Below are 54,997 nucleotides of genomic sequence, written 5' to 3'. Positions count from 1 at the left end.
CGACTGCGAGTGGGGCTGGCGCTTCACCCATGAGGACCTGCGGCTGAACCAGGGCGGCATCGTCTCGGGCACCGGGAGCACGGACACCGACCACGGCACCGCGGTGCTCGGCGAGATCGGCGGCGACGTCAACGCCATCGGGATCACCGGGATCGCGCCGGACGCGGTCACCAGTGCGTCCGCCTTCTCCATCCCCACGGCCACGGCGATCCGCAACGCCGCCGACCGCCTGGGTCCCGGCGACATCATCCTGCTGGAGATCCACCGCGCGGGGCCGCACGCGACCGGCGTCGGCCAGGTGGGGTACATCGCCGTCGAGTGGTGGCCGGACGACTATCTGGCCATCCGCTACGCCGTCAACAAGGGCATCACCGTCGTCGAGGCCGCGGGCAACGGCGCGGAGAACCTGGACCACGCCGACTACGACACCCCGCGGGCCGGCTTCCCCGCCTGGTGGCGCAACCCCTTCCGGCGCACCGCGCTCGACGCCGGCGCCGTGATCGTCGGGGCCGGGGCGCCGCCGCCCGGCACCCACGGCCGCCAGCACGGCCCGGACCGCTCCCGCCTCGACTTCTCCAACTACGGCGCGTGCGTGGACGCGCAGGGCTGGGGGCGCGAGGTGACCACCACCGGCTACGGCGACCTCCAGGCGGGCGCCAGTGCGGACTTCTGGTACACGGACCAGTTCAGCGGCACGTCCAGTGCCTCACCGATCGTCGTGGGCGCGCTGGCGAGCACCCAGGGCGTCCTGCGGGCCAACGGCCGCATCCCGCTGTCTCCCTCGCGCTCCCGGCAGTTGCTGCGCGCCACGGGCTCACCGCAGCAGGACGCGCCGGGCCGCCCGGCGACCCAGCGCATCGGCAGCAGGCCCGACCTGCGCCGGCTCGTCCTCGCGGCCCTCCAGACGAGCAGCTGGGTCGGTGTCCAGTTCCGGGGCACCCTCGCCGGGAACCGCACCGGCCGCTGGTTCACCTTCAACTGGCCCGCCCACTGGCACGTGGTGTGGACGGTCGTCCCGACGAGCCCGCGCACCGGGGCCCCGCAGATCGGCTGGAAGGTGCGCGTCGAGCGGGCCAACGACACGTACGCGACGTACTGGATCGACGTGACCAACCTCGTGGGCGACCCGGTCGACTTCGAGGCCCGGTTCGCGGTTCTCGGATGGTGAGAGGAAAACGACGATGCGAGTAGGCACACAGTTCACCGGAACACTCAACCCCGGGCAGACCGGGCGCTGGTTCACCTTCAACTGGCCGCAGGGCTGGCACGTCGTCTGGTACTTCATGCCGACGACACCCCAGTCCGGCAGCCCGCAGATCGAGTGGGAGACCGAGGTCGAGCGCGCCTCGGCCACGTCGGTCACGTACTGGCTGACGGTGAAGAACATCGGCAGCACCCAGATGAACTTCGAAGGCCGGTACGCGGTTCTCAACTAGGCGGGGGGAAACGGCCATGAAGGTGCACATCACGATCGCCGAGGACGCGGGCGCGGCCCCGGCCGCCGGGGCGGGGCCGCGGCTCTCCGTGGCGCGGGACGCCGCGGGCTCCGTCGACGCCGGGCCCGCCGCCGCTGCGGGATCGGCGCCTCCGGCAGCGTCCGTGGGAGCCGTGGGGTCCGTCGGGTCCTTGGGGTCCGGCATGGACGCCGGCACGGCCCCGGGCTGGCTGGTCGAACTCGTCCGGCTCGCCGACGCCGGAGAGGTGGCCCGCCCCGGTGAGGAACCGCGGGAGACCCTCCGGCCCTCGGAGGGGCAGGCGATGGACGCCGGGAGCGGTCCGGCAGCGGGCTGAGCAGTCATCGACGAGCGGGGCCGTCGCGGATCACGCGGCGGCCCCGTCCGGCATGCCCGGGATGCATATCTAGTTCCGCGGCCGTCTCAGGCGTTGGACCACGCACGCGTGGTCAGGCGTTGGACCACGCACGCGTGCAGAGCACCAGGCGGTAGCCGTCCGGGTCCTCGACGGTGACGCCCCACTCGTTCCAGTACGGGTTGGGCGACTTCACGCGCGTGCCGCCGTGCGCTTCGAGGCGGGCCACCAGGTCGTCGGGGACGGGCTCGTCGAGGTAGATGACGAGCAGGTCCTCTTCGGTGGGCCGGGGCAGGACCGGCTCGTCCGCCTCGTGGACGAGTTCGAGATGCCAGGAGGCGTCCGGCCATCCGGCCATCAGCAGGTCGTGCTCACCGGGAGCGGCCCCGCCCTCCGAGCGCCACACGACGTCCAGGCCGAGGCCCGTCACCCAGAAGCGCTCCGCCGCCGCGAGGTCGCGGGACGGGCGGGCTATGCGGATGTGGCTCTGACCGTTGACCGGCATGGAACTCCCCCTTCGCGCGCGGCACGCTCGTCCGCCTGCCGCTGCCGCCGAGCCTAGAGGGCGAACGATCTTCCGGCATCGGCCGCTGGGCCTCGGGCGCGGGACCGGGCCCTGCGACTTGAGACCTGCGACCCGCGCCCCGCAACCCACAACCCCCAACCTGCGACCGAAGAAGCAGGCCGCGGTGTCGGCGACGACGCCGCGGGGGACATAGCTCTCGCACACAGGTTCCCTTGCCCCCATGGGCGGTTGTTCACTTGTGGTTTGTGTGTGCGCCGCCGCGCACCACTAGTTGTTGCCCTGCACACTGGCCGGACCTGTCACTGGAGGCGCATTCATGTCACACCCTCAGCCGAGCCCGTCCCCCCGCCGCCGCAGCGTGCTGCGCGGCTCGCTGGCCGTGCCGGCTGCGCTGGCCGTGCCGTCCCTCGCCGGGGCCGCTCCCGCGCTCGCCCTGTCGGGACGTCCGCGGGCCGAGTGGGGGGTGCAGGCCGGTGACGTGAGCGCGCACGCCGGCCTGGTCTGGGTCCGGTCCGACCGCCCCGCGCGCATGATCGTGGAGACGTCGGCCACGGAGTCGTTCCGCAACCCCACCCGCTGGAAAGGCCCGGTGCTCGGCGCGGACACCGACTTCACGGGGACGACACGGCTGCGCGGACTGCCCGCCGGCGAGCAGATCCACTACCGCGTGGTCCTGGCCGACCCCGACGACCCCAGACGGACCGGAGAGCCGGTCACCGGCACGTTCCGTACGACGCCGAAGGGGCGCAAGGAGGGGGTGCGCTTCCTGTGGTCGGGCGACATCGCGGGCCAGGGGTGGGGCATCAACCCGGACCGCGGCGGCTACCGCGTCTTCGAGGAGATGCGCCGCAGGGACCCGGACTTCTTCCTGTGCAGCGGCGACAACATCTACGCCGACGGGCCCATCCTGCCCAGCGTCACGCTGCCCGACGGCACGGTGTGGCGGAACGTGACCACGGAGGAGAAGTCGAAGGTCGCCGAGTCGCTGGCGGAGTTCCGCGGCGCCTTCCGCTACAACCTGCTCGACGAGAACCTGCGGCGCTTCAACGCGCAGGTGCCCTCCATCGTCCAGTGGGACGACCACGAGGTGAAGAACAACTGGTACCCGGGACAGATCCTGACCGACGCCCGCTACACCGAGAAGAACGTGGACGTCCTCGCCGGGCGCTCCCTGCGGGCGTTCAGCGAGTACTTCCCGATCTCGACGCTGCCGCCGGGCGACGAGGACGGGCGGGTGTACCGCGTGCAGCGGCACGGCCCGCTCCTGGACGTGTTCGTCCTGGACATGCGCTCCTACCGCAACGCCAACTCGCCGGGCCGTCAGCCCGACGACACCACCGGCATCCTGGGCGCCAGGCAGCTGCAGTGGCTCAAGCGCGAGTTGTCGCGCTCGCGCGCCACCTGGAAGGTCATCGCCTCCGACATGCCGCTAGGCCTGGTCGTGCCCGACGGAGCGACCAACTTCGAGGCGGTGGCGCAGGGCGATCCGGGCGCGCCGCTGGGGCGCGAACTGCAGATCGCCGAGCTGCTGCGGCACATCAAGCACCGCAAGGTCACCGGGACGGTGTGGCTGACCACGGACGTGCACTACACGTCGGCGCAGCACTACGACCCCTCGCGCGCGGCCTTCAAGGACTTCGCGCCGTTCTGGGAGTTCGTCTCGGGCCCTCTCGCGGCGGGCGGCTTCCAGGCGCTCAAGCTCGACGGGACGTTCGGGGCCGAGCAGCGCTTCATCAAGGCGCCCAGCCGCTCCAACACCTCGCCGGCCGAGACCCCGCAGTACTTCGGCGAGATCGACATCGACGGCGACAGCGGCGAGCTGACCGTGCGGCTGCGGCAGGAGGGCGGCGGGGTGCTGTTCACCAAGGTGCTGCGGCCGGGCCGGGTGGGACAGCAGTGATGAGGCCCCCGAACGCACACCGAGGGGTCGTGTCCGCGCACCAAGAGCGAGCAAAGAGGACTTAAAAGGGCAGAAGGTCTCTTAACTCGTCAGTCACAGAACGTTCGTGATCACGCAACACCCTTCCTCCACAGTGGCTGTATGAGTGCAGACATGTCTGATGTGACGCGAACCAAACATGGCCGTCCCGTTCACCACTGGCGCCGGGATCTGGTGGAGCTCGCCGCCCTGTTCACGGCCGTGGCCGTGGCCGACGCGGTGGCGAACATGATCGGGCACGGACCCGACGGCCCCGCCCTGCTCGTGATCTCGGCCGTGGTGCTGTGCGCCACGGTCGGGTTCCACACCTGGTGGGCACGCCGCCACAACCACGCACCCCCGGCCCCGGACGATACCGGCGCCCGGCCGCACCCCACCGGGCGGCGGACCGGGCCCACGACGGCCATGGAGCGGGCCGGGGCCATCGCCACGGAGTCGTCCGCAGGGGCGACGACGCTGTGGCGGATGCGCACCACGGTGCGGGACGAGCCGGGCTCGCTCGCCGCCCTGTGCACGGCCCTCGCCCACGGGAAGGTCGACATCCTGAGCCTCCAGGCGCACCCGCTGGCCGAAGGCACCGTCGACGAGTTCCTGCTGCGCGCCCCCGCCGACCTGTCCGCGGCCGAGATCACCCGGGGCGTCGCGCAGGCGGGCGGCTCGGGCACCTGGATCGAGCGGGCCGACGCCCACGACCTGGTGGACGCCCCCACCCGCATCCTGGGCCTCGCCACCCGCACCGCCCTCGACGCCGCCGAACTCCCGCTGGCGCTGCGCCAGTTGCTGGGCCGCTGCACCATCCGGTCGCTGCCCGCGAAGACGCGGCCGGCCACCGGTCCGCGGGCGGATGAGCCCACGGACGGCGCCCCCGTCGAGGGCGCGCTCGAAGGCGACGGGACGGTGCTGCGGCTCCGGGCCCCGGACGGTGAAGTGATCACCGTGGAGCGGCCGTACCTGCCGTTCACGCCCACCGAGTTCGCCCGCGCGCGTGCCCTGGTCGAGCTCGACACCCGGCTCGGCCCGCGCATCCCTCGCAGCAAGGACGTACTGACCCTCGCCGAGGGCAGCTCCATCACCGTGCGCCGGGCCGACACCGCCGACGTCGAAGCGGCCAAGGCCATGCACGAGCGATGCTCGCAGCGCACCCTCGGCATGCGCTACCACGGTCCCGTACGGGACGCCGACCGCTACCTCAACCACCTGCTCAGCCCGCGCTTCGGCCGCACCCTCGCGGTGCAGACCGCCTCCGGGCGGCTCGTCGGCATCGGCCATCTGCTCTGGGACGGCGACGAGACCGAGATCGCCCTGCTCGTCGAGGACGACTGGCAGCGGCGCGGCATCGGCAGCGAGCTGCTCGGCCGGCTCGTGGGGCTGGCGGTCGAGGCGGGCTGCGAGAGCGTGTACGCGGTGACGCAGGCGTCCAACACGGGCATGGTCGCGGCGATGCGCGGCCTCGGCCTTCCTCTCGACTACCAGATCGAGGAAGGCACGCTGGTCATCACCGCACGCCTCGAAGCGACGCCGGTCAGTTCGCGACTGCCGTACGACGAGGAGGAGCGGCCGCAGGAGCAGGGACGGGCGCACAAGCACTGACCCGGGGCGTCGAGGCCTGGGCCTCGGCGCCCGACGGCCGGGAGCCGAGGGCGCCGTCGAGGTCCTGCCACAGGTCGTCGACGTCCTCGAGACCGGCCGAGAGTCGCAGCAGCTGGTCGCTCACGCCCGACGAGCGCCGGTCCGCCGCGTCCACCACCCGGTGGCTGATGGACGCCGGATGCTGGATGAGCGTGTCGACGCTGCCGAGACTGACCGCCGGGGTGATCAGCCGCACCCCGGCGGTCACCGCGTGCGGATCGCCGTGCACCTCGAAGGCCACCATCGCGCCGCCGAGCCGCGGATAGTGCACGCGGCGCACGCGCGGGTCGGCGGCAAGGCGCCGCGCCAGTTCCGCCGCGTTCGCGGAGGCGGCACGTACACGCACCGGCAGCGTGGAAAGGCCCCGCAGGAGCAGATATCCGGCGAGCGGATGCAGCACCCCGCCGGTGGCGAACCGGACCTGCCGCAGCTGCCGCGCGAACTCCTCGTCGCACGCCACCACTCCGCCCATGACGTCCCCGTGCCCGCCCAGGTACTTGGTGGCGCTGTGCAGCACGAGCCGCGCCCCGCTCTCGGCCGGCCGTTGCAGGACGGGCGTCGCGAAGGTGTTGTCGGCGAGGAGGGGCACCGTGCCACAGGCGTGGGCCACCGCGCGCAGATCGAGTTCGGCGAGGGTCGGATTGGCGGGCGACTCGACGAGCACCAGGCCGGTGTCGGGACGTATGGCGTCCGCGATCCCCGCGGGGTCGACCCAGGTCACCTCGGAGCCGAGCAGCCCCGCCGTCAGCAGGTGGTCGCTGCACCCGTACAGCGGGCGGACCGCCACGACATGACGCAGTTCCGCCGCTCCCCGTACGAGAAGGACCGCTGTCAGCGCCGCCATGCCGCTGGCGAACGCGACCGCGCTCTGCGTTCCTTCGAGCCGGGCCAGCGCGGTCTCGAAGCGGGCGACGGTCGGGTTGGCCAGGCGGGCGTAGACGGGCGGTCCTTCGTCCAGGGCTCCGTCGGCGGCGAAGGCGTCGATGCGCGCCGCTTCGCCGCGGGTGTCGTACGACGGGTAGGTGGTGGACAGGTCGATCGGCGCGGCATGCAGGCCGAGCCCGGCGAGGTCGTCGCGTCCGGCGTGCACGGCCTCGGTGGCCAGGGCGCGCGGTGCCGGTGTGGGGGCCTGGTGGCCGGATCCGGTGCGGGGTTCCGTGTTCGTGTCCATGTACGACAGCCTGAACAAAGGCCGGTGCCTGGTAGTTGAACCCCGTGTTACGTTCGGCGAGTGGCTGAATCTGTCGTACTGGACCCGGTGGATCTCCGCATATTGCGGCTGCTGCAGAACGATGCCCGGATCACCTACCGCGATCTCGCGGCCCAGGTCGGCGTCGCGCCCTCGACCTGCCTCGACCGCATCTCCCGGCTGCGCCGCTCCGGCGTGATCCTCGGGCACCAGCTGCGGCTCGATCCCGCGAAGCTCGGGCGCGGTCTCGAGGCACTGCTCTCCGTACAGGTCCGACCACATCGGCGGGAGCTGGTCGGACCGTTCGTGGAGCGGATCAGGGCGCTGCCGGAATCCCGGTCGGTCTTCCATCTCGCGGGGCCCGACGACTATCTGGTGCATGTGGCGGTCGCCGACACCGCCGACCTCCAGCGGCTCGTCCTGGACGAGTTCACCTCGCGGCGGGAAGTGGCGCGCGTGGAGACCCGGTTGATCTTCCAGCAGTGGGAGTGCGGGCCCCTGCTTCCGCCGGGGCCCGGGGCCGACGATCAAGAGCAAACCTCCGGCCAATCTTGATGACGCGGGCATGTCCCGCGTACGAGGATGTCCGCATGTCAGCCACGAAGATCCCGAACACGAACGAGAGCAGGAGCCCGCTGCCTCGCCAGGTCGCCGACACCTACGTCGACGAGCTCATCGCACTCGACCCCGTCAACGGCACGTTCCTCGGCGTCAAGGCCAGCCACAGCAAGCTCCCCGACACCTCACCGGCGGGCCAGGAGGCGGTCGCCGAGCTCGCCCGCACCACGCTCGCCCGGCTGGCCGAGGCGGAGCGCCTGCCCGGCGCCGACAGTGACGCCGAGCGCCGGTGCGCGCGGCTGCTGCGGGAGCGGCTCACCGCCGACCTGGCCATGCACGACGCGGACGAGGGACTGCGCGCGGTCGGCAACCTGCACACGGTGCCGCACATGGTGCGCGAGATCTTCACCGTGACGCCGATGGAGACGGACGAGGACTGGGCGGCGATCGCCGAGCGGCTGCGGGCCGTGCCGGCCGCGTACGAGGGATATCGCGCCTCGCTCGAACTGGGCCTGGAGCGCAAGCTCTTCGCGGCTCCCCGCCCCACCGCCACCTTCATCGGCCAGCTCGGCGAGTGGGCGGGCCCCGGCGGCAGCGAGGGCCGCGGCTGGTTCGCGGAGTTCGCCGCGCAGGGCCCCGACTCGCTGCGCGCCGAACTGGACGCGGCGGCGCGTGTCGCCACCGAGGCGGTGGTGGCGCTGCGCGACTGGATGCGGGACGTGTACGCGCCCGCGATCGAGGGTGCTCCGGACACAGTGGGGCGCGAGCGCTACGCCCGCTGGTCCCGCCACTTCAACGGCGCCGACCTGGACCTCGACGAGGCGTACGCGTACGGCTGGTCCGAGTTCCACCGGCTGCTCGGCGAGATGCGCACCGAGGCCGAGAAGATCCTGCCCGGCGCGGCCACTCCGTGGGTGGCGCTCGCCCACCTCGACGAGCACGGCACGCACATCGAGGGCGTGGAGGAGGTGCGGGTCTGGCTCCAGGAGCTGATGGACGAGGCGATCGAGGCCCTTGACGGCACGCACTTCGAACTCGCCGAGCGGGTACGGAAGGTGGAGTCCCACATCGCCCCGCCTGGCGGCGCGGCGGCCCCGTACTACACGGGTCCTTCGGAGGACTTCTCGCGCCCGGGGCGGACGTGGCTGCCGACGATGGGCGACACCCGCTTCCCCGTCTACGACCTGGTCTCGACCTGGTACCACGAGGGCGTGCCGGGGCATCACCTCCAGCTCGCCCAGTGGGCGCACGTCGCGGAGAACCTCTCCCGCTACCAGGCGACGATCGGCATCGTCAGCGCCAACGCGGAGGGCTGGGCGCTGTACGCGGAGCGGCTCATGGACGAGCTCGGCTTCCTCACCGACGCCGAGCGCAGGCTCGGCTATCTGGACGCCCAGATGATGCGGGCGCTGCGCGTCATCGTCGACATCGGCATGCACCTGGAGCTGGAGATCCCGGCGGACGCGCCCTTCCACCCGGGCGAGCGCTGGACCCCTGACCTGGCGCAGGAGTTCTACGACGCGCACTGCAGCCGTCCCACGGAGTACGTGACGAGCGAGATGACCCGTTACCTCTCCATCCCCGGCCAGGCCATCGGCTACAAGCTGGGCGAGCGGGCCTGGCTCCTCGGCCGCGAGAACGCGCGGCGCCGTCTCGGTGACGCGTTCGACGCGAAGGCGTGGCACATGGCCGCGTTGTCGCAGGGGTCGCTGGGACTCGACGACCTGGTGGACGAGTTGTCGGCGCTCTGATGCGCGTGCGGGGCCCGGACGCGGACGAGTGGACGCGTGCCGTGCCCCGCGACTCCCCTCTCAGCAGCCGCAGTCCGCGGCGTCGAGCGGGGCCGTCAGGGCGTCGGGCGTGCGGCGCTCGCTGCCCTCCCAGGTCTCGAACCCGAAGCCCTCGCGGACCCAGTACTCGAAGCCGCCCAGCATCTCCTTGACCTGGAAGCCCAGTTGGGCGAGGGCGAGGGCGGCGCGGGTCGCGCCGTTGCAGCCGGGGCCCCAGCAGTAGGTGACCACGGGCACGGACGGGTCGAGGAGCTGCCCGGCCTGTTCCGCGATGAGCGCGGTGGGGAGGTGGATCGCTCCGGGGACGTGGCCCTGGTCCCAGGACGCGGTCGAGCGGGAGTCGACCACGACGAAGCCGGGGTCGCCGTCGGCTGCGAGCGCCGACGCGACGTCGGACACATCGGCGTGGAAGGCGAGGCTCGCGCCGAAGTACGCGGCGGCGGCCGCCGGGGAGGCGGGGGCGACCCGCAGGACGGGGTTCGGGGTGTTCGTCGCTGTGCTCATGGCCAAAAATCTACGGGCGAAGCCACCGGCCCAGAAGAGCCGATCACCGGCCTACCCCTTGATCGGCCGGGGATTCCCCTGTTACCTCTCAGGCATGACCGGTTATTCCACGGACGCCACCGACTGGCGCATCCTCGACGTCCTCCAGCGTGAGGGCCGCGCCAGCTACGCCGAGCTGGCGCGTGCCGTCTCCATGTCCGCGAGCGCCGTCACCGAACGGGTCCGGCGCCTGGAGGAGGCGGGCGTGATCCAGGGGTACGCGGCCGTGGTCGACCCGGAGCGCCTCGGCCTGCCCATCCTGGCGTTCGTGCGGCTGCGCTATCCGAACGGCAATTACAAGCCGTTCCACGACCTGGTCGAGACGACCCCGGAGGTGCTCGAAGCGCACCACGTCACCGGCGACGACTGCTTCGTGATCAAGGTCGCGGCGCGCTCGATGAGCCACCTGGAGGAGGTCGCGGGCAAGATCGGCGCGCTGGGGTCGGTGACCACCAGCATCGTCTACTCCTCACCCCTGCCCAGACGCCCACTGGGCCGCTGACCGCGCCTCCTCACGCCCCACCCCGCTGCCGGACGACCGACCCGGCCCGCCCCTTCTCGACCTCCAGCTGCGCGTGGACGCGTCGTCGCAGGTCGGCGACGTGCGAAACGATGCCTACGCTGCGGTCCCGCTCGCGCAGCGAGTCCAGGACGTCGAGGACCTCGTCCAGGGTCTGGTCGTCGAGGCTGCCGAAGCCCTCGTCGATGAAGAGCGTGTCGAGTTGCACGCCGCCCGCCTCGTCGGTGACGACATCGGCGAGGCCGAGCGCCAGGGCGAGCGAGGCGAAGAAGGTCTCGCCGCCCGAGAGCGTGGACGTGTCGCGCTCGCGGCCCGTCCAGGCGTCGACCACGTGCAGGCCGAGGCCGGAACGGCCGCGGCCGGTGCGGTCGTCCGAGTGGACCAGGGTGTAGCGGCCCGACGACATGCGCCGCAGCCGTGCCGTCGCCGCGGCGGCGACCTGTTCGAGCCGGGCGGCCAGGACGTAGGACTCCAGGCGCATCTTGCGTTCGTTGTCCGCCGATGTGCCCGCGGCCAGGCCCGCGAGGCGTGCCACGCGGTCGTACTCGGCGCGCAGCGGCGCGAGCCGCCGGGCTCCGGCGGCGGACCTCTCGGAGAGCCGGTCGAGTTCGGCGCAGCGCCGCGTGGCCGCGTCGAGCGCGGAGGCGGCGGCCCTGGCCCGCCGGTCCGCGTCCTCGGCGGCTTCCTGGGCGGCTCGGACGTCGGCGGGCGGCTGTTCGGCGGCGGCCGCCGCGTCCGGCTCGGCGAGGAGGGAGCGCACCGCCGCCTCTTCGTTCTGCCACGCGTCGATACGGTGTTGCAGCTCGCGGTGGCGCGCGTCGTCGAGCAGGGCTTCGGCCGCGGCCCTCGGCGTGTCGAACCCGGCGCGGAAGGCGGCGTCGGCGAGTCGCGCGTCGGCGTCCTTGAGGCGCTGGGCGGTGTCGTCGGCGACGCGGGCGGCTTCGGCAGCCTCGTTCAGGAGCGCGGCCTGCCGCTCCAGCTGGGACGCGCGGGCCGCGACGCTGGCACTCGCTCCCCGTGCGCGGGTCAACTCGACTTCCAGGCCTGCCTGTTCGCGGTCGAGGCTGTCCCGCAGGGTGGCACGGGACGCGGCCCGCACGGCGGCCTCCTGCCGCACGGCGAGCCTGCGGTCGTGCTCGCGCTCGGCCTGGGCGAGGGCTTCCCGGGCGGCGTGCAGGCCCGAAGCGCGGCTCCGCGCTTCGGCGTGTTCACCCCGCACCTTTTCGACAAATGCGGCGAGTTGCTCGACGGACGGCTCCTGAGGCGCGGCCCCCTCCTGAGCTGCGGCCCCCTCCTGCGATGTGGCCGCCTGCTCGTCCGTACGCGAGTCACCGAGGGACGAGCCGAGCGCCGCCGCCCCGGCCGCCGCCAACGACTCGCGCACCTCGCCGAGATGCCGCTCCCGCTCCGCGCGCCGCTCCTCCGCCTCGCGGTACGCGGCGAGCGCCGACTCCTCCGTGGCGCGGTCGACGTGACCGGCGGTCTTCGGGGCGGGCGCGGGGTGTTCGGTGGCTCCGCAGACCGCGCAGGGTGCGCCGTCGCTCAGGCCCGCGGCCAGTTCCGCCGCGATGCCGGTGAGGCGCTGCTCCTTCAGGGTCAGCCAGTGTTCGTGGGCCGTGGTGGCGCCTTCGCGGGCGGTGAGGGTGTGCTCGTAGGCGGCGGCCACCTCCCCGGCGAGGCGGTCGCGGCGGCGGGCCGCGTCCAACCTGCCCTGGGCGGGATCCAGTTGACCCGCGAGATGCTCCGCGCGCGTGGCCGCTTCCTGGGCGGACTCGATGCGCTCCTGGAGGGCGGTCCTGGTCGCGTCCCAGCCGTCGAGCCAGCCCGCCGCCTCACGCAGCAGCTCGTCGTCGGCCCGCTCCTCGCGCTCCAGGGACCCGCGCTCCGTGCCGAGTTCGACCAGGCGCCGCTCGGCACGCCGGGCGGAGTCGAGGCCGCCGAGCTCTTCGGCGGCCTTGCGCGCGGCGGCGGCGAGTCCCGACGCGCCGGAGTCCGCGAAGGTGGCGGGCAGGTGACCGCGGGCGCGTGCCTCTTCGGTGCTCGCGCGGCGGTGCTCCTCGTCGGTGGCCTGGCGAAGGCCGAGCGCGGGGGCGACCCTCTCGGCCTTGCGCGCCCGCTCCATCCGGGTCTGCCGCTGCCGGTGTTCCTCCGCACGCTCCTCAAGGCGTCCGGCCCGCTCCCGCGCCTGCCCGAACCGCCTTTGCAGCCCGTCGAGTTCGCGTACGCCGTCCAGTCGGCGCCCCGCGGCGGCCTGCACGGACTCGGCGGACGCGAGGGCGCACCGGGTGATCGTGCGCCGTTCACGGGCGCCGACCCGGGCCACGGCGGCCCAGGCGAGGACGGACTCGGCGAGCCCGGGATCGCCGGGCGAGAGATCGGGAAACGGCGACTCCGCGTCCTCAAGGGCATCAAGAGCGCCCCCGGCGGCCTGCTGCATCCGGTGCGCGTCGGCGAGGAGCTCCCTGTCCCCTTCCCGCACCGCGCCCTCGGCATCGCGCCGCTGCTCGGCCAGCCGCTGCTCGACCGCGGCGAACCTGCGCGTGTCGAAGAGCCGCCCGAGGAGCTTGCCGCGGGCCTCGGCGTCGGCCCGCAGGAAGCGCGCGAAGTCGCCCTGGGGCAACAGCACGACCTGGCAGAACTGCTCCTTGCTCATGCCGAGCAGCTGCGTGACCTCCTCGCCGATCTCCTGGTGGGAGCGGCTGAGGTCCTTCCACGCACCGCCCTCGTCGGCGGCTTCGTACTCCCGGAGCCAGCTCTGGGCCTTCTCCGTGGTCGTGCCGACCCCGCGCTTCTTCGGGCGCTCCCACGGCGGCTGCCGGGTGACCTCCAACCGGCGCCCGGCGACGGTGAGTTCGAGGCACACCTCCGTGCGCACGGCGGGCTGCGCGTGGTCGCTGCGCAGCGTCACTCCCTGGCCGCTGCCCTGCCGGGGGCCGGGCACGGAGCCGTACAGGCCGAAGCAGACGGCGTCCAGGACGGAGGTCTTCCCCGCGCCGGTCGGCCCGTGCAGCAGGAAGAGCCCGGCGGCGGAGAGCTCGTCGAAGTCGATGTCCTGGGTGGTGCCGAAGGGGCCGAACGCGGTGATCCGGAGCCGGTGCAGCCTCATCGGGCCACCTCGCGCAGGGTGTCGTCGACGCGGACGGTGTCGAACGCCGCCCGCAGCACCGCCTGTTCGCGCCGATCGGGTCCGGCGCCCCGCACATGGGTCACGAAGTCCTCCGCGATCTGCTGGTCGCTGCGGCCCTCGAGGCGCTGGGCGTACGAGACGCCCGGGTCATCGGGGGCGCGCTCCGGGTCGAAGACGAGGCTGAGGGTGTGCGGGAAGCGCTCGCAGAGGCGGGCCATGGGGTCGTCGGGGCGCACCGCGTCGGTGAGTGTCGCCTCCACCCAGGCCTCTTCGTGGCGGTCGAGTTCCGGGTCGGCGAGCAGTGTCCCGATGTCTCCCCGGATGCGGGCGAGCGGCCGGGGCACCGGGCAGTCGATCCGCTCGGCCCCGATCTCCCCCGCCGCGCCGATGTCGACGAGCCACATGCTCTTGCGGTGCGTGGACTCGGAGAACGAGTACGGCAGCGGGGAGCCCGAGTAGCGGACGCGCTCGCTGATGGCCTGGCTGCCGTGCAGGTGGCCGAGGGCCACGTAGTCGACGCCGTCGAAGACCCCGGAGGGCACGGCGGACACCCCGCCGATGGTGATGTCCCGCTCGCTGTCGCTGGCCTCGCCGCCGGCGACGAAGGCGTGGGCGAGGACGACGGACCGGGTGCCCGGCGTCCGGGCGGCCAGGTCGGCGCGCACCCGGTCCATGGCGGCGCCGAGCACGGCCTCGTGGCCCGCGCGCTTGACCCCGAACTCGTCCTTTACCAGCGCCGGTTCGAGGTAGGGAAGACCGTAGAACGCCACGTCACTGTGGCCGTCGGCGAGGACCACCGGGTCCGCGCACGCGGCGGGCGCGGTGCGCAGGTGGATGCCCGCGCGGCCGATCAGTCCGGCGCCGACGCCCAGGCGGCGCGCGGAGTCGTGGTTGCCGGAGATCATCACCGTCGGGACGCCGAGGGCCGCGAGCCGGTGCAGTGCGTCGTCGAAGAGCTCGACGGCGGCGAGCGGCGGTACCGCCCTGTCGTACACGTCGCCGGACACGACGACGGCGTCCACCTCGTGCTCACGCGCCGTGGCGACGAGGTGGCCGATGAAATCGGCCTGGGCGCCGAGCATGTTCACGCGGTGGAACGACCGGCCCAGATGCCAGTCGGACGTGTGCAGAATTCTCAAGACGCCGCTCCGGCCCGCATGCTCGCTCAACCCCTCCTACGCCCCGGATCCAGCACCGCCCCAGCACGGGCCTCGCCGACGCACCCACCACGCTAGCGCCTGTGGGCCCCTGCTCGATCACGAACCTCAATCCGACACCGGGGACGACGGCGGCTGCTCCCGCGGCGAGGAGGGCTCACCGGAGGAAGGGGACGCGGACGAGGGAGAGGTGGAAGAGGAGGCAGAAGAGGAGAGGGAGGAGGAGGGAGACGGGGAGGGCGATGACGGGGATGCGGAGGAAGGGGCGGATGAGGAGGCCGACGGGGACGGCTCGTTCACCGGCGGCCTGGTCTTCGTGTCGCCTGCGCCCGTGTCGCCCTTGTCACGTTCGAACCAGTCCCCGCTCTCGGGGTCGTACATGACGAACACGTTCACGACCTGGACGGCGGGCGCCACGACCACGACGTTCGACGCCTGGTAGCCGGGCCACGCCTGGCCCGTCCGCTTCGGGGTGCTCTTCTGCGCGACGGGAGGCAGCAGCGGATTGCCGCAGGCACAGCGCACGCGCGGCACGCCCCGGTCGTCGACGAGGACGGCGGTGCCGGACTGCAGGACGGCCTGATACGCGGTGGGGCCGCCGTCGCGGTAGCCGTGGTTGGTGACGCGGGTGTCCATGCGCAGCTGTACGGGTGTGAGCGAGCGCAGGTAGGCGGGGACGGCGGAGGCCTCGATGTCGAGGACCGAGGCGAACGCCTTGCTCTTGACCGGGTCCCGCTTGAGGGCGCCGACCTGCTTCTCCACGTCGCAGCTGCCGACCTTGCGCGTCCCGCCGTAGAGGCCGGGAGCGGAGCCGTCGACGCCGCGCGTCACGTTGGCCGATGCCGAGGAGCTCGGCAGCGCGCTCGGGGACGAGGGCGTGGAGTCCTCCCGGGCGCTCGACCCGGTGAAGGGATCGGGGCCCGCCTTCCCCGCGGGCTGGAGGAGGACCTCGCCACCGGACTGCGCGGTGCCGTCCGAACTGTCGGGCCGGGTGAGGACGACGGTCAGCACGACCGCGGCCACGAGCACGAGGGCGATCGCCGCCACCCGCGGCGCCGACCGCCACCAGGGGCGGTCCGGCTCCGGGCGCCCGCCGGGGCCGGCGCCGTCCGGAGTGCCGCCGGGAGGGCCGCTCGGCGGACCGCCCGGAGGTTCCGACGGCCGGTCCCCGCCGGGCGGTGGCGTCGAGCCCGCCTGAGTCGCGTCCGGCCGCGAAGGGCCGGTCTGCGCAGGTCCCGGCTCCGAGGGGCCCGGCTGCGAAGGACCCGAAAGCGGGCCTGACGGGGGTCCTGTGGGGCGTCCTGACGACGGCGGTTCGGCGCTCACGAAGGCTTCTTCCCTGCATAGGGGATCGCGTAGGGGACCGCGACGAACGGTTTCTACCGTTACGCGACTATTGTCTGTCCGGCTCCCGGGGAGCCCGCAAGCCGACGCGGTCGGCCCTCCCGAGGGGCGCGACGCCCCGGCGCTGCTTAGCGTGACAGCGTGAGCGACCAGAAACCGCCAGGCCGGGCCCCCCACGGCTGGCCCCACGCCCTCGTCACCGTGCTCGCCGCGCTGGTGGCCATGGCCGTCGTCGCCGCGCTCGGCCTGTGGGCCGCGGGAGCCGCCGACCTGCCGGGCGGCGCGTTCCCGAGCGTCGTCGCGGCCGTCGTCGTGATGGCGGTCGGCGGCTCCGTCGGCCTCTCCGGGGACGCCGGGTCGCTCGCCGGGGCGGACGCGGGGCTCTCCGTGCTCCCCCTCTCGGTCACCCTCGCCGGGGCGCTGGTGATCGCCGCCGGATTCCTGCGGCCGCTGCGGCACCGGGCCGTCGCCGACACCAAGGAGCTGGCCGGCTGGGCCGCGCGGTTCGCGGTGCTGTGGGTCCTGCTCCTGATCGGCCTCGGACTGCTGGCCCGCCACCGGTTCACCATCGGGCTCGGGGACGGCGCCGCGGCGGACATCGGCGATCTGCTGGGGGCCACGCCCAAGGTCGGCTTCGAGACCGACGTGCCGCTGACCCTCCTGTTCGGCCTGCTGTGGCTGGCGGGTGTCCTCGCCGTGGCGCTGCTGGTCTCGCGCGCGGCTCCGCTCCCGGCCCGTCTGGTGCGCTTCCAGGAGTCGGTGCGGCCCGCCGCCCACGCCATGGTGGTGCTGCTGCTCGCGTACGTCGCCCTGGGGCTCGTCATCGGTCTGATCGTCGCGGCGACCAAGGGGCACGTGGCCGAGACGCTCGCGGTACTGCTGCTCGGGCTGCCCAACCTCGTCTGGCTCGCCTTCACCATCGGCCTCGGCGCGTCCTGGGAGGGCCGCGTGGACGGTCCTTTCGGACTGCCCGTGCCGCGCGCGCTGGACGACGTACTGCGCACTCCGGACGACTCGACGCTCAATCTGCGGACGCTCGCCGAGCACGACGGCCGGGTGTGGTGGCTGCTCGTCGTCGCGGCGGTCATGGTCCTGGGCGCCGCGTTCCTGATGGCGGCGCGCTCGCCCGCCCGGATGCGGCCCTGGCAGCATGCCGTGCACATGGCGGTGGCGCTGACCCTCACGGTGCTCGCCGTCTGTCTGCTCGCCCGCGTCTTCGCCCACTACGGCCTCTCGCTCCTGGGCATCGGGGATCTCGGCGGCGGCCTGTCCGGCCTGGTGAAGCTGCGCCCGCAGCTGTGGACCGCGCTGATCCTCGCCGTGGCCTGGGGCCTGGTCACCGGTTTCATCGGCGGCCTGCTCGCGCGGCGGGTCCACCGGCGCGGCGAGGTGGAGCGGGAGGGGCGCCCGCAGCCCTAGCCGGGCAGCCGCCCAAAGACAGGGCGCGCCCAGCGGGGCGGCTGCGGAGGCGCTCCCGGGTCGGCGGCTGCTGCCACGGCCTGGGCGTCCACCCGAGTGGGAGGGTGCCCCCGCACGCCACCCGTGGCGGCGGCACGCAACGCGGCCGTGAACTCCAGGCAGGAGCCGTACCGGTCGTCGGGGCTCTTGGCCAGCGCCTTCGCGAGGACGGCGTCGAGCGACGCGGGGATGTCGGGGCGCTGCTCGGTCAGCCGGGGCGGCTGGTCGTACTGATGGGCCCAGAGCAGGGCCATGTCGTCGTCGCGCTGGAAGGGCGGACCGCCCGCCATGGTCTCGTGGACGACGCAGGCGAGGCTGTAGACGTCGCACCGGCCGTCCACGGGACGCCCGGAGATCTGCTCGGGCGCCACGTAGTCGAGGGTCCCCACGAACTGGCCCACGGTCGTGAACCCGGTCAGCGACAGCGACTTCTTGGTCAACCCGAAGTCCGTGAGATAGACGTGCTCCGGGTGGTCGCCGTCCGTGCCCTTGGCCACGAGGATGTTGCCGGGCTTGACGTCGCGGTGGACCAAGCCGTGGTCATGGGCCGCGTCGAGCGCCGAAGCGACCTGCGTGGCGATGCGCAGGGCGGCCCCGAGGGGGAGCGGGCCCGACTCGTCGAGCAGGTGGCGCAGGTCGAGCCCGGGAACGTACCGCATGGCGATGTAGAGCACGCCGTCCGTCTCGCCCGCCTCGAAGACCGGCACGATGTGCGGATGCTCGATGGCCGCGGCCACGCGCGACTCGTGCGTGAAGCGCTGCCGGAAGGTGTCGTTGCGCGCGAGCTCGGGGGCGAGCAGCTTCAGGGCCACGGTCCTGTCGAGGCGCAGATCCTTGGCCCGGTAGACGACGGCCATACCGCCACGCCCGATCTCCCGCTCGACGCGATACCCCGCGATCCGCTGCCCGACCAGCTCGGACGGCCGCCCGGAGTGGACACTCGGGCCCGCCGACACGTCGTCGGGCGGTGCGGTCCCCATCAGCCGTCACCGGGCCGAAGGTGCGGGCCGGGTGCGCCGTACGGTTCGGGGTCGCGGGCCCGGACTTCGCCGTTCGAGGCGGGCACGGTCCCCGGACCAGAGACGGCTTCGACCACCTGCGTGGGCTCCGGGCCGACCGGGCTGACTTCGCCGGGCCCTTCCGTCATCTCTCCGTCGCCGTGGACGCTCGGGTCCTGGCCCGCCGCGTACGTGCTCAGCTGTGTCCCGTCGCAGTACACCCAGCGCTCGTGTTCGGCGTCGTAGAGCCAGATCGACTCGCCGTCCACCACCATGCCCGCGCGCAGGCCGCGCGTGCGGTCGCGGAAGGTCTCGGCGTCGGTGGCGCCGGTCGCCAGGTCCTGCGTCGCGCGGCGGTAGTGGCGCAGGGCGTCCTCCGTCCGTGCCAGGAGCTGGTCCGGGTCCGCCGTGCGGGCCAGGGGGGAGCCGGCGGGCGGCGGATCGCGGGGTACGGCGATCAGGAGGCGGGCGTCGACCCAGGCCGACCAGCCGTTGGCGCAGACGATCCGGCCCCAGTCCCCGAGCCGGTCGGCGAGGCGCACGGGCAGCAGTGCGTCGAGCGGCGCCGTCGGGCGGTTCGCGTCCGGTGTCTCCCAGGCGGGCAGCCCGTCCTGGGGGACGACATGTGTGGGCCGGAACTCCGCGGTGGTCATCCCGTCCGCCCCTACTTCCGCATGACGGCGGGTTCGTGCCGTCGCAGGAGCCTGGCGACCACGTATCCGAAGACGACCGAGAGAGCCACCAGCATGCCCATGTTGATCAGCCAGACACCCGCGGAGTGGCGGAAGAGCGGATCGGCCGTCAGCTCACCCGGCACGATCCTGCCGAGGCCGATCGTCCCCGCCATCGCGCCCAGCGCCCACCGCGAGGGCACGAGCCACGCCAGCTGCTCGACGCCAGGCACCCCGTGGAGCTTCAGGAGCGCGCCGCAGAACACCACCTGGACGATGGCCAGGAGCACGAGGAGCGGCATCGTCACCTCTTCCTTGCGCACCAGGGCCGAGACCAGGAGCCCGAGCATCATGGCCGTGAAGGCGAGGAGGGCCACCGCCAAGGTGATCTCGGCGAGGGGCGGGAGCAGCACGCCCTCGCCGCCCGGCGCGTTGAGATCGACGCCGAGCAGCGCCACCAGGCTCAGCACGACGGCCTGGAGCACGGTGATCGTGCCCAGTACGACGACCTTGGACATCAGGTACGCCGATCTGGAGAGCCCGACTGCCCGTTCGCGCCGGTAGATGACCCGCTCCTTGACCAGTTCCCGCACGGCGTTGGCCGCGCCGGTCAGGACTCCGCCCACGCAGAGGATGAGCAGCGCGTTCATCGCCGTCTCCTGCGTCAGCCTGCTGCCGGCGAGGGCGCGGGCCATGGCGCCCATCACGAACGGCAGCGCGATCATGATCGCGAGGAAGGTCCGGTCCGCGCCGAGCGCGGCCGCGTACCGCCGCACCAGCGTCCGAAGCTGCGACCCCCAGCTCTGCGCCTTCGGCGGTGGCGCGAAGGAGGCGACCGGAGCCGCGGCGCCCTGCGGCAGCGGCGGCTGCGCCGAGGAGTTGACGATGTACTGCTGGTGGAACGGCGAGCGGCGGTACTCCCCCGCCCAGTCCCGGTCGCGGTCCCCCTCGAAGGCCTCGAACGCCTCGGGCCACTCCTCGAAGCCGAAGAACGGCAGCGCGTCCCGTGGCGGCCCGTAGTAGGCGATCCGGCCGCCCGCCGCGAGCACGAGGAGCCGGTCGCACCCGTCGAGGCTGAGCACGCTGTGCGTGACGACGACGACCGTGCGGCCGTCGTCGGCGAGGCCGCGCAGCATGTGCATCACCGAGCGGTCCATACCGGGGTCGAGTCCGGACGTCGGCTCGTCCAGGAAGAGCAGGGAGGGCTTGGTGAGCAGTTCCAGGGCGACGCTCACGCGCTTGCGCTGGCCGCCGGAGAGGCTGTGGATGGGCTGGTCGACGCGCTGTTCGAGGCCGAGTTCACGGATCACCTCGTCGACCCTGGCCCGGCGTTCCGCCTTCTCGGTGTCCTGGGGGAAGCGCAGTTCGGCGGCGTAGCCAAGAGCCCTGCGCACGGTGAGCTGCGCGTGCAGGATGTCGTCCTGCGGCACGAGACCGATGCGCTGTCGGAGCTCCGCGTAGTCGCGGTAGAGGTCGCGGCCGTCGTAGAGGACGGTGCCGCCGTCGGCGGGGCGCAGGCCGGTGAGGGCGTTGAGGAGGGTGGACTTCCCCGCGCCGCTGGGGCCGACGACGGCCAGCAGGCACTTCTCGCCGACGGGGAAGGAGACCTTGTCGAGGAGCGTCTTGCGGCCCCGGTCCACGGCGACCGTCAGCTCCTGTACGTCGAGCGACACCTCGCCGGTGTCGACGTACTCCTGGAGCTGATCGCCCACGAGGCAGTACGCGCGGTGGCCGACGCCGACGATGTCCCCGGGCGCGACCGGCGCCCGGTCCACCGGCTGGCCGTTGAGGTAGGTGCCGTTGTGGCTGCCGAGGTCGGCGATCTCGTACGAGCCGTCCGCCAGGACCCGCAGCTCCGCGTGGCGGCGCGAGACCACCAGGTCGTCGATGACCAGGTCGTTGTCGGCGGCGCGGCCGATGCGGACGGTGCGGGCGGGCAGCGGGCGCACGGTCGTCGGCTGCCGGAAGGTGCCGGTGGCGGAGGGGGTGCGGACGGCGGAGGGGCGCTCGGGCGGGGCCGGAGCGGGGGGCGGGGGCGGCTCGTGGCCGACGAGCACGGCTCTCGGGCCGTCCGCGACGCTGCCGAAGCGCAGGACGCTGCCGGGTCCGACGCCGAACTCGTGGATGCGCCGCCCGTCGGCGTACGTGCCGTTCGTGCTGTGCTCGTCCTCGATCGTCCAGTGGTCGAGCTCGGCGTGCAGGACGGCGTGGTGCCAGGAGACGCGGGCGTCGTCGATGACGATGTCGCTCAGGGGATCGCGCCCGACGTGATAGTCCCGGCTCGGACTCATCACCGTCGATCCGGTGTCGGTCTCCAGGACGAGTTCGGGCGCAGTCGGCACTCCAGGCCGCTCTCCCATGCCTGAATTCTACCCATTTACCTCCATTTGCGCCTGGGGTCGGGGGCCCGCCCGGCCTCAGGCGTCGCCGTACGCCTCTCCCCCGAGCTCGAACACCGCGCTGCCCGCCGTCGCGTCCGCCAGCCAGGCCGTGAAGGCCTCGACGTCCGCGTCGGGAAGGCCGATCTCGATGGTCACCGCGTCCCCGTAGCGGACGTCGCGCACCGCGCGCCCCGCCGACCGCAGATCGTTCTGGATCTTGCCCGCGCGCTGGTGGTCGACCGTGACGGTGGCGAGCCTGAAGCGCCTGCGGGTCAGCGTGCCCACCGCGTCGAGCGCCTCGCCGACCGATCCCCCATAGGCCCTGATCAGCCCGCCGGCGCCGAGCTTGACGCCTCCGTAGTAGCGGGTCACGACGGCGACGACGTACCGCATGTCGCGGCGGAGCAGCATCTGGAGCATCGGCACACCGGCCGTGCTCCCGGGCTCCCCGTCGTCGCTCGCCTTCTGCACCCCGGCGTCGGCCCCGATGACGTACGCGAAGCAGTTGTGCGAGGCGGACGGGTGCTCCTTGCGGATGCGCGCGACGAAGTCCTGGGCCTCCCCCTCGGTGGCCGCGGGCGCGAGGGCGCACAGGAAGCGCGAGCGGTTGATCTCGGTCTCGTGCACGGCCTCGCGGGCCACTGTGCGGTACTCGTCGTGCATCACGCCAGGGTAGGACCCCGCGCACGCCACGGCCCCGGTACGGTGATCCGTTGTGACGTCACCTTCGAATCCCGTACGCCAAGTTCCCAGCCGTACCGACGTGTTGGAGTCGCTGCTCGCCGCCGCTCCCGTCACCGTCGTGGAGACCCGCGAGGACCCGGCCGATCCCTTCCTGTTTCCCGAGGAGGAGGACGTGGTGGCGCGGGCGGTGGACAAGCGGCGCCGCGAGTTCAGCACGGTCCGGCAGTGCGCCCGCGCCGCCCTGGCCGGGCTCGGCCTGCCGCCCGTGCCGATCCTGCCGGGAGCCAAGGGAGCCCCGCGCTGGCCCGACGGCATCGTCGGCAGCATGACGCACTGCGCGGGCTACCGCGGCGCCGCCGTGGCCCGCGCCTCGGAGGTCACGTCCATCGGCGTCGACGCGGAGCCGGCCGCTCCGCTGGCCGATCCCGGGGTCCTGAAGCTGGTTTCGGACGAGACGGAGCGCACGGCTCTGGCCGCGCTCGGCACCCGGCATCCCGACGTGCCCTGGGACCGGCTGCTCTTCAGCGCCAAGGAGTCCGTCTACAAGACGTGGTTCCCGCTCACCGGGCGCTGGCTCGACTTCGAGGAGGCGCGGATCGACCTGGACCCGCACGGCGGGTTCATCGCGACGCTCCTCGTGCCGGGACCGACGGTGGCGGGCCGCGAGCTGACGGAGTTCCGGGGCAGCTGGTCGATACGTGAGGGGATCGCCGTCACCGCCATCGTGCTGCCCCTCACTCCTCCCGCGCCCGGTAGGTAGGGGCGCCGCCCAGCCAGGTGCCGAGCACCCGCACGTGCCGGATGGCCATCGGGTCGACCGTGCGCGGGTCGGCGGAGAGCCTGACCAGGTCCGCGGGCGCTCCCGGCACGAGCGCGATGCGGTCGTCGGCGCCCGCCTGGTGGGCGACGCCGCTGGTGGCCGCGGCGAGGGCCTGCTCCACGGTGAGCCGCTGGTGCGGGGTCCAGCCGTCCTGCGGGATTCCGTCGAACGTGCGCCTGGTGACGGCGACTTGGATGCCGTCGAGGGGCTCGTGCGAACTCACGGGCCAGTCGCTGCCGAAGGAGAGCCGTACTCCGTCGCGCGCCAACTCCCCCATGGGGTACTGCCGGTCGGACCGTTCGGCGCCGATCCGCGGCATCGAGAGGTCGGTCTGCAGCGGGTCGGGCTGTGCCCACAGGGGCTCGAAGTTGGCGATGACGCCGAGCGCGGCGAAGCGCGGCAGGTCGGCCGGGTCGACGAGCTGGACGTGGGTGATCACGGGCCGCCGGTCCCAGGCCGGATTGGCGAGGACCGCGGCCTCCACCGCGTCGAGCGCCGCCCGTACGCCCGCGTCGCCGATGGCGTGGATGTGCGTCTGGAAGCCGTCGGCGTCGAAGGCGCACACCGCTTCGGCGAGCGCGCGCGGCTCCCACACGGGCATGCCGCAGCTGTGCGGCGCGTCGAGATAGGGGGCGAGCAGTGCGGCCGTACCGCCCTCGATCACGCCGTCGCTGAAGTACTTCACCGTGCGCGCGGACAGCAGCGGGCCGCCCTCGGCGCTCACCCGCCCGCGCGCGGCGTCGAACTGCTTCCGCTGTGCGCGCCAGCGGTCGGGGTCGGCGCGCTGGGCCAGGTCCACCCGGACGCTCAGCGCGTCACGGCGGGCCGCCGCCACGTAGGCGTCCACCATCTCCGGTTCGACCCAGGCGTCCTGCACCCAGGTAATGCCCGCTCGCGCGTACGTCTGCCCCGCGCGGCGCACGGCTTCGACCAGTTCGGCCTCCTCGCGCGCGGGCACCTGGTCGAGCACCAGGTCGCAGGCGTGCCACTCGCGCAGGGTGCCCATCGGTGAGCCGTCGGGACGCCGGACGATCCAGCCGAGGCGCGGATCCGGCGTCGCGTCCCGCACCCCGGCCCGGCGCAGCGCCTCCGTGTTGCACCACACCGTGTGGTAGTCGTACGCCCGCAGCACGACGGGCCGTTGGGACACCGCCGCGTCCAGCCAGCGCGCGTCGAACTCGCCGTCGGGCGCGAGCGCGGGGTCGTAGGAGGCGCCGACGATCCACTGTGCGTCCGGATGGGCCGCGGCCCACCGCCCGACCTCCGCGACGATCGCGTCGACCGAGGTGAGGTCCTTGATCTGCGGCCCGAAGCTCTCCAGACCCCCGAAGAGCGGGTGGGCGTGCCCGTCGCCGAAGGCGGCAAGGAGCAGTCCATCCCCCAACTCCACGACGTCATCGGCCACTTCGGCCATCGCACGCGCCTCGTCGCCGAGCGCGACGACGCGTCCGCCGCGCACAGCGAGTGCCGTGGTGTCCGTGTGGACACCGCTCCCGGTGCGCACCGCCCCCAGGAAGACCCTCGTCACCGTCTCGTCCGTCATGCCGCCCCGCCCCTCCGTCACACGCGCTCCGCGTCCACCGTCGTCAGCCGTTCGTACCCGCCCGCCACGAACAGCGCGGGAAGCGGGGCGATCAGCGCCGCGTCGACGCCACCCGAAGCCCCGGTCAGGAGACCGAGGTTGGCACACACCGAGACGATCAGTACGACGAGGCCCACGCAGGCCGTCAGCGGGCCGCGACCACCCGCCGGGCGGGCATGCCTCTGCGGTCGCGCCGGAAGAACCCGTACACCGCGAGGGCGGCGAGCGTGAGATGGGTGGGGTCACGCGGGTACTCCCGAGATCAGGTTCCGGAGAGGCTCAGGGCGCCGGCGGGCGTCAGCGAGCGTCGGCGGGCGTCAGAGGCCGCGCGCCGGGTCGGCCAGCGTCTCCCAGAACATCGCCTCGTAGCGCTGCAGCAGCTTCCCGTAGCGCAGGGCCGTCCCTGTCGCGTCGAGACCCCGGCCCATGCCCGCGCGCACCGCGGCGAGGGCCTGCCGCTCCAGGTCGGGCGCGGGCTCGGCGAAGAAGGCGAAGAACCCGCAGGCCTCCTCGCTGAAGCCGTAGTGGGCGGGAAGGGCGTGGGTGAGCGTCGCGCAATAGGCGCCCCAGGCCGCGAAGTTGGCGGTCAGGGCGAGGACCACGTCGGCGGGAGCGCCGTTGAGGGCGAGCCAGGCCACGTACGCCGGATAGGCCTGGCAGCCCGCGCGCGGCTCGTACGCGTCGGCGCCGGTCTTGTCCACGCCACATGCGGCGACCAGGGCGTCGAGCCGGTCGAAGGCGAGCGTCTCGCCTTCGGCGAGGGTGCGGAAGAAGGCCGCGCACTCGGCTTCCCCCGCGGCGGCCGAGCGTTCGGCCAGGTGCAGGAAGGAGCGGCGGTCGGCGGGGATCACGGAGCGCTGCTCCAGAGCGAGAGCGGTGATCGCGGAACGGTTCGCGGTGCCGTCCGCGAGGCGCGGGACGAGCGGGTTGGCCGCCGGGTCAGGGGCGAGCTGCGCCACCACGCCGTCGAGCAGTTCCTGTGCGGTCCGTGTCATCGTCCGACCTTCCTGCGCGCCTGCTAGTTTCTACACTGCTGTAGAAACAAGAAACCAACGTACGGAGCTCTCATGGCCCTGTGGGACCGCGTCAAGGAATCCGCATCGACGATGCAGACCCAGCTCATGGCGAAGAAGAACGACCTCAAGAGCGGCGCCTTCCGCGACTCCAGTATGGCGATGTGCGCCCTCGTGGCAGCCGCGGACGGCTCCATCGACCCCTCCGAGCGACAGCGCGTGGCTCAACTCATCGCCACCAACGAGGTGCTGCAGAACTTCCCCGCCGACGATCTGCGGCGCCGCTTCGACGACTACCTCGACAAGCTGACGTCCGACTTCGACTTCGGAAAGGTCAGCGTGTTGCAGGAGGTCGCCAAGGCGAAGAAGAAGCCCGCAGAGGCGCGGGCCGTGATCCAGATCGGCATCGTCATCGGCGGCGCGGACGGCGACTTCGACCCGACCGAGCGGGCCGTCGTGCGCGAGGCGTGCTTCGCGCTTGACCTGCCGCCGCACGAGTTCGACCTCTGATCCACCGCAGGCTGCAGGCCGCAGGGCTCGCGGCCGTTCGCCGCGGGCCCCTGCGTCCCGCCCGTCACGCCCCGCCCGTCATGCCCCGCCCGTCGACCCCATGAGCCCGCGCAGCAGCCGCTCGTCGTCGGGCGAGAGCGTGGTGACGAAGCTGGCGAGGACGGCGCCCCGGTCGCACTCGCCGTCGAGCACCTCGCGCATCCGCAGCGCGGCGAGCCCCGCCCCGCCGGCGGCCGAACTCCACTCGAACGACCGGCCCACGCGCTCTCGCGTGACGGCGCCCTTGGCGAGCAGCCGGGTCAGGATCGTCATCACCGTGGTGTAGGCGAGCCCTCCGCCGATACGTTCCTGCACCCAGGACGCGTTCACGGGCCGCGCCGCGCCGTGCAGCGTCCCGAGCACCTGCGCCTCCAACTCGCCCTGCCCGCGCCGCCGGAGGCGGGGCTGTCGCGCGTCGCGGTCCTGCCGCTCCATTCCGCGCCCCTCTCTTGACTGCGCTCTTGACGGCCCCTAGAGGAGCGCCACATCGTAACGGGACGCGGCAACGGGACGAAGTACCGGGACGTGGCACCCCGGCAATTTCTACAGTGCTGTAGATTTTAACCTCCGGCCCTGACCACGGCCGGTACGCACTTCACCTCAGGACTTCAGGAGGACATCGTGGGAGTTTCCCTGGCCAAGGGCGGCAATGTCTCGCTCAGCAAGGAGGCCCCCGGCCTCACCGCCATCCTGGTCGGCCTGGGCTGGGACGTCCGCACGACCACCGGCACGGACTACGACCTGGACGCGAGCGCACTGCTCTGCGACGACTCGGGCAAGGTCGTCTCCGACGAGCACTTCATCTTCTACAACCAGCTCAAGAGCCCCGACGGTTCGGTCGAGCACACCGGCGACAACCTCACCGGCGAGGGCGAGGGCGACGACGAGGCCGTGAAGGTGAACCTCGCGGCGGTCCCCGCCACCATCACGAAGATCGTCTTCCCGGTCTCCATCCACGACGCCGAGAACCGCGGCCAGAGCTTCGGCCAGGTCCGCAACGCCTTCATCCGCGTGGTCAACCAGGCGGACAACGCGGAGATCGCCCGCTACGACCTCTCCGAGGACGCGTCGACCGAGACCGCCATGGTCTTCGGCGAGCTCTACCGCCACGGCACGGAGTGGAAATTCCGCGCGGTCGGCCAGGGTTATGCCAGTGGGCTGCGCGGCATCGCGTCGGATTTCGGCGTGAACGTCTGACGTACGCGTAGCCATCCGACCATCGGCGGCAGAAGGAGCGGGACGTGTACGGCGATCCGGCAACAGTGCGCAAGATCCTGACGGAGCTCGGGGACACCTGGGCGGTCGTGGGCCTGTCCACGAACGAGGAACGAGCGGCGTACGGGGTGGCGGGCGTCCTGCAGCGCTACGGGAAGCGCGTCGTCCCGATCCACCCGAAGGCCGAGACGGTGCACGGCGAGAAGGGCTACCCGTCCCTCTCCGCCGTGCCCTTCAAGATCGACGTCGTGGACGTCTTCCTCAACAGCGCCCTCGCGGGCAACGCCGCCGACGAAGCCATCGCGATCGGCGCGCAGGCGGTCTGGTTCCAGCTGGGCGTCGTCGACGAGAAGGCGTACGAGCGGACGCGGACCGCGGGCCTGGAGATGGTGATGGACCGCTGCCCGGCGATCGAACTGCCCATGCTGCGCTAGCCGGCCGGGGGCGCTGCGGCAGCCGGTCTAACCCACCCGCCGCAGCGCCCTCTCCCGCCGCGCCGCCACGCTGGAGCCCGACTCCCCGCGTGCCATGCGGCGCAGTACGACCGGGGCCACGAGCAGGCCGAGCACGGCCCAGGCGCCCAGCATCCCGGCCGTCTCCCAGTGCCGCCAGGAGTCGGCGATCTCGATGCCCGCCGCGCTGTCCGGCAGCAGGGCCGAGCGCATGCCCAGGCCCAGCCAGTAGACGGGGAACGCCTGCGCGATCCATTGCAGCCAGTCCGGCATCGCGGTGACCGGGTAGAAGATGCCGGAGATCGCGATCATGCCGAGGACCGGCAGCTGGATCAGGCCCTGGCTGCGCGCGCTGGTGAACACCGAGCCGAGGACCGCGCCGATGGGCAGGGTGGCGACCATGCCCAGGAGCAGGACCCAGGTCAGCGTCGCCCAGGAGCCGGGGCCGCCGATCGCGAGGCCCCCGACGACGAGCATCCCGGGGATCAGCAGGATCGCCAGGTCGGCGAGCAGGCCGCCCGCCACGGAGACGACCTTGCCGATGAGGTAGCCCGGCATTCCGTTCGGCGTCGCCTTGGCGCGCAGCAGGGTGCCGTCCTCGCGTTCGGCGGTGAGCGCCTGGCTCATGCTGACCATGCCCATCGCGGCGTTCATGCCGAGGATGCTCGGCAGGGCGAGGGTGCCCAGCAGGATGCCGCTCGTGCCGAACGCCGTGTCCCGCATGAAGAACATGACGGTCAGCATCAGCACCGGCCACAGCAGGTGCGAGAGCACGTCGCCGCCGTTGGTGAACGACTGGCGCAGTTCGATCAGGCCACGGCTCCAGCCCGCGCGCAGCGCCATGCCCGTCGCGCTTCCTGGCGCGTTCCCCGTCGCATCTCCTGTCGCATCTCCTGTCGCGTTCACAGGGTCACCGCCGTCCGCGTCCGGTGCGCCTCGCAGTCGCCCTGCTGTCGTACGAGCGCCAGATAGGTGTCCTCCAACGAGGCCCGGCGGACCTCCAGTTCGGCCACCGCCTCGCCGTGTTCGCGGAGCAACTCACGGACGAACGCCGTCGATTCGGTCGTCGACCTCACGAAGTGCCGTCCGCCGCACGTCCAGCGCACCTCGTCCTGCCCCGCGATCCGCCGTGCCAGGTCGTCCGCGGAGCCGTCCGCGATGATCCGTCCCCCGGCCAGGATCATGATGCGGTCGGCGAGCTTGCCCGCTTCGTGCAGGTCGTGCGTGGTCAGCAGGATCGTGGTCTCGTGATCGTCGGCGAGGCGGTGGACGAGTTCGTGGAACTCCTGGCGGGCCTCGGGGTCGAAGCCCGCGGTGGGCTCGTCCAGGAAGAGGAGTTCCGGGCGGCCCACGATGCCGATCGCCACGTCGAGCCTGCGTCGCTGTCCGCCGGACAGCGTCTTGATCTTCTTGCCCCCGTGCGCGCTCAGGCCGACCGCCGCCATGAGTTCGCCGGTGTCCCACGGGCGCCGGATCGTGCCGGTGGAGTAGGGGGCGTAGTACGTCCCGAGGTGCGCGAGCAGTTCACGCACCCGCCACTTGCCGTGGTCGCGCCAGGACTGCAGGACGACCCCGATGCGGGCGCGCCACGCCTCGGTGCCGAGCGCGGGGTCCGTGCCGAGCACGTGGACCCGGCCCGCCGAGCGCATCCGGAAGCCTTCCATGATCTCGATGGTCGTGGTCTTGCCCGCCCCGTTCGGCCCGAGCAGGGCGACCACTTCGCCGTGCCGGGCCTGGAACGTCACGTCGCGCAGCACGTCGGCCGCGCCGTATCGCATGCGCAGCCCCTCGACATCGAGCACGACGTCCTCGCTCGTCGTCGTCACGTCAACTCCTCGCCTCATCCGTCCAGATGTCGGCGAAGCTACGTTGCGTTCAGCGGGCCATCAATGAATAACTGACCAGGAAGGCCTCTCTGGTAGGGGATTTCGAGGATCTGTTGCAATGAACTTGCCGATGAACGCAAGGAGGCCCCCGCGCATGCCGGGTGGCAGGCTGACCCACGAGGACCGGCAGTCCATCGGCGCGGGCCTCGCCGAAGGACTGAAGTACACCGAGATCGCCAGGAGCCTGGGCCGGCCTACGTCGACCATCAGCCGCGAGGTGATCCGCAACGGCGGGCCCCAGGCGTACCGCGTCGACCACGCCCACCTCGCCACCGGGCGACGCGCCAGGCGGCGCAGACGGATCCCGCGCAGCGAACCGGCCACGCCCACCGACGCGTACGGACGCGACCCCGGCGCCGTGGACGACTTCGCCGAGCAGCTCGCGGCGCTCATGGTCAGGACCGGGGTGCCCCGGATGGCCGCGCGGGTGCTCGCCCGCCTGATCACCGACGACTCCGGCAGCCTCACCGCCGCGGACCTCGTGCGGCGCCTGCGGGTCAGCCCCGCGTCGGTCTCCAAGGCCGTGGGGTATCTGGAGGGCCTCGAGGTGATCGGCCGCGTGCGCGAACCGGGACACCGCCGCGAGCGGTACGTCATCGACGACGGCGTCTGGCTCCGCGCGTGGACGACGAGCGCCCAGAAGCACTCGATGTGGGCGCAGACCGCACAGCGGGGAGTCGACGTCCTGGACGCGGCGACGCCCGCGGGATCCCGGCTCGCCCACATGAGCCAGTTCTTCGCGACCCTCAGCGACGACATGAGCGGCGGCACCCGAACCGTCGACGACGCACTGACCGTCCTGGCCGCACTACGGCACGCGGGCACCCCACTGACGGAGGACCACCTGGCCACGGCACTGGGCTGGCCCCTGAACCGGGTCACCGACGCCTTGGCCCACGCCGGACGGGCCCGACTCACCCCGGCACAGCGCAAGGCCCTGGCCTAGCACTGTGCCGGGGCACGACCGCACGACGCTCGTGCCTTCCCCGGCCCGGACGGGGCGGCCGTCACGTCGTGCGTGCGGGGGCCGCTACGGAATGTCCGCGCGGAACTTCTTCGTCAGGTCGGCGCCCCGGATCACGTCGCCCGAGTGGTACTTGAGTCCCCAGGCGTCGATCACCGAGCCGTCGCCGAACATGCAGGCGGAGACGACGTTCGAGGGGTTGGTCTCGCCCTTCTTGGCCCAGCCTCCGCCGTCCGTCGGCTTCGGGCCGTACAGGGCGGTGCCGTTGATGGACTTGCAGTAGCCGAGGGACGGGTTGCCGGGGTGGCCGCCCGGGTCGGCGGGCTTGTGGACGTAGGCGAGCGCGGCCAGCGTGGGCTTGTCGGCGGCGAGGGTGTCGGCGCCGATCATGAGCTTGGTGCCGTCCTTGGCGGTGAAGACGCACATCTCGCGTTGGCCGCCGAGCCGGACGATCTGCGTCCCGGTCTTGGTGTAGTACGGGACCTGCTGCTGCGCACTGCCGCCCTGCTTCTTGCACCAAGTGGCGTCGGCGGACGCCCGCTTGGCGGCGGGGCCCGCAGCGGGCGCGGCGGGGCTGTCGGCGGCGTTGGCCGCAACGGCACTGCCCGAGAGCAGCAACGCGACGCCCACGCAGAGGGCTTGGGAACGCTTCACGATTCCTCCAGAGAGGGACACAGGGGACGGCGGCCGTGATCGGCAATATCTTCGGGAGGCTTTCCCCGCAGGTCAACGCGTTCTGGTGGGCTCGCGGACGGCTGGGCGAAGTCGACGCGATCGGGGGCGCGGCACCCGTCTGACATGCCACGACGAGGGGCGTGATCCGGCCAGTAATGCGCCGGTAACAGGCCGGTGGAGGCGGGCGGTTAGAGTGACTGCCCTCATGGGCGCAACGAGAGGGACGATCGGAACGGGCGGCACGGTCGGAACAGACGGCACGGTCGGCACGGTCGGAACGGGCGGCACGGCACACGCGTACGACCCTCAGGGGAGCCCCGGCACCTCTCCCCCCGTGCTCCGCGTCCGGCTGCTCGGCGGCTTCGCGGCGGAGCGGACCGACGGGGTGCAGCCCGCCGAGCGGTGGCCGCGTCCCGGCGCCCGGACGCTGGTGAAGCTGCTCGCCCTTGCCCCCGGACACCAGCTGCACCGCGAGCACATCATGGCGGCATGCTGGCCGCACGCCGAACTCCCGTCCGCCCAGCGGAACTTGCGGGTGGCGGTACACGCGGCCCGGCACGCCCTCGAGCCCGAACTGACCCCCCGGTCGGCATCCTCGTACCTGGTGACCGACGGGGCCCTGCTGCGCCTGGCCCCGGGCTCGGTCCAGGTCGACACGGACCACGCGGAGTCCCTGGCCGAGAGCGCGCTGTCCGGCGGGGAAGCTCTCCAACTGGCCGCCGCTCTGGCCACGTTCACCGGAGAGCTGCTGCCCGAGGACCGCTACGCCCCCTGGGCCGAACCGCACCGCACCCGCCTCACCGAACTGCGCGGCCGGGTCGCGCTCGCCCTCGCGGAAGCGCAGCTCGCGGCGGGCGACGCACCGGAGGCCTGCGCGACCGCGCGCCTCCTCCTGGAGTCCGCCCCCGCCGACGAACGGGCCCACCGCGTGCTGATCAGGGCCTGGCTGCGGCAGGGCATGCGCCGCGCCGCGATCCAGCAGTACGAGCGGTGCGCGGCGGCCCTCGACGCCGCCGACCCGGGAGCGCGTCCGGGCCCCGAGACGGTGCGGCTCCACCGCGCGGCGCTCGACCGGCCGACGGAGCCCGAGGCGGACGCGGCCCGGGTGCGTGTGGATCTGGCCCGCACGCTGGAGCGCTCGGGCCGATACGCCGAGGCGATCCGGGTCCTGCGGGAGGCCCTCGCCGCGTACGAACTCCAACGCAGCGCTGCGGCCTGCACGTTGACGGCCACCCGCCTCGCGGAAATCCTTGCCCACACCGCGACACCGCGAGAGGCCCGTACCCTCCTCGACGCACACCCGCCGGGCCCGGAAGCCGCCGCGGACGTGCGGGCGGCGCACCGCATGGCGGAGTCGATGATCCTCTTCCACGAGGGGCGGTACGAGGCCGGGCTCGCGACGGCTCGCGCCGCTCAGGTGGACCTCGGGCCGGACGGGGGCGCCGCCACGCTCCTCGCGCGATGCCTCGCCCAACAGGCCATCTGTCACGGCCTGTTGGGACACCACGAGGACGCCATCGCGCCCGCCGAACAGGCGCTCGCTCCGGCCGAGGAGTCCGGAGATCCCGCCCTCCTCGCCACGGTCCTGTCCGTCCTGCGCGAGAACGCGCGCCGCGCGGGTCAGCATCGCAAGGCGCTGGACCACGGGCGGCGCGCCCTCACCCTGGCCGAGCAGGCCGGGCGGCCCACGGCCACCGCGTTCGAGCGCGCGAACCTCGCCGAGATCCATCTGCTGCTCGGCGAGGTGGACGAGGCGGAGCAACTGGCGGGCGCGGCCGTCGCGCTCGCCGAGCCGTTCGGCGGCACGGTCCTCGCCTTCGCGCTCACGGCACTGGCCCGGGTGCGGACGGCCGCCGCCCCGGACCGCGCCCACGCTCTCCTCGACCGGGCCGAGCGCTGCGCCGCCGACGGCGGGCACCAACAGGCCGTGGACGAGGTGCGGGCGGCGCGCGCGGAGCTTGCCGCCCGGACCGACCGACGGACCGACGGACCGACGGGTTGACGGGTTGACGGGTTGACGGGTTGACGGACCGACGGCCGCCCGGCGTCACCACCGGGCGGCCGCTTGGCGCGTCAGGCCGCGGCGCCCACCAGCGCGGGGCGCTCGGCGTCCCGCAGCCGCTCCATCAGGGAGATGCGGGCCCGCGCCACCCGCGAGCGGACCGTGCCCACCGGGCAGCCGGTGAGCAGCGCGGCCTCCGCGTAGGGCAGACCGAGCAGCTGGGTCAGGACGAAGGCCTCACGGCGCTCGTCCGGCAGCGTCGCGAGGAGGTCGGCGAGGACCACCCCGTCGTCGAAGCCCGGCAGACCCCTCGGCTGGGCCCGCTCCGCGGCGGACTGCCAGTCGTCCGTGTCGCAGAGACGGGGCCGGGCCGCGGCGTGCCGCAAGCTGTCGATCACCGCGCGCCGGGCGATGGACAGCAGCCACGTACGGGCGGACGAGCGCCCTTCGAAGCGGTGCAGGCTGCCGAGGGCCCGCAGGAACGTGTCCTGCGTCAGGTCGTCGGCGGCCTGCGGATCACCGCCGAGGTACGTCACGTACCGGCGGACGTCGCGATGCAGGGCGCGTACGAAGTGCTCCACCGCTTCGGGGTCTCCGGCGCGGGCGGCGAGGGCCCAGGCCGTTATCGACTCGTCGGGTGAGCTGGGCAGGGCAGGAATGATCACCTGGTGTCCTTCTCGGGAGTCCGGACCCGGGTACGCGGTTCGCGGTTCGCGCGATGCGCACTGAGCGCTCCGCCATGCGGTGCGTCCGTGCGTACGGCGGGTCCGGTGAGGGGGGTACGGCCGTGCGCGAGAGTGCGTACGGCCGATGCCCGAGCCGCGGGGCCGCGCGACGAAGCGCACGGGAACGGCGTCGGGGAACCAGCTGTCAGGCGACAGCGGTCCCAGCGGGCGGACCCCGAGAAGTGATGGCGTGCACGAGGAGCAACTGCCGCGGCCTGCCCGCCGCCCGGTGGCGTTGGCGCCGGATGCGGGGACGGTGGGCGGGCGCGGGCAGCGCGAGAGGCACCCGCAGCGGGGCGACGAGCCACCCGGCGAAGGCGCGCGCGATACGGAAGGCCGCGCGTTCGCCGTGCGCGAGCCAGAGGCCGCAGAGGAGCGCGGCGAGAAGGTGGGCGGCGAGCATGCCGGTGGGCGACATGCCGCTCATGTCGTGACCGCCGCCCATGTGATCCATGTGCTCCATGGAGGACCCCGCCGACGGGGTGGCGGGCGCGGCGGGCATGGGCATCGCCCCCGACGCGATTCCTGACGCCGGTCCTGACGCCGATCCCGACGCGGGCGTCGGCGCGGACATGGCCGAACCCTGCCGCCTGCCCATGGATTCGGCGCCCATCGGCGCCGCGCAGAGCATGTGCTGAATCCAGCGCCGCACGAGCGAGACTCCACCCGCGGGCTGCGCGGCGGCCTGCGCCAGGGAGAACCCGGAGTGCAGCGCGGCCTGCGCGGCCACCGTCACGGAGACGACCAGCGGCAGTCCCCGCTCGCGCCCGGCGAGCACCCACGCCGTGCAGCCGACGCCGAAGGCTCCCGCCCCCAGCGTCCACGGGGGCACCGAGGCGCCCGACATGAGCACGTGCCCCAGGGCAGCGAGCAGTACACAGGCGGCGGTGAACACCGCGGCCCGTCCCGCTCGAGAACACCACCCAGCAGTCATGGCGGGGCCATCCTTGCACTCGCGTCACCCGTTTCACGGACTGGTACGCGAAATAGACCCACCCTGCTCACTCACGGCCCGAAGGCCGCTCTCCCGTCACACATGCGGCTGTCCCGCACCCGACGCTTGACCTGAACCAAGCTTCAGGTACGAGGCTGACGCCATGAACAGGACATCGGGAGCAACCGCCACCACCGAGGCCGCAGTCGACTGGCTGACCCGGCACGCCGACCCCATCAACTCCTTCGACACGCGTGCCGAGTCGGACGATCTGCGCCCGCTGGCCGAGGCGGTGGCGGGTGCCGAGATCGTCGCGCTCGGCGTGGGGTCCCGTGCCACGCATGAGCTGTCCGCCGTCCAGCATCGGATCCTGCGGCTCCTGGTCGAGGAGCAGGGATTCCGGTCGCTTCTCCTCGAAGGGGACGATCCGGTCCGGCTCGGTCTCGACGCGTACGTCCTGACCGGGGCGGGCGATCCGGAAGCCCTGCTCTCCGAGGCCCGTTCCTTCTGGCGGACCGGGGAGATCCTCGGCGTACTGCGCTGGATGCGCGCCCACAACGAACGCGATCCGCACGACCCCGTCCACCTGGCCGCCCTCTCCTCACAGGCGCCGCCGCCCGGCGCCGGCCTGGCGGAGATCGAGCGGCGCCTGGCCGACGACGCGATCCGGTGGCATGAGAACACCCGCCACAAGACCGTCTACTGGGGCGGCCTCGTCCACACGGCCGTCGGCGACCCCCGGACGGTGTCGTCCCCGGAGCCCGAGACCCACCGCAACGCGGGCGGCCACCTGCGCGAGCACTTCGGCGACGGCTACGCGTCCATCGGGCTGACGTTCCACCACGGCGCCGACCACCCCGTCCCGCCCGCCGGGTTCTCCGAAGCGGCCCTCGGCGCGGCGGACCTGCCCGCGTACTTCCTCGACCTGCGCGCGCCACGCCCCGCGGACGTCGACGCCTGGTTCGGCGCCCCGGCGACGACCCGCGTCGTCGGCCCCTTCTACGACGCGCGCGAGGACGCCGACCACCACCTGTCCGGCGGCTCCCTCACGGAGTGGTTCGACGCCGTGGTGCATGTCCGCGAGGTGACACCGGCCAGGCCGCTCCACGGCCGACCCGGCCGACGGGTTCAGACATGAGCGGGCATCTCATGGGCGCCGATGACCGCTTGGGCCTCGGCGGCCAACTCCCGGCGGTCCGAGCCGAGCAGCGGCGCATGCGCGGTGACCCGCACGGCCAGCCCCCGGGCGCGGGCGACCCGGTGCAGCGAGGCCCCGAAGCTCTCGTCGCCGAGGAAGGCGGCCGTGGTGCTGCGGGTGCCGTGCTGGTAGTAGCGGATGGTCACAGGCCGCACGGGCGCGCCCGCGTCGGCCGCCGCCTGGAAGGTGGCCCGGCGGAACCGGCCGCCGGGCACGGAGCACCAGGTCGTCGCCTGCGGGAAGACGAGAACGGAGCGGCCCGACCTCAGGGCCGACGCCACATCGGCGACGGTGGTGGGCAGTTGGCGCAGCCCGTCGCGGTCGATGAACTGGGACCCGGCCCGCCGGGCGAGTGTGCCGACGACCGGCCACTGGCCCACCTCCCTCTTGGCGAGAACCGTCACGGGCTCGACGGCGAGCAGGCTGACGACGTCGAGCCAGGAGATGTGATTGGCGACGATGAGGGTGCCGGGACGGGTCCGGCGGGACTCGGGAGGAGTCCCGTTCACCGTTCGCACCGTCAGCGTCTTTGGCTCCTCCTCAAGGCGGACACCGAGCGCGCCCAGGATCCCCCGGGCCCGCGCCCGCAGCGCGTGGGGCTCGGCGAGCCGTTCGCCCTGCGCCACGCCGAGGCCGATCTCGTACGACAACGCGGCGTACCGCCGGGCCAGTTCGGCGGGCGGCACCCGCGACGCCGAGCCCGTGACGCAGGCCGGGGTGCACGGCGCGGCCCGGTCTCCGGCGGGGCTCATCGCGTCTCGCCGAGGAAGTAGCGGCGGTAGCGGTCGCCGAGCCGGTCCATGTCGAGGAGGACGAAGAAGTCCGCGACGTCGAACTCGGGGTCGTGCGCGGGCGCCCCGCACATCCACGCGCCGAGGCGGAGGTAGCCCCTCAGGAGCGGCGGCAGATCGGCATAGGTCGGCCGGTCCACCGTCGGCATGGTGGGCACCCACGGGCGCCTGGGCTGGACCCGCAGCTCGGGCGGCGAGGCGTGCTTGGACGTGCCGAGCAGCCAGGCGCTGGAGGCCGCCTTGCCGCCGTCGGAGAGCGGGACCGAGGCGCAGCCCGCCAGATAGCGGTGTCCGGAGAGCAGGACGTAGCGGGCGAGCGCCGACCACATCAGGTTGATCACCGCGCCGGAGCGGTGGTCCGGGTGCACGCAGGAGCGGCCCGCCTCGATCGTGGAGGACCGCAGCCCGGCCAGCGCGCGCAGGTCGAACTCGCTGTCGGAGTAGGACCGCTCGGTCCGCCCGGGAGGCAGCAGACGGTAGGTGCCGACGACCTCGCCGGTGGCGGTGTCGGTGACGATCAGGTGGTCCACGAGGTCGTCGTAGGGGTCGATGTCGTGGCCGGGCAGGGAGGTGTGGAGCGTGGCACCCAACTCCTCGCCGAAGACGCGGTGGCGCAGGCGCTGCGCGGCCCGGATCTGCTCCTCGGAGTCGGCGATGGAGGTGACGTACGAGCTGGATACGACGGATGCGGTGGATGCCGAGGGGGATGTCGAGGGCATGACAGTTCCGGTCTCCGTTCGGGGAGGTGGGGACGTCGACGACGAAGGAGAGGGAGAGGGGAGAGGGGAGAGGGAGGGAGCAGAGTGGCTCAGGCGTCGCGGCGCCCGAGGATCACGGTGGCCAGGGTCAGGGAGGCAGCCGTCCAGGCCGCCAGGAGCAGCAGCACGAACAGCACGGTGATGGTCCCGGCTGAACTGCGCACGATGGCCGCGAGGCCGACGGTCAGGACACTCATGAGCATCAGATGAACGGCGACGGCAAACACCTGACCCACCACCTGGGTGAGATCGATCGTCGACTCCTCCAGGGCCGCCGCACCCGCCACGAATCCGAGCCTGCGCAGCATGAGCATCGCGCCCAACTCCCTCTCGGTGCCGACGGCTGCCGGGTAGCGTGCCCGCATGATCCGAGTGCTGCTTGCCGACGACGAGGCGATGATCCGGGCCGGGGTGCGGGCGATCCTGGGCACGGCCGAGGACATCGAGGTGGTCGCCGAGGCGGCCGACGGGCGCGAGGCGGTCGAACTCACCCTCAGGCACCGCCCGGACGTCTGCCTCCTCGACATCCGGATGCCCCGGCTCGACGGCCTCCAGGCGGCGGCCGAACTGCACAAGGTCGCGCCCAAAACGGCGGTGGCGATGCTCACCACGTTCTCCGAGGACGAGTACATCGCCGGCGCGCTCGGCTCGGGCGCCGACGGTTTCCTCCTGAAGTCCGGCAACCCGCGCGAGCTGATAGCCGGGGTCCAGGCCGTCGCCGACGGCGGCGCGTACCTCTCCCCTTCGATCGCCCGGCGGGTCATCTCCCACCTCGGCGCAGGTCAGCTCGGCAGGCAGACCACCGCGCGGGCCCGCATCGAGGAGCTGACGGCGCGCGAGCGCGAGGTGCTGGCGCTGGTCGGGGCGGGTCTGTCGAACGCGGAGATCGCCGGACGGCTGCACGTCGTCGAGGGCACGGTGAAGGCGTACGTCAGCCAGGTGCTGGCCCGTCTCGGCTTCAAGAACCGCGTGCAGGCCGCGATCCTGGCGTACGAGGCGGGGCTCGTCGGCGAGGAGTGAGCGCTCCGGGGTGCCCTGGGACGCGCGGCGGCGTGCGGGGACGCTCGGGGAGATCCCCTACTTTCGTCGGGGGCGCCGGCCGGGGGTGATCGGCGATCCTTGGCGGATGCGCGTCAGACACGGCTGGCTTCCCCGGCTCTTCGACATCGGGCTGTGGCTCGTGGTGTGCGCACCGCCGGTCTCCGCCGCCATCGGATCCGACGGACCTGACGCGGTCGTGGCGGCCGTGGGCGTTCCGCTGCTCGGGGGCGCCGTCGCGGTCAGCAGGCGGTGGCCGCTCGTGGCGCTCGCCGTGCCCGTCGCGCTGAGCCTCCTGACGGACCCGAAGATGCTGACGCCCGCGTACTGGGCCGCGTTGGCCCTCCTCGGGTACCTCGCCGGCAGCCGCGGCGCCGCGGTGCGCCCCGCGCTGTGGTTCTTCGGGGCGGTCGCCGTGGCCGGGCTCGTGCTGTGCACGGCCGTGTCGAGCGATCTGTGGGGCTGGCCGACGATGCTCCTGACGCTGCTCGTCGGCGTGGTGCTGCCCTGGCTGCTCGGCCGCTACCGCCGCCAGTACGCCGACCTCATGGCCACGGGATGGCGGCTCGCCGAGCGGATGGAACACGAGCAGCAGGCCGTCGCGGACCGCACCCGCATCCGCGAACGGGCCAGGATCGCGGGCGACATGCACGACTCGCTCGGTCACGACCTGACGCTCATCGCGGTCCAGGCAGGCGTCCTTGAGGTCGATCCCACCCTCGACGCCCGCCAGCAGGCTGCCGTCGGCGAACTGCGCGAGGCGGCGGGCGCGGCCACCGAACGGCTGCGGGAGATCATCGGCGTGCTGCGGGCCGACGACGAAGCACCGCCGCGTGCGCCGGCGGAGGAGAGCGCGGAGGCCGTGGTCGAGCGCGCGCGGGCCTCCGGGGTCGAGGTCACGCTCGAACGGGCGGGCCGTACGGAGAACCTGCCGCCGATGGTCGCTCTCGCCGTCCACCGCGTACTCCAGGAGTCCCTGACGAACGCCGCCAAGCACGCCCCCGGCACGGCGGTCCGGGTCCGCCTCGCACGCGAGGGCGACACGCTGCGCCTGACGGTCGCGAACGATCCCGCACGGGCCGGGCGTCTGCCCGGCGTAGCTTCGGGCGGCAGCGGCCTCGTCGGCCTCGACGAGCGGGTGCGCCTGGCGGGCGGCACGCTGCGCGCGGACCCCACGGAGGACGGCGGCTTCGCGGTGAACGCCGAACTGCCCGCGTCGGGAGCCGCGCCGCGCGCCGTCGGCACGCCACGGCCGACCACCTCCGCCCGTGCACGGGAACTGGCCGGGCGGCAGATCAGGCGGCGGCTCGTGCAGGCGGTCCTCGCACCCCTCGCGGTCCTCGCCGGGATCCTGCTGCTCATGATCCCCCTCAGCCTGATCAGCTCGGTCTGGTCGGTCCTCGACCGGGACGTGTACGACGGCCTGAGGACCGGGGAGCCGCGCGGCGAGGTGGAATCCCGGCTGCCGCGGTTCACCAGGGACGGGCCTCCGGACGGCACACCGGCGACGCCGCGCGGCCAGGAGTGCACGTACTACAGCACGCGCTTCATGTCGTCCGACGGCTACCGCCTCTGCTTCGCCGACGGGCGGCTCGTGTCCAAGTCGGTCGTGGGTCACGGCGAGTGACGGGGCGTCCTGGGTGACCGTGCAGACTCAGGTGTGACCGAGCAGACGGCCCAGGCAGGACCCGCGAACGAAAGGCAGTCATGGCGACGACGCACCACGCACCGGCAGGTCATCTCCCCCTGGAGGGCATCACCGTGGTCAGCCTGGAGCAGGCCGTCGCCGCTCCCTTCGCCACCCGTCAGCTGGCCGACCTCGGCGCCCGCGTGATCAAGGTCGAGCGCCCCGGCGGCGGTGACTTCGCCCGCCGCTACGACACCACGGTGCACGGCCAGGCCAGCTACTTCGTCTGGCTCAACCGCTCCAAGGAGTCCCTCACCCTGGACCTCAAGTCCGAGGAGGGCGCGGAGATCCTCCATGAACTCCTCGCGGGCGCCGACGTGTTCGTGCAGAACCTCGCCCCCGGCGCCGCCGACCGTCTGGGTCTCGGCGCCGACGAACTCCAGGCCCGTTACCCCTCGTTGATCCCCTGCACGATCAGCGGCTACGGCACCAGCGGCACCTGGGCGGACCGCAAGGCGTACGACCTGCTCGTGCAGTGTCAGACCGGGCTGCTCTCGCTGACCGGCACGCCGGACGAGGCGGTGCGCGCGGGCATCTCGGTCGCGGACATCGCGGGCGGCATGTACGCCTACAGCGGCATCCTCTCCTCGCTCTTCACCCGGGCGACCACGGGCCGCGCACCGGCCGTCGAGGTCTCCCTCTTCGACGCCCTCGGCGAGTGGATGAGCCAGCCCGCCTACTACACGCGTTACGGCGGCACCCAGCCGCCGCGCGTCGGCGCCCGGCACGCGACGGTCGCGCCCTACGGCCCGTTTACCGCGTCCGACGGCAAGGACGTCCTGCTGTCCGTGCAGAACGAGCGCGAGTGGGCGGCCCTGTGCGAGCAGGTCGTCGGGCGGCCCGAGCTGACCGCCGACCCGCGGTTCGCCACCGGCTCCGACCGTGTCGCGCACCGCGACGAACTCGACGCGATCATCTCCGTACGCTTCGCCGAACTCGGCAGCGAGGAGGCGATGGAACTGCTCGACCGCGCCAACATCGCCAACGCGGGCGTCAATTCGGTCACCGAGTTCCTCGACCACCCCGCACTCACCGAGCGCGACCGCTGGCGGGACGTCGCGATTCCGGGCAGCTCGTCACCCGTGAAGGCGCTGGTGCCGCCCGCGAACCTGAGCGGCGTGCCCCCGCGCATGGATCCCGTACCGGCCGCGGGCGAGCACACCGAGCGGATCCTCGCGGAGCTGGGGCGCGGCCCGGACGACATCACCCGGCTGTGTGCGTCGGGGGTCTGCGGGTGAGCGGCGGGTGAGCACCGCCCGGGTCAGGCGACGCCAAGCCCTTCGAGCACCACCGCGTTGGGCAGCCCCGCGAACGCCTTGCCCGGCACGATGAGCTTGCCCCTGCGGCGGCCGCTGCCGATCAGGACGTACGGCAGGTCGACCACGGCGGCGTCCACGAGCAGCGGCCAGGAAGCGGGCAGGCCGATGGGGGTGATGCCGCCGTACTCCATGCCGGTCTCGCCGGTCGCCGTGTCCATCGGCGCGAACGAGGCTTTGCGCGCGCCGAGTTGGCGGCGCACGACGCCGTTCACGTCGACGCGGGTCGTGGAGAGGACCAGGCACGCGGCGAGCGAGGTCTCGCCGCCGCGCTTGCCCGCGACGACGACGCAGTTCGCGGACTGCTCCAGGAGGTCCTGGCCGTAGTGCTCCACGAAGGTGGCGGTGTCGGCCCACTGCGGGTCGGTGTCGACGTGCACGAGCTGCTCGGCGGGGACGGCCCCGCTCCAGCCGCGCACGGCGTCGGCGACGGGCGCGACCAGGAGGTCGAGGGCCTCGGGCGCGGTTCGGACGTCGTCGAAATCTCCTATGGGTGCACGCATGGCCGCACGCTAACAGGCCACTTCCCCACGGCCTTCGGGTGTCTCACGGCGCGGGCGCCCCGGGCCGCCGCCACGGCTCAGTACGACGAGGCGTGCGCCGGCGGCACGGACACCGACATGGTCATCTCGACCGGCTCGGCGCCCTTGTTGTGATAGCCGTGCGCCACGTTCGCCTCGAAGGACGCGGCCGACCCGGCGGGCACGAGATGCTCCACGCCGTCCACGAGGAGCGTCAGTTCGCCCGCCGAGATGTGCAGCAGCTCCATGGTCCCCGGCGGGTGCGCGTCGGAGTCGCTGCCTTCGCCGGGCATCAGCTTCCACGCCCACAGCTCGAAGGGCCCGCGCGCCTCGGTCCCGACGAGGAGCGTCGTACTGCTGCCCGCCTCCGTGGACCACATCCGCACCGCCTGCTCCGGCGGCACGAGCCGGACGTGCGAGCCCTGTTCGTAGTCGAGGAGCGTGGTGATGCTGACGCCCAGGGCGTCGGCGAGCTTCACCGTGATGCCGACGCTGGGGTTGGTCCTGGCCTGCTCGATCTGGATGATCATGCCGCGGCTGACGCCCGCGCGGGCCGCGAGCGCGTCGAGCGTGAAGCCCCGTTCCGAGCGCCAGCGCTTGAGGTTGCGCGCGAGAGACTGAGTCAGCTGGTCGAGGTCCGACACATTCCGTCCAATATATTGGATGACAGAGTTGAGGATATTGAACTACGGTGTGGTGCACCTAAAGGTTCACCACACTGTACTGCGAGGATCTCCGATGACAGCACTGTTCGCCCTGGCCACCAGCCTGATGTACGGGCTGGCCGACTTCGGCGGCGGCCTGCTGACCCGGCGCATCCCCGCGCTCACCGTGGTCGTCGCCTCGCAGACCATCGCCGTGATCGTCCTCGGCGTGATCGTGGTCGCCACGGGAGGCTGGACGGAGTGGGGGCCGCAGCTGTGGTTCGCCGTGGCCGCCGGTCTTCTCGGCCCGGTGGCGATGCTCGCCTTCTACAAGGCCCTGGCCATCGGCCCGATGAGCGTCGTCTCGCCGCTGGCCTCCGTGGGCGTCGTCGTACCGGTGGGGGTGGGGCTCTTCCTGGGCGAGCGGCCCGGGGTCCCGCAGTTCGCCGGGCTCACCGTAGCCATCGTGGGCATCGTGCTCGCGGGCGGCCCCGAGTTGCGCGGCGCCCCCGTACAGCGCCAGGCGGTGCTGCTCACTCTCCTCGCGGCCTTCGGCTTCGGCGCGGTCCTCGCCCTCATCTCAGAGGCGTCGAGCAACCTCACCGGCCTGTTCCTGGCCCTGTTCGTGCAGCGCGTGACGAACGTGGCCGCGGGCGGAGCCGCACTGTTCGTCTCCGTGCAGCGGGGCGGCGTCGCACTTCCCGAGGGCGCGGGCATGGGGTTGCTCTGGGCGGCGCTCCCGGCGCTCGCCTTCGTCGGCCTCGCGGACGTCGCGGCCAACGGAACGTACTCGCTGGCAGCCCAGAACGGCCCGGTCACGCTGGCCGCGGTGCTCTCCTCGACGTACCCGGTGATCACGGCGCTCGCGGCACGGGCAGTGCTGAAGGAACGGCTGCGGGGCGTGCAGGCGGCGGGGGCGGGCCTGGCACTGGTGGGAACTGTCCTCCTGGCCAGCTGAGCAAGGCCCGTAGGGACGCAGGGAACTGCGCGACAGGCCCCCAGCCGAAGAGAGCCTCAGCTACCCCTCCAACTCCCCCAGCGCGAGCAACTGTTCCGGCGTGACCCCATCAGGGATAGGAACCGGCGCGGGCGTCCGCAGCGGCGGCTGCCACCCCTTCTCCGCGTCCCAGGTCCGCACGACCCGGGCAGGCGCCCCCGCCACCACCGCATGGTCGGGAACATCACCGCGCACGACCGCACCCGCGGCCACCACGACATTGCGGCCGAGCCTCGCCCCCGGCAGGATCACCGCGTTCGTGCCGATCCAGCAGCCGGGGCCGATCTCGACCGGCTCCATACGGGGCCACTGCTTGCCGATGGGCGTGTGGGGATCGTCGTACGAGTGGTTCGTGGACGTCACGTACACCGTGGGCCCGAAGTAGCAGTCGTCGCCGATCGTCACCGTCGTGTCGGCGATGACGTGGCTGCCGCGGCCGAGCACGACGCCGTTGCCGATGCGCAGGATCGGATCGGGGCCGAGGTCCAGGTCGGGCATCATCCCCGCGGTGAGGGTGACCTGCTCGCCGATGATGCAGTGGTCCCCGATGCGGATCCACGGCTCACCGAAGACGGTCCCCTGCGGGAAGGACAGCTTCGTGCCGTGGCCGATGGCGCCGAACCGCAGCCGCCCCGGCCGCTGCGCGGTGACGGCGCCCGTCCGCTGCACCCATGCCCAGCCCGCGTGGACGGCGCGCTGGGTCGCGCGGCGCCGCCAGGCGGCGACCGCGGATGAGAACGTGTTCCTGTTCTTCGGCACGGGCTCACGTTACTCAGCCCCGCGCGGACCGGTGAGCCCGGACCCCTGTGATCTTCACCCCACAGGGCGGCGGACCGGCCCCCGTCCCGTACGGTTCCGCCAGGCGCCAGGCGCGAGACACGTACGAATGGAGACATCCGATGAGCCACGAGGCACTCATCACCGGGATCGGCGGCAAGGACCCGAAGATCGATCAGGACGCCTTCACCGCGCCCACCTCAGTGATCATCGGCGAGGTGACGCTCGGCGCCGGCGCGAGCGCCTGGTACGGGGCGGTGCTCCGTGCGGACGGCGGGCCGATCGTCGTGGGCGCCGACAGCAACATCCAGGACAACTGCAGCCTCCACGTCGACCTGGGCTTCCCGATGACCATCGGCGAGCGGGTCTCGGTGGGCCACAACGCCGTCCTGCACGGCTGCACCGTCGAGGACGACTGCCTGATCGGCATGGGCGCCACGGTCCTCAACGGCGCGGTGATCGGCGCCGGTTCGCTGGTCGCGGCGCAGGCCCTCGTGCCGCAGGGAATGATCGTGCCGCCCGGCTCACTCGTCGCGGGCGTCCCCGCCAAGGTGCGCAGGCCGCTCACCGACGAGGAGCGCGCGGGCGTCACCCTCAACGGCACGATGTACGTCGAGCTGGCCAAGGCCCACCGGGACGCCCACGCGAAGTGACGTCAGTCGGCGGCCGGCACGGTCACCGGTTCGGCCGCCGGCTCCGTCGCGTTCTCGGCTTCGCGCGCCGCCGCCGACTTCTTGGCGCGGCGCTTGACCAGCAGCATGGAGCCGACGCCGATCAGGACGGCGATGGCCAGGCCGAAGTACGAGAACCGCTTGAGCCAGTCCTCGGCGACGACGCCGATGTAGTAGATGACGGCCGTGGTGCCGCCTGCCCAGATGATGCCGCCGAGGACGTTGGCGACGAGGAACTTCCAGTACGGCATGCGAAGGACGCCCGCGAGCGGTCCCGCGAAGATGCGCAGCAGGGCGACGAAGCGGCCGAAGAAGACCGCCCACATGCCCCACTTCTGGAAGGACTGCTCGGCGCTGCCGACGTTCGCGGCGCTGAAGTGCTTGGGGAACTTCCGTTCCAGCCAGGCGAGCAGGGGTCGGCCGCCCTTGCGTCCGATCGCGTATCCGATGGAGTCGCCGATGATGGCGCCCGCGGTGGCGCAGATCCCCAGGACGACGGGGTTGAGCTCGCCGTGCTGCGAGGAGAGCAGCGCCGCGGAGACGAGGACGATCTCGCCCGGCAGCGGGATGCCCAGGCTCTCCAGACCGATGACCACGCCGACCAGCGCGTAGATGCTGACGGCCGGTACGGTCTCCAGCCATTCCTGGACGTGCAACGCCGGTTCCTCCTGTGCTGGTGTGCCTGTACCCGGCGTGCGCGATCCCCCCGGAGCGCGCACGCCGGGCAGCCTACCCGCTCACCCGGCGTCGGCCGGGGCGGAGCCCTCGCGGTCCCACAGATCACACCGGTGCTCACGTGCCACGGAGGTGCTCAGCTCGTTGCCGCCCGCGGACGCGGTGCGCAGCGAGAGCACCTGGCCCGGCCGGGTCCGCTGGTCGGGCGCGGTGGGCTGGCCGTCGGCGCGCGGCGCACCGCCGTGCACGAAGGAGCCCCAGTACTGGACCATCTGCCGCGACAGCTCCCGCTGTTCGGCGTTGAGCGGCGTCGCGAGCCCGAAGTGCTTGAAGAGGTACTGCACTTCGTTGACGTGGGTCGCACCGAAGTCGAACGTCCTGCCCGCCTCGCGGATCGAGGCGAAGGGCGGTGAGGTGCGGTCCGCGAACTCATAGGCGTAGACGGGACCGCGGCCCGCGAGCGCCTTGTCCATGCGCAGGGCCGTGCAGGCGAACATCCGGTCGCCCTGGGCGGCCGCGTACGCGTGCGTCGGCGAGGCGTGGCCGGACACGGGATAGCGCTTGAGGACCTTGGCGCCCAGCTCGGCGCCGTACGCCTGGGTCAGCGCGCCCGGGTACTGCTGCGCGGTGAGCGGCTTGCCCTGCCCGTCGAACTGCCCGTAGGCGAAGAGCCGCCCTTCGTCGCTGTTCGCGCCGTTCAGTACGGGCACGCGCGAGGCACTGCCGTCCCGGTACGCCTCTTCCGGCTGGACCGGCAGGAAGTCACCGCCCGCCACCGGAGCCCAGTCGAAGCCGGACTGCGCCGCGAGGATCTGCGCGGCGGGCTTCTTGCGCAGGCAGGCGAGGGCGGTCGCCGGGTCGGGACAGCCCGCCTTCTTCGCGAAGGCGGCGCCCTGCGTGAGCGCCTCCTTGCGTTCGCGGGCCGCGCAGTCGCCGTAGGCGCCGCTCTCCACGATGCCCGCGCGGTAGAGGCCCTTGGCGGTGGGTGAGGCGAGCTGGGTGCAGACGGAGCGGCCGCCCGCGGACTCCCCGGCGATGGTGACGCGCCGCCGGTCGCCGCCGAACGAGCCGATGTTGGCGCGCACCCAGCGCAGGGCGGCCTGCTGGTCGAGCATGCCGTAGTTGCCGGAGACGCGGTCGGACGCCTCACCGTCGAGCCCTGCTCCGGCGAGGAACCCCATCGCGCCCAGGCGGTAGTTGACGGTCACGACCACGGTGCCGGTGCGCCGGGCGAAGGTGTCCGGCACGATGTCCTCCCCCGCGCCCGCGGTGAGCCCGCCGCCGTGCAGCCAGACGAGGACGGGCCGCTGCTCGCGCTGCCCCTTCGGCGCGTAGACGTTGAGGTCGAGGCAGTCCTCGGTATGGCTGGGGTTCTCGTATCCGGGGTCCCAACTGGCGTTCTGTACGCAGCGGTTGCCGAAGGAGGTGGCACCGCGCACGCCCGGCCAGGACTTGGCGGGCCGCGGCTCCTTCCACCGCAGGTCGCCGACGGGCTGTCGCGCGTACGGAATACCGAGGAACTGCCGCCCCTCGGGGGTGGATTCACCGCGCAGCCAGCCCGCGTCCGTGCGGACGAGCGTGCCTGTGCCGGGGGCGGCCTGCGCGGCTTGTGCGGCCGGTGCGGCCTGTGCGGGGTGCGGGGTGAGCAGGGCCGCGGCGGCGCCCATGACGACGAAGGCGGACACACTCCGCCCGATTCTTCCCGTACGGCTCGTGCGGCTCATGCGGCTCAAGGCGACTCCCCTGGATGACGGCGAACCACTGGCGGCGGGAAAACTATGACTGCTGGTGACTCGTGTCAATGAGTTGAACAGAAGGCCGCCAGAAACGGTGGGACGAGGTCAGGAAAAACGGCGCCACACCGGTCGGGACCCCCGTGGCCCGGCCGATGCGACGCCGCTGTGTTCAATGAACGTACGGAAGCGAACGCCCGCGCGCGACTCAGTTATTGGGCCGCAGCGTCCACACGACGGTCATCTCGCCGGTCACGGCGCCGTCCTCGCGCTGGATCGCGATCGCGACCGGGAACTCGGGCCGCTGCCCCGCGTCCAGCTCGGCCACGACATCGGCGACCGGGCGGCCGAGGGTCGCGGTGGCGGTCACCGGACCCATGGCGAGCTTCTTGTACGCGATGTCGGCGCGGACGGCGAGGGGCACGGCCCGCGAGAGCTGCTCGCCGAACGCGGCGAGCACGATCGCACCGCTCGCCGACTCCCCAAGGGTGAACATGGCTCCGGCGTGCGGCCCGCCGACGTGGTTGTGGAAATCGCCCTGGTCGGGCAGGGCGACCACGGCCTTCTCGGGCGTGGTCTCGCGGAACTCGAGGTTCAGCGTCCGGGCCATCGGCACGGTGGCGGCGAGCATCTCGCCTATCGACATCTGGTCAGCGCTCATGACCGGGATGTTACCCACGGGTAGCCTCCTTTGGCCAGGAGCCTGCTCCGCGTAGATCGCGATCACCTATCGTTGCCGCACATGTGGCCAGGAGAGCAGCAGCCCGGGGGCGGGCCCGTCCAGCAGCCGAATCCGTACCAGCAGCCGGGGTACCGACAACCGGCGCCCTGGAACACGCCCACCGTTCCCGGTGGCCCACCCCAGGCCCCGCAGGGCAACGGCGGAGGGGGCGGGAGCAGCAGGACCAAGGTCGTCGCCATCGTCGCCGCGGCCGCGGTCGTGGTGGCCGCCGGAGTCACCGGTTTCCTGGTCCTGGGCGGCGACAAGGACGACAGCGCGAAGCCGGACCCCGCGAAGTCGTCGTCCGCGGCGCCGAGTCCGACCGCGTCCGAAGACGGCGACGCACGCGGTGTCGGCCGTGGGCCGAAGCCGACGATCGCGGGCTGGAAGACGGCCGTGAACGCCGAGCGCGGTATCGCCTTCGACGCGCCCCCGGAGTGGGAGCTCAGGTCGCGCGACTGGGTCACGGCCCGCGGGGAGGCCGATGATCCCGACAGCCTCCTGATCGGGATGGGCGGCACCGGCGTACTCAAGAAGCAGTGGTGCCGGAGCGACGACGACCGGGACGGTGCCAAGGACGACACGGCGCTCGCGGAGGCCGGCAGCAGGGGCAACCGCGACGCGAAGAGCGCCGAGCAGATCGCCAGGGAGGATTCGGCGATGTGGGTGTACAGCGCGTTCTCCCAGCCCGACCGGAAGAACATCAGGACCAGCGCGGTGAAGTCGTACACCACTGCATCCGGCATCAAGGGCAGCCTCGCCACGTCCTACGCCTCCGGCGTCAAGAGCAAGGACAAGTGCCGGACGGACGGCAAGGCGACCACCTTCGGATTCAAGGACTCCAAGGGGAAGTTGGTCTCCTGGTCCTTCTTCGGCGCCAAGGGCGTGAACGGAGAGGTCCCGGACGCGACGGTCAAGAAGATGCTCGGCACGGTGCGCGAGTACGGCAACGGAACCGAGTCCTGAACCACCGCGGCATGACGACCTCTGCCACCTGGGGCTGCCGCGCTGCCCCCGCCCCATGACCCCGTATGGTTTCCCGCCATGTGGCCAGGACAGCAGCCGCCCGGGGGCGAGCAGAACCCGCAGGACCAGAATCCCAATCCGTACCAGCAGCCGGGGTACCAGCAGCCGAACCCGTATCAGCAGCCGGGCTACCAGCAGCCCAACCCCTATCAGCAGCCGGGGCCGGGACAGCAGGGCCAGCCGCAGGGGCAGTGGGGCGCGCCGACCGCGCCGATGGGGACCCCGCAGCCGCCGGCCGGTGGTGGCGGCAACGGCGGCCGGACCAAGCTGATCGCCATCGTCGCGGCGACGGCGGTCGTGGTGGCCGCCGGTGTCACCGGCTTCCTGGTGCTCGGCGGCGACAAGGACGACGAGGCGGACGCCAAGCCGTCCAAGTCCCCCGCCGGGTCCGCGGCCAAGAAGCCGGGCTCGGACCCGGCGACGGGCGGCGGTGCGAACGACCGTGGCACGGACAACGGCCCGAAGCCGGTGGTCAAGGGCTGGAAGGTCGTGGTGAACCCGAAGTGGGGCACGGCTTTCGACGTTCCCGCGGACTGGGAGGTGCAGTCGCCGGACTCGGCGATCGCCTTCGACGACGCCAGCAAGGACGGCGGGACCAAGCCGCTCATCACCATGTCGGCGCCCGCGTACTACAAGTCGAAGTGGTGCACGTCCGACGAGGACAAGGACGGCAGGGACCACAACACCGCTCTCGGCGCCGTCGGCACCAAGGGCGCGAACGGCGCCAAGAACACCGACGAGGTCGCCGTGAACCAGGTGCCCTGGTGGGTCTTCGGCGGTTACACGCAGCCGGACAAGAAGAGCCTCAGCTTCGACAAGAAGGCCGAGCCGTTCACCACCAAGACGGGCATCAAGGGCAGCATCGCGCGGGCCCATTCGACGAACACACCGCAGAAGGGCAAGTGCGCGTCGGACGGCAAGGCCATCACCTTCGGCTTCAAGAACTCCGAGGGTGAGTACGTCGCCTGGAGCCTCTACGGGGCGAAGGGCGTCAAGGACGAGATCCCCGAGGCGACGGTCATGAAGATCCTCAATACGGTGCGCCTGCACGGAGACCCGACCGAGTCCTGAGCCGTTTCGTACGCCGACGGGGCTTGTGACCCGATGTGGTGGCCGTCCCCGCTGGGCCAGCGATGACATCAGGCCACAGGCCCCTCTATGGTTACTGCCCATGTGGCCAGGACAGCAGCCGCCCGGGGGCGAGCAGAACCCGCAGGACCAGAATCCCAATCCGTACCAGCAGCCGGGGTACCAGCAGCCGAACCCGTATCAGCAGCCGGGCTACCAGCAGCAGCCGCACTCGGGGGCCTACTCGCAGCCCGAGCAGCCGCAGTGGGCGGCGCCCACGCCGCCGCCCATGCCGCCGCAGCCGGGTGGCGGCGGTCAGGGCGGGGGCGGAAACAAGACGAAGGTCACCGCGATCGTGGCGGCGCTCGCCGTCGTGGTGGCCGCGGGAGTCACGGGCTTCCTCGTCCTCGGCGGGGACAAGGACGACGAGGCGGGCGACAAGCCCGGGAAGAAGTCTCCCGCCAAGTCCGCGGCCCCCAAGCCGAGCCCGTCCGACGACGGCGGCTCCGAGCGCGGCACGGGCAAGGGCCCCAAGCCGACGGTCGAGGGCTGGCAGGTCGTCGTGAACCCCAAGTGGGGCACGGCCTTCGACGTGCCGGCCGACTGGGAGGTGCAGACTCCCGACACCTTCATCGCCTTCGAGGACAACGAGAAGGGCGACGGCAGCGCGCTCATCGGCATGTCGGCGCCCGCGATCTACCAGTCCAAGTGGTGCTCCTCCGACAGCGACAAGGACGGCCAGAAGAGCGACACCTCGCTCGGCGCCATCGGCACCAAGGGCCAGAACGGCGCCAAGAACACCAAGGACGTCGCCCGCAACGACTCCGCCTGGTGGGTCTTCGGCGGCTACACGGACCAGAAGAAGTCCGACAAGAAGAAGATCAAGATCAGCAAGGCGAAGTCGTTCACCACGAACTCGGGCGTCAAGGGCAGCGTCGTGACGTCCACGACCTCCGGCGCCGTCACGAACGACAAGTGCGACTCGGAGGGCAAGGCCACCACGTTCGCCTTCAAGAACGCCGACGGTGAGTACGTCGCGTGGTCGATGTACGGCGCCAAGGGCGTGAAGGAAGAGATTCCCGACGCGACGGTGCAGAAGATCCTGGGCACGGTACGGCTGAACGGCGACCCCGAGGGTTCCTGAGCGGAATCCGGATCCTGGGCCGACGGCGGGCGCCCTGCCCCGGACGGAAACGGTTTGGCAAGTCGGCGTCGCGGCGGCGATAGTCCCCTGGTGACCACTCCCGCCGCCGTGCGCCGCCCCGCCTGGGCCGGGCGCAACTACAGCCTGCTGACCGCCGCCGCGATCGTGACCAACCTGGGCAGCCACGGCGCCCTGATCGCGGCGGCGTTCGCGGTGCTCGACTCCGGCGGGGACGGCGGGGACGTGGGGCTGGTGGCGGCGGCGCGCACGCTGCCGCTCGTGCTGTTCCTGCTCATCGGCGGCGCCGTCGCCGACCGGCTGCCGCGCCACCACGTGATGGTCGCGGCCAACGCGCTCAACTGCCTCTCGCAGGCCGTCTTCGCCGTGCTCGTCATCTCCGGCACGCCCCCGCTGTGGTCGATGATGCTGCTCACCGCGCTCGGCGGCACCGGACAGGCGTTCTTCGGCCCGGCCGCCGAAGGCATGCTGATGTCGACCGTCAGCGGCGAACAGGCGAGCCGCGCCTTCGCGCTGTACCGCATGGCGATGCAGGGCGCGGGCCTCGGCGGCGCCGCGCTCGGCGGCCTGATGGTCGCCGCGATCGGGCCCGGCTGGGTGCTCGCGGTGGACGCGGCGGCGTTCGCGGTGGCCGGAGCGCTGCGCTCGTTCCTGGACGTGAGCCACATCCCGAAGCGCGCGCCCGGCGGCGGGCTGCTCTCCGATCTGCGGGAGGGCTGGCAGGAGTTCATCGGCCGCCCGTGGCTGTGGGCGATCGTCGCGCAGTTCTCCGTGGTGGTGGCGGTGGTCGGCGCCGCCGAAGCCGTCTTCGGGCCACTGGTCGCCCGCGACGAGCTGGGTGGCGCCGGGCCCTGGGGCCTCGCGCTCGGCGCGTTCGGTGCGGGCACGGTCGGCGGCGCTTTCCTGATGATGCGGTGGAAGCCGCGGCGCCTGCTGCTCGCGGGCACCCTCTGCGTCTTCCCGCTGGCCGCGCCGTCGGCGGCGCTCGCGGTGCCGCTGCCGGTGTGGGGTCTTGCCGCGGTGATGTTCGTCAGCGGCGTCGCGATCGAGGTCTTCGGCGTCTCATGGATGACGGCGATGCATCAGGAGATCCCCGAGGAGAAGCTGTCGCGCGTGGCCGCGTACGACTGGTTCGGCTCGATCGCGATGGTTCCGCTCGCCACGGCGCTCGCGGGCCCCGCGGAGCTCGCCTTCGGGCGTTCGGCCTCGCTGTGGGGGTGCGCGGTGCTGGTGGTCGTGGTGACGGCGCTCGTGCTGTTCGTCCCGGACGTGCGCAATCTGACCCGGCGCACGTCGTCGAAGGAGGTCGCCAAGACGGCCGCCACCGCCGTCGCCCCTTCGGCCGTTCCCCCGGCCGCATCGCCCGCCGCTCTCCCGCTCACCGCGCCGGTCGAGCCCCCGGTCGCGCCGTCAGCCGATGCTGAAGGCCCCGCCGGGCGGCTCGGGTGACGCCACCGCGTCCTCGTCCCGCACCGGCTTCGCGTCACCGGTGAACAGGCGCAGCGCGGCCCCGTGCTCGACCCGCGCCGGGAACACGTCGGCCGCCGCGCGCCGGGCCAGCGCCTCGACGGCGATCGCCTCGTGCGAGGCGACGAGCACCGCGTTGCCGAAGCGACGGCCGCGCAGCACGGTCGGCTCGGCGATCAGCGCGACCGTCCCGAACACCTCGGCGAAGGTGGCGAGCTGCGAGCGGAGGAAGGCGAACGGCGCCCCGTCGGCGAGGTTCGCCGCGTAGAGACCGCCCGCGCGCAGGACCCGGTCCGCGGCGCGCGCGTAGGCCACCGACGTCAGGTGGGCGGGCACCCGCGAGCCGCCGAACACATCGGCGACCAGGACATCGGTGCTGTCGGGCGCCGCCGCTTCCAGCCACTGCCGGGCGTCCGCGCCGTGCACGGTGACCCCGGAGTCCGCGGGCAACGGCAACCGCTCGGCGACCAGTTCGAGCAGCCCGTGGTCCGCCTCCACCACGTCCTGGCGCGAGCCGGGCCGGGTCGCGGCGACATAGCGGGGCAGGGTGAGCGCGCCGCCGCCGAGGTGGATCACGTCCAGCGGGCGCTCGGGGTCGGCGGCGGTGTCGATGACGTGGGCGAGCCGCTGCGCGTACTCGAACTCCAGATGCGTGGGCGCGTCCAGGTCGACGTACGACTGAGGAGCCCCGTCGACCGTGAGCAGCCAGGCGCGCGGCCGGTCCACGTCCGGCATGAGCTTCGCGGTGCCGTGGTCCACGTCCTTGATGACGGCTATGGCCTCGTCCGCGTTCTCGTCCGCGTTCTCGTCCTCAGTCACCGCTCCATTGTGCCCGCGCCGACGGTGCGCCCGCCCTCGCGGATCGCGAAGCCGAGGCCCGTCTCCAGGGGCATGTCGCGGCCGAGCTCGACCGTCAGGGTGACGGTGTCGCCAGGCCTGGCCACGGCGGCTTCGCCGAGGTCGACGTCGCCGACCACGTCCGCGGTGCGCAGGTAGAACTGCGGCCGGTAGCCGGTCGTGATCGGCGTCGCCCGGCCGCCCTCCTTGGTCGAAAGGACGTACACCTGAGCGGTGAAGCGGCGCCCCGGACTGACGCTCCCCGGCTCCGCGACGACATGCCCGCGTCGTACGGCGTCGCGTGGCACACCGCGCAGGAGCAGCGCCACGTTGTCGCCGGCCTGCGCGGACTCCATGGGCTTGCCGAAGGTCTCCAGGCCGGTGACGACGGTCTCCGTGTCCGCGCCGAGCACCTCCACCCGGTCGCCGACCCGCACCTGGCCGCGCTCGACGGCTCCGGTGACGACGGTTCCGCGCCCGGTGATGGTGAGCACGTTCTCCACCGAGAGGAGAAAGGGCGCGTCGACGTACCGCTCGGGCATGGGCACATAGGTGTCCACGGCGTCGAGCAGCGCCTCGATGGCGCCGGACCAGCGCGGGTCGCCCTCCAGGGCCTTCAGCCCCGAGACCCGTACGACCGGTACGGAGTCGCCCCCGTACCCGTGCGCGGAGAGCAGCTCGCGCACCTCCAGCTCGACGAGGTCGGTGAGCTCCTCGTCACCCGCGTCGGCCTTGTTGAGGGCGACGACGATGTGGTCGACGCCGACTTG

General features: G+C 72.6%; 55 protein-coding genes (2 of these 55 running past the window's edge). 25 read left to right on the top strand and 30 right to left on the bottom strand.

Annotated features, from left to right (window positions below):
* The 3 genes in view from ACFUPX_RS14850 to ACFUPX_RS14840 are tightly spaced (at most 16 nt apart) and all read left to right on the top strand, a layout consistent with a single transcriptional unit that may run on beyond the window.
* On the top strand, positions 1-1,168 hold the 3' portion of the coding sequence (locus ACFUPX_RS14850; RefSeq protein WP_383320983.1) for a S8 family peptidase. The gene continues 536 nt to the left of window position 1, outside the view; 1,168 of the gene's 1,704 nt are visible here — the last part of the coding sequence; its start codon lies off the left edge, out of view; its stop codon occupies positions 1,166-1,168.
* A gap of 13 nt (positions 1,169-1,181) precedes the next feature.
* Positions 1,182-1,436: a hypothetical protein gene (locus tag ACFUPX_RS14845; protein WP_383320980.1), complete on the top strand. Its 255-nt coding sequence runs from the start codon at positions 1,182-1,184 to the stop codon at positions 1,434-1,436.
* A gap of 16 nt (positions 1,437-1,452) precedes the next feature.
* Entirely contained in the window at positions 1,453-1,791 is a 339-nt protein-coding gene (locus ACFUPX_RS14840; RefSeq protein ID WP_383320977.1) for a hypothetical protein, read from the top strand.
* Between the two features lie 112 nt (positions 1,792-1,903).
* Here the strand turns inward: ACFUPX_RS14840 and ACFUPX_RS14835 are convergent, their stop codons facing one another.
* A complete protein-coding gene (locus ACFUPX_RS14835) occupies positions 1,904-2,314 on the bottom strand; it encodes a VOC family protein (RefSeq protein ID WP_383320975.1) in 411 nt (136 codons plus the stop codon).
* Positions 2,315-2,651: 337 nt separating this feature from the next.
* On the opposite strand from ACFUPX_RS14835, the gene ACFUPX_RS14830 reads away from it, so the two are divergent.
* Together ACFUPX_RS14830 and ACFUPX_RS14825 are read left to right on the top strand one after the other, a co-directional pair.
* On the top strand, positions 2,652-4,235 hold the full coding sequence (locus ACFUPX_RS14830) for an alkaline phosphatase D family protein (RefSeq protein ID WP_383320972.1): 1,584 nt from the start codon (positions 2,652-2,654) through the stop codon (positions 4,233-4,235).
* A gap of 141 nt (positions 4,236-4,376) precedes the next feature.
* Positions 4,377-5,864, top strand: coding sequence for a GNAT family N-acetyltransferase (locus ACFUPX_RS14825; protein WP_383320969.1), 1,488 nt, complete (start codon positions 4,377-4,379; stop codon positions 5,862-5,864).
* Here ACFUPX_RS14825 and ACFUPX_RS14820 read toward each other — a convergent pair.
* Entirely contained in the window at positions 5,797-7,074 is a 1,278-nt protein-coding gene (locus ACFUPX_RS14820) for a trans-sulfuration enzyme family protein (protein ID WP_383320967.1), read from the bottom strand. The genes ACFUPX_RS14825 and ACFUPX_RS14820 overlap by 68 nt on opposite strands.
* Before the next feature lie 60 nt (positions 7,075-7,134).
* Here ACFUPX_RS14820 and ACFUPX_RS14815 point away from each other — a divergent pair, with 60 nt between their 5' ends.
* Together ACFUPX_RS14815 and ACFUPX_RS14810 are read left to right on the top strand one after the other, a co-directional pair.
* A complete protein-coding gene (locus ACFUPX_RS14815; RefSeq protein WP_383320964.1) occupies positions 7,135-7,647 on the top strand; it encodes an Lrp/AsnC family transcriptional regulator in 513 nt (170 codons plus the stop codon).
* A 35-nt stretch (positions 7,648-7,682) separates the two neighbouring features.
* Positions 7,683-9,401: a DUF885 domain-containing protein gene (locus ACFUPX_RS14810; RefSeq protein WP_383320961.1), complete on the top strand. Its 1,719-nt coding sequence runs from the start codon at positions 7,683-7,685 to the stop codon at positions 9,399-9,401.
* 60 nt (positions 9,402-9,461) lie between these two features.
* On the opposite strand, the gene ACFUPX_RS14805 is transcribed toward ACFUPX_RS14810, so the two are convergent.
* Positions 9,462-9,944, bottom strand: a complete 483-nt coding sequence (locus tag ACFUPX_RS14805) for a rhodanese-like domain-containing protein (protein WP_383320958.1) — start codon at positions 9,942-9,944, stop codon at positions 9,462-9,464.
* A 94-nt stretch (positions 9,945-10,038) separates the two neighbouring features.
* Here ACFUPX_RS14805 and ACFUPX_RS14800 point away from each other — a divergent pair, with 94 nt between their 5' ends.
* On the top strand, positions 10,039-10,485 hold the full coding sequence (locus ACFUPX_RS14800) for an Lrp/AsnC family transcriptional regulator (protein ID WP_361047827.1): 447 nt from the start codon (positions 10,039-10,041) through the stop codon (positions 10,483-10,485).
* A 10-nt stretch (positions 10,486-10,495) separates the two neighbouring features.
* Here the strand turns inward: ACFUPX_RS14800 and ACFUPX_RS14795 are convergent, their stop codons facing one another.
* The 3 genes from ACFUPX_RS14795 to ACFUPX_RS14785 form a co-directional block, all read right to left on the bottom strand.
* Positions 10,496-13,609 (bottom strand): AAA family ATPase, encoded by a 3,114-nt coding sequence (locus tag ACFUPX_RS14795; RefSeq protein WP_383320955.1) that lies wholly within the window; start codon positions 13,607-13,609, stop codon positions 10,496-10,498.
* Positions 13,606-14,769 (bottom strand): exonuclease SbcCD subunit D, encoded by a 1,164-nt coding sequence (locus ACFUPX_RS14790; protein WP_383320952.1) that lies wholly within the window; start codon positions 14,767-14,769, stop codon positions 13,606-13,608. The genes ACFUPX_RS14795 and ACFUPX_RS14790 overlap by 4 nt, the downstream gene beginning before the upstream one ends.
* 126 nt (positions 14,770-14,895) lie before the next feature.
* Complete coding sequence (locus ACFUPX_RS14785; protein ID WP_383320949.1) at positions 14,896-15,834, bottom strand: DUF6777 domain-containing protein; 939 nt, start codon at positions 15,832-15,834, stop codon at positions 14,896-14,898.
* Between the two features lie 519 nt (positions 15,835-16,353).
* Here ACFUPX_RS14785 and ACFUPX_RS14780 point away from each other — a divergent pair.
* Entirely contained in the window at positions 16,354-17,550 is a 1,197-nt protein-coding gene (locus ACFUPX_RS14780) for a streptophobe family protein (RefSeq protein WP_383321079.1), read from the top strand.
* Here the strand turns inward: ACFUPX_RS14780 and ACFUPX_RS14775 are convergent.
* From ACFUPX_RS14775 to ACFUPX_RS14760, 4 genes are read right to left on the bottom strand one after another with little or no spacing between them, the layout of a single operon-like run.
* On the bottom strand, positions 17,547-18,569 hold the full coding sequence (locus tag ACFUPX_RS14775; protein WP_383320946.1) for a serine/threonine-protein kinase: 1,023 nt from the start codon (positions 18,567-18,569) through the stop codon (positions 17,547-17,549). The genes ACFUPX_RS14780 and ACFUPX_RS14775 overlap by 4 nt on opposite strands.
* Positions 18,569-19,240, bottom strand: coding sequence for a hypothetical protein (locus ACFUPX_RS14770; protein WP_383320944.1), 672 nt, complete (start codon positions 19,238-19,240; stop codon positions 18,569-18,571). Before ACFUPX_RS14770 ends, ACFUPX_RS14775 begins: the two co-directional genes overlap by 1 nt.
* A gap of 11 nt (positions 19,241-19,251) precedes the next feature.
* The gene (locus ACFUPX_RS14765) at positions 19,252-21,618 is read right to left on the bottom strand and encodes an FHA domain-containing protein (protein ID WP_383320942.1); all 2,367 of its coding nucleotides are present in this window, start codon (positions 21,616-21,618) and stop codon (positions 19,252-19,254) included.
* Between the two features lie 57 nt (positions 21,619-21,675).
* Positions 21,676-22,302: a YigZ family protein gene (locus ACFUPX_RS14760; RefSeq protein WP_383320940.1), complete on the bottom strand. Its 627-nt coding sequence runs from the start codon at positions 22,300-22,302 to the stop codon at positions 21,676-21,678.
* Between the two features lie 100 nt (positions 22,303-22,402).
* Here ACFUPX_RS14760 and ACFUPX_RS14755 point away from each other — a divergent pair, with 100 nt between their 5' ends.
* Complete coding sequence (locus ACFUPX_RS14755; protein WP_383321076.1) at positions 22,403-23,083, top strand: 4'-phosphopantetheinyl transferase; 681 nt, start codon at positions 22,403-22,405, stop codon at positions 23,081-23,083.
* On the opposite strand, the gene ACFUPX_RS14750 is transcribed toward ACFUPX_RS14755, so the two are convergent.
* The 3 genes from ACFUPX_RS14750 to ACFUPX_RS14740 all read right to left on the bottom strand — a co-directional run bounded on the left by ACFUPX_RS14750 (position 23,058) and on the right by ACFUPX_RS14740 (position 25,720).
* A complete protein-coding gene (locus ACFUPX_RS14750) occupies positions 23,058-24,686 on the bottom strand; it encodes an amidohydrolase (protein WP_383320938.1) in 1,629 nt (542 codons plus the stop codon). The genes ACFUPX_RS14755 and ACFUPX_RS14750 overlap by 26 nt on opposite strands.
* Before the next feature lie 17 nt (positions 24,687-24,703).
* Positions 24,704-24,862 (bottom strand): hypothetical protein, encoded by a 159-nt coding sequence (locus tag ACFUPX_RS14745; RefSeq protein WP_383320936.1) that lies wholly within the window; start codon positions 24,860-24,862, stop codon positions 24,704-24,706.
* 180 nt (positions 24,863-25,042) lie between these two features.
* A complete protein-coding gene (locus tag ACFUPX_RS14740; RefSeq protein WP_383320934.1) occupies positions 25,043-25,720 on the bottom strand; it encodes a transcriptional regulator in 678 nt (225 codons plus the stop codon).
* 72 nt (positions 25,721-25,792) lie between these two features.
* Here ACFUPX_RS14740 and ACFUPX_RS14735 point away from each other — a divergent pair, with 72 nt between their 5' ends.
* A complete protein-coding gene (locus ACFUPX_RS14735) occupies positions 25,793-26,248 on the top strand; it encodes a tellurite resistance TerB family protein (RefSeq protein ID WP_383320932.1) in 456 nt (151 codons plus the stop codon).
* A gap of 78 nt (positions 26,249-26,326) precedes the next feature.
* On the opposite strand, the gene ACFUPX_RS14730 is transcribed toward ACFUPX_RS14735, so the two are convergent.
* The gene (locus tag ACFUPX_RS14730; RefSeq protein ID WP_383320931.1) at positions 26,327-26,722 is read right to left on the bottom strand and encodes a BlaI/MecI/CopY family transcriptional regulator; all 396 of its coding nucleotides are present in this window, start codon (positions 26,720-26,722) and stop codon (positions 26,327-26,329) included.
* A gap of 186 nt (positions 26,723-26,908) precedes the next feature.
* Here ACFUPX_RS14730 and ACFUPX_RS14725 point away from each other — a divergent pair, with 186 nt between their 5' ends.
* Both ACFUPX_RS14725 and ACFUPX_RS14720 read left to right on the top strand, forming a co-directional pair.
* Positions 26,909-27,484 carry a TerD family protein gene (locus ACFUPX_RS14725; protein ID WP_383320929.1) on the top strand — a complete coding sequence of 192 codons (576 nt, stop codon included), beginning with the start codon at positions 26,909-26,911 and terminating at the stop codon, positions 27,482-27,484.
* Positions 27,485-27,528: 44 nt separating this feature from the next.
* Entirely contained in the window at positions 27,529-27,936 is a 408-nt protein-coding gene (locus tag ACFUPX_RS14720) for a CoA-binding protein (protein ID WP_383320927.1), read from the top strand.
* 27 nt (positions 27,937-27,963) lie between these two features.
* On the opposite strand, the gene ACFUPX_RS14715 is transcribed toward ACFUPX_RS14720, so the two are convergent.
* Positions 27,964-28,797: an ABC transporter permease gene (locus ACFUPX_RS14715; RefSeq protein WP_383320926.1), complete on the bottom strand. Its 834-nt coding sequence runs from the start codon at positions 28,795-28,797 to the stop codon at positions 27,964-27,966.
* Positions 28,798-28,856: 59 nt separating this feature from the next.
* On the bottom strand, positions 28,857-29,732 hold the full coding sequence (locus ACFUPX_RS14710; protein ID WP_383321073.1) for an ABC transporter ATP-binding protein: 876 nt from the start codon (positions 29,730-29,732) through the stop codon (positions 28,857-28,859).
* A 202-nt stretch (positions 29,733-29,934) separates the two neighbouring features.
* On the opposite strand from ACFUPX_RS14710, the gene ACFUPX_RS14705 reads away from it, so the two are divergent.
* The gene (locus ACFUPX_RS14705; protein WP_383320924.1) at positions 29,935-30,786 is read left to right on the top strand and encodes a MarR family transcriptional regulator; all 852 of its coding nucleotides are present in this window, start codon (positions 29,935-29,937) and stop codon (positions 30,784-30,786) included.
* An 84-nt stretch (positions 30,787-30,870) separates the two neighbouring features.
* On the opposite strand, the gene ACFUPX_RS14700 is transcribed toward ACFUPX_RS14705, so the two are convergent.
* A complete protein-coding gene (locus ACFUPX_RS14700) occupies positions 30,871-31,458 on the bottom strand; it encodes a hypothetical protein (RefSeq protein WP_383320923.1) in 588 nt (195 codons plus the stop codon).
* A gap of 226 nt (positions 31,459-31,684) precedes the next feature.
* Between ACFUPX_RS14700 and ACFUPX_RS14695 the strand changes: the two genes are divergently transcribed.
* The gene (locus ACFUPX_RS14695; RefSeq protein ID WP_383320921.1) at positions 31,685-33,481 is read left to right on the top strand and encodes a BTAD domain-containing putative transcriptional regulator; all 1,797 of its coding nucleotides are present in this window, start codon (positions 31,685-31,687) and stop codon (positions 33,479-33,481) included.
* 71 nt (positions 33,482-33,552) lie between these two features.
* On the opposite strand, the gene ACFUPX_RS14690 is transcribed toward ACFUPX_RS14695, so the two are convergent.
* A complete protein-coding gene (locus tag ACFUPX_RS14690) occupies positions 33,553-34,146 on the bottom strand; it encodes a sigma-70 family RNA polymerase sigma factor (RefSeq protein ID WP_383320919.1) in 594 nt (197 codons plus the stop codon).
* A gap of 205 nt (positions 34,147-34,351) precedes the next feature.
* Positions 34,352-35,140, bottom strand: coding sequence for a hypothetical protein (locus tag ACFUPX_RS14685; protein ID WP_383320918.1), 789 nt, complete (start codon positions 35,138-35,140; stop codon positions 34,352-34,354).
* Between the two features lie 163 nt (positions 35,141-35,303).
* Between ACFUPX_RS14685 and ACFUPX_RS14680 the strand changes: the two genes are divergently transcribed.
* Positions 35,304-36,278, top strand: coding sequence for an erythromycin esterase family protein (locus ACFUPX_RS14680; protein ID WP_383320916.1), 975 nt, complete (start codon positions 35,304-35,306; stop codon positions 36,276-36,278).
* Here ACFUPX_RS14680 and ACFUPX_RS14675 read toward each other — a convergent pair.
* From ACFUPX_RS14675 to ACFUPX_RS14665, 3 genes are all read right to left on the bottom strand, one after another.
* A complete protein-coding gene (locus tag ACFUPX_RS14675) occupies positions 36,269-37,090 on the bottom strand; it encodes a lysophospholipid acyltransferase family protein (RefSeq protein ID WP_383320914.1) in 822 nt (273 codons plus the stop codon). The genes ACFUPX_RS14680 and ACFUPX_RS14675 overlap by 10 nt on opposite strands.
* On the bottom strand, positions 37,087-37,848 hold the full coding sequence (locus ACFUPX_RS14670; RefSeq protein WP_383320912.1) for a GNAT family N-acetyltransferase: 762 nt from the start codon (positions 37,846-37,848) through the stop codon (positions 37,087-37,089). Before ACFUPX_RS14670 ends, ACFUPX_RS14675 begins: the two co-directional genes overlap by 4 nt.
* 89 nt (positions 37,849-37,937) lie before the next feature.
* A complete protein-coding gene (locus ACFUPX_RS14665) occupies positions 37,938-38,252 on the bottom strand; it encodes a hypothetical protein (protein ID WP_383320910.1) in 315 nt (104 codons plus the stop codon).
* Here ACFUPX_RS14665 and ACFUPX_RS14660 point away from each other — a divergent pair.
* The 3 genes from ACFUPX_RS14660 (at position 38,251) to ACFUPX_RS14650 (ending at position 41,850) form a co-directional block, all read left to right on the top strand.
* A complete protein-coding gene (locus tag ACFUPX_RS14660) occupies positions 38,251-38,907 on the top strand; it encodes a response regulator (protein WP_383320908.1) in 657 nt (218 codons plus the stop codon). The two genes, ACFUPX_RS14665 and ACFUPX_RS14660, sit on opposite strands and share 2 nt — an antisense overlap.
* Before the next feature lie 106 nt (positions 38,908-39,013).
* Positions 39,014-40,552, top strand: coding sequence for a sensor histidine kinase (locus ACFUPX_RS14655; protein ID WP_383320906.1), 1,539 nt, complete (start codon positions 39,014-39,016; stop codon positions 40,550-40,552).
* 80 nt (positions 40,553-40,632) lie between these two features.
* Positions 40,633-41,850 carry a CaiB/BaiF CoA transferase family protein gene (locus ACFUPX_RS14650; protein ID WP_383320904.1) on the top strand — a complete coding sequence of 406 codons (1,218 nt, stop codon included), beginning with the start codon at positions 40,633-40,635 and terminating at the stop codon, positions 41,848-41,850.
* Positions 41,851-41,873: 23 nt separating this feature from the next.
* Here the strand turns inward: ACFUPX_RS14650 and ACFUPX_RS14645 are convergent, their stop codons facing one another.
* Together ACFUPX_RS14645 and ACFUPX_RS14640 are read right to left on the bottom strand one after the other, a co-directional pair.
* Entirely contained in the window at positions 41,874-42,431 is a 558-nt protein-coding gene (locus tag ACFUPX_RS14645) for a YbaK/EbsC family protein (protein WP_383320902.1), read from the bottom strand.
* A gap of 77 nt (positions 42,432-42,508) precedes the next feature.
* The gene (locus ACFUPX_RS14640; protein ID WP_383320900.1) at positions 42,509-43,093 is read right to left on the bottom strand and encodes a helix-turn-helix domain-containing protein; all 585 of its coding nucleotides are present in this window, start codon (positions 43,091-43,093) and stop codon (positions 42,509-42,511) included.
* A 94-nt stretch (positions 43,094-43,187) separates the two neighbouring features.
* Between ACFUPX_RS14640 and ACFUPX_RS14635 the strand changes: the two genes are divergently transcribed.
* A complete protein-coding gene (locus ACFUPX_RS14635) occupies positions 43,188-44,051 on the top strand; it encodes an EamA family transporter (RefSeq protein WP_383320898.1) in 864 nt (287 codons plus the stop codon).
* A gap of 60 nt (positions 44,052-44,111) precedes the next feature.
* Here ACFUPX_RS14635 and ACFUPX_RS14630 read toward each other — a convergent pair whose 3' ends face one another.
* Positions 44,112-44,849, bottom strand: a complete 738-nt coding sequence (locus tag ACFUPX_RS14630) for an acyltransferase (RefSeq protein ID WP_383320896.1) — start codon at positions 44,847-44,849, stop codon at positions 44,112-44,114.
* 140 nt (positions 44,850-44,989) lie between these two features.
* On the opposite strand from ACFUPX_RS14630, the gene ACFUPX_RS14625 reads away from it, so the two are divergent.
* Entirely contained in the window at positions 44,990-45,520 is a 531-nt protein-coding gene (locus ACFUPX_RS14625) for a gamma carbonic anhydrase family protein (RefSeq protein WP_383320894.1), read from the top strand.
* Positions 45,521-45,522: 2 nt separating this feature from the next.
* On the opposite strand, the gene ACFUPX_RS14620 is transcribed toward ACFUPX_RS14625, so the two are convergent.
* The 3 genes from ACFUPX_RS14620 to ACFUPX_RS14610 form a co-directional block, all read right to left on the bottom strand.
* Positions 45,523-46,194, bottom strand: a complete 672-nt coding sequence (locus tag ACFUPX_RS14620; RefSeq protein ID WP_383320892.1) for a DedA family protein — start codon at positions 46,192-46,194, stop codon at positions 45,523-45,525.
* A gap of 81 nt (positions 46,195-46,275) precedes the next feature.
* On the bottom strand, positions 46,276-47,937 hold the full coding sequence (locus ACFUPX_RS14615; protein ID WP_383320890.1) for a carboxylesterase/lipase family protein: 1,662 nt from the start codon (positions 47,935-47,937) through the stop codon (positions 46,276-46,278).
* 217 nt (positions 47,938-48,154) lie between these two features.
* The gene (locus tag ACFUPX_RS14610) at positions 48,155-48,592 is read right to left on the bottom strand and encodes a DUF4442 domain-containing protein (protein WP_383321070.1); all 438 of its coding nucleotides are present in this window, start codon (positions 48,590-48,592) and stop codon (positions 48,155-48,157) included.
* Positions 48,593-48,688: 96 nt separating this feature from the next.
* Here ACFUPX_RS14610 and ACFUPX_RS14605 point away from each other — a divergent pair, with 96 nt between their 5' ends.
* The 4 genes from ACFUPX_RS14605 to ACFUPX_RS14590 all read left to right on the top strand — a co-directional run bounded on the left by ACFUPX_RS14605 (position 48,689) and on the right by ACFUPX_RS14590 (position 53,372).
* Positions 48,689-49,633, top strand: a complete 945-nt coding sequence (locus ACFUPX_RS14605) for a hypothetical protein (RefSeq protein WP_383320888.1) — start codon at positions 48,689-48,691, stop codon at positions 49,631-49,633.
* A 78-nt stretch (positions 49,634-49,711) separates the two neighbouring features.
* Positions 49,712-50,764 (top strand): hypothetical protein, encoded by a 1,053-nt coding sequence (locus ACFUPX_RS14600; RefSeq protein WP_383320886.1) that lies wholly within the window; start codon positions 49,712-49,714, stop codon positions 50,762-50,764.
* A gap of 100 nt (positions 50,765-50,864) precedes the next feature.
* A complete protein-coding gene (locus tag ACFUPX_RS14595) occupies positions 50,865-51,905 on the top strand; it encodes a hypothetical protein (RefSeq protein ID WP_383320884.1) in 1,041 nt (346 codons plus the stop codon).
* 90 nt (positions 51,906-51,995) lie between these two features.
* Positions 51,996-53,372, top strand: a complete 1,377-nt coding sequence (locus tag ACFUPX_RS14590; RefSeq protein ID WP_383320882.1) for an MFS transporter — start codon at positions 51,996-51,998, stop codon at positions 53,370-53,372.
* Here ACFUPX_RS14590 and ACFUPX_RS14585 read toward each other — a convergent pair.
* Together ACFUPX_RS14585 and tuf are read right to left on the bottom strand one after the other, a co-directional pair.
* The gene (locus ACFUPX_RS14585; protein ID WP_383321067.1) at positions 53,334-54,125 is read right to left on the bottom strand and encodes a spermidine synthase; all 792 of its coding nucleotides are present in this window, start codon (positions 54,123-54,125) and stop codon (positions 53,334-53,336) included. The genes ACFUPX_RS14590 and ACFUPX_RS14585 overlap by 39 nt on opposite strands.
* A gap of 80 nt (positions 54,126-54,205) precedes the next feature.
* Positions 54,206-54,997: the 3' portion of an elongation factor Tu gene (gene tuf, locus ACFUPX_RS14580; protein WP_383320880.1), read on the bottom strand. 372 nt of this gene lie beyond the right edge of the window; only the last 792 of its 1,164 coding nucleotides appear in the window; the start codon falls outside the window, past its right edge — the gene reads right to left on this strand; it ends in the stop codon at positions 54,206-54,208.

The sequence above is a fragment of the Streptomyces sp. NPDC057302 genome (assembly GCF_042667685.1).
Taxonomy (GTDB): domain Bacteria; phylum Actinomycetota; class Actinomycetes; order Streptomycetales; family Streptomycetaceae; genus Streptomyces.
The sequence above is the reverse complement of the archived record's forward strand: the minus strand, read 5'-3'. Positions and strand labels throughout refer to the sequence as shown.

Coding starts and splice junctions, on each gene's coding strand:
- ACFUPX_RS14845 (WP_383320980.1), top strand. CDS start 1,182: ATGCGAGTAGGCACACAGTTCACCGGAACACTCAACCCCGGGCAGACC.
- ACFUPX_RS14840 (WP_383320977.1), top strand. CDS start 1,453: ATGAAGGTGCACATCACGATCGCCGAGGACGCGGGCGCGGCCCCGGCC.
- ACFUPX_RS14835 (WP_383320975.1), bottom strand. CDS start 2,314: ATGCCGGTCAACGGTCAGAGCCACATCCGCATAGCCCGCCCGTCCCGC.
- ACFUPX_RS14830 (WP_383320972.1), top strand. CDS start 2,652: ATGTCACACCCTCAGCCGAGCCCGTCCCCCCGCCGCCGCAGCGTGCTG.
- ACFUPX_RS14825 (WP_383320969.1), top strand. CDS start 4,377: ATGAGTGCAGACATGTCTGATGTGACGCGAACCAAACATGGCCGTCCC.
- ACFUPX_RS14820 (WP_383320967.1), bottom strand. CDS start 7,074: ATGGACACGAACACGGAACCCCGCACCGGATCCGGCCACCAGGCCCCC.
- ACFUPX_RS14810 (WP_383320961.1), top strand. CDS start 7,683: ATGTCAGCCACGAAGATCCCGAACACGAACGAGAGCAGGAGCCCGCTG.
- ACFUPX_RS14805 (WP_383320958.1), bottom strand. CDS start 9,944: ATGAGCACAGCGACGAACACCCCGAACCCCGTCCTGCGGGTCGCCCCC.
- ACFUPX_RS14800 (WP_361047827.1), top strand. CDS start 10,039: ATGACCGGTTATTCCACGGACGCCACCGACTGGCGCATCCTCGACGTC.
- ACFUPX_RS14795 (WP_383320955.1), bottom strand. CDS start 13,609: ATGAGGCTGCACCGGCTCCGGATCACCGCGTTCGGCCCCTTCGGCACC.
- ACFUPX_RS14780 (WP_383321079.1), top strand. CDS start 16,354: ATGGCCGTCGTCGCCGCGCTCGGCCTGTGGGCCGCGGGAGCCGCCGAC.
- ACFUPX_RS14775 (WP_383320946.1), bottom strand. CDS start 18,569: ATGGGGACCGCACCGCCCGACGACGTGTCGGCGGGCCCGAGTGTCCAC.
- ACFUPX_RS14770 (WP_383320944.1), bottom strand. CDS start 19,240: ATGACCACCGCGGAGTTCCGGCCCACACATGTCGTCCCCCAGGACGGG.
- ACFUPX_RS14765 (WP_383320942.1), bottom strand. CDS start 21,618: ATGGGAGAGCGGCCTGGAGTGCCGACTGCGCCCGAACTCGTCCTGGAG.
- ACFUPX_RS14760 (WP_383320940.1), bottom strand. CDS start 22,302: ATGCACGACGAGTACCGCACAGTGGCCCGCGAGGCCGTGCACGAGACC.
- ACFUPX_RS14750 (WP_383320938.1), bottom strand. CDS start 24,686: ATGACGGACGAGACGGTGACGAGGGTCTTCCTGGGGGCGGTGCGCACC.
- ACFUPX_RS14740 (WP_383320934.1), bottom strand. CDS start 25,720: ATGACACGGACCGCACAGGAACTGCTCGACGGCGTGGTGGCGCAGCTC.
- ACFUPX_RS14735 (WP_383320932.1), top strand. CDS start 25,793: ATGGCCCTGTGGGACCGCGTCAAGGAATCCGCATCGACGATGCAGACC.
- ACFUPX_RS14730 (WP_383320931.1), bottom strand. CDS start 26,722: ATGGAGCGGCAGGACCGCGACGCGCGACAGCCCCGCCTCCGGCGGCGC.
- ACFUPX_RS14715 (WP_383320926.1), bottom strand. CDS start 28,797: ATGGCGCTGCGCGCGGGCTGGAGCCGTGGCCTGATCGAACTGCGCCAG.
- ACFUPX_RS14710 (WP_383321073.1), bottom strand. CDS start 29,732: ATGCGATACGGCGCGGCCGACGTGCTGCGCGACGTGACGTTCCAGGCC.
- ACFUPX_RS14705 (WP_383320924.1), top strand. CDS start 29,935: ATGCCGGGTGGCAGGCTGACCCACGAGGACCGGCAGTCCATCGGCGCG.
- ACFUPX_RS14695 (WP_383320921.1), top strand. CDS start 31,685: ATGGGCGCAACGAGAGGGACGATCGGAACGGGCGGCACGGTCGGAACA.
- ACFUPX_RS14685 (WP_383320918.1), bottom strand. CDS start 35,140: ATGACTGCTGGGTGGTGTTCTCGAGCGGGACGGGCCGCGGTGTTCACC.
- ACFUPX_RS14680 (WP_383320916.1), top strand. CDS start 35,304: ATGAACAGGACATCGGGAGCAACCGCCACCACCGAGGCCGCAGTCGAC.
- ACFUPX_RS14675 (WP_383320914.1), bottom strand. CDS start 37,090: ATGAGCCCCGCCGGAGACCGGGCCGCGCCGTGCACCCCGGCCTGCGTC.
- ACFUPX_RS14670 (WP_383320912.1), bottom strand. CDS start 37,848: ATGCCCTCGACATCCCCCTCGGCATCCACCGCATCCGTCGTATCCAGC.
- ACFUPX_RS14660 (WP_383320908.1), top strand. CDS start 38,251: ATGATCCGAGTGCTGCTTGCCGACGACGAGGCGATGATCCGGGCCGGG.
- ACFUPX_RS14665 (WP_383320910.1), bottom strand. CDS start 38,252: ATGCGGGCACGCTACCCGGCAGCCGTCGGCACCGAGAGGGAGTTGGGC.
- ACFUPX_RS14655 (WP_383320906.1), top strand. CDS start 39,014: ATGCGCGTCAGACACGGCTGGCTTCCCCGGCTCTTCGACATCGGGCTG.
- ACFUPX_RS14650 (WP_383320904.1), top strand. CDS start 40,633: ATGGCGACGACGCACCACGCACCGGCAGGTCATCTCCCCCTGGAGGGC.
- ACFUPX_RS14645 (WP_383320902.1), bottom strand. CDS start 42,431: ATGCGTGCACCCATAGGAGATTTCGACGACGTCCGAACCGCGCCCGAG.
- ACFUPX_RS14635 (WP_383320898.1), top strand. CDS start 43,188: ATGACAGCACTGTTCGCCCTGGCCACCAGCCTGATGTACGGGCTGGCC.
- ACFUPX_RS14625 (WP_383320894.1), top strand. CDS start 44,990: ATGAGCCACGAGGCACTCATCACCGGGATCGGCGGCAAGGACCCGAAG.
- ACFUPX_RS14615 (WP_383320890.1), bottom strand. CDS start 47,937: ATGAGCCGCACGAGCCGTACGGGAAGAATCGGGCGGAGTGTGTCCGCC.
- ACFUPX_RS14610 (WP_383321070.1), bottom strand. CDS start 48,592: ATGTCGATAGGCGAGATGCTCGCCGCCACCGTGCCGATGGCCCGGACG.
- ACFUPX_RS14605 (WP_383320888.1), top strand. CDS start 48,689: ATGTGGCCAGGAGAGCAGCAGCCCGGGGGCGGGCCCGTCCAGCAGCCG.
- ACFUPX_RS14600 (WP_383320886.1), top strand. CDS start 49,712: ATGTGGCCAGGACAGCAGCCGCCCGGGGGCGAGCAGAACCCGCAGGAC.
- ACFUPX_RS14595 (WP_383320884.1), top strand. CDS start 50,865: ATGTGGCCAGGACAGCAGCCGCCCGGGGGCGAGCAGAACCCGCAGGAC.
- ACFUPX_RS14585 (WP_383321067.1), bottom strand. CDS start 54,125: ATGCCGGACGTGGACCGGCCGCGCGCCTGGCTGCTCACGGTCGACGGG.